Origin of the sequence: Sinomonas terricola (genome assembly GCF_034931225.1) — a bacterium.
GTDB classification, from domain to species: Bacteria; Actinomycetota; Actinomycetes; order Actinomycetales; family Micrococcaceae; genus Sinomonas; species Sinomonas terricola.
On sequence record NZ_JAYGGQ010000008.1, the window covers coordinates 1 to 57,671 of the forward strand.

A 57,671-nucleotide genomic window follows, 5' to 3' on the forward strand; every position below is an offset into this window, starting at 1 on the left:
GATCTCTTCGGGTCTGCCTTCTGGGGCCCTGTGTTTGGGGTCGGGGGCGGCGGGGGGGGGGGGGGGGGTGGGGGGGTGGGGGGGGGGGGGGTGGGGGGTGGGGGGGGTGGGGGGGGGGGGGGGGGGGGGGGGGGCCGGCGCCCCCCCCCCCCCCCCGCCCCTTCGCTGTTCGGCCAGCCTTCCGGCGAGCAGAGCCCGGTCAGGCCCGCGTGAAGCTGACCCACGTGTCAAGCGCGCGGGCTGCGGCGCCCGAGTCGATCGAGACCTCGGCGCGGAGCTTGGCCGCGGCGAGGCGGTCGAGGAGCGGGGTGTCCGCGGCGTGGTCGAAAGCCACGAGGCCCGCCGCAGCATTGAGGACGACGGCGTCCCGCACCGGCCCGCGCTCCCCTGCGAGGACCTTCCGCACGACCTCGGCGTTGTGCCGTGCGTCGCCTCCGCGGAGCTCGTCGAGCGTGGCGAGGGGGATGCCGAGATCTGTCGGGTCGAACACCGACTCGCTCACGCCGCCGTCTCGCACCTCCCAGACGTGCGACGTCGTGGTGACGGTGAGCTCGTCGAGCCCGTCGTCGCCGCGGAAGACGAGCCCCCGGCTCCCCCGACCCGCGAGCACGCCGGCAATCACCGGCGCGAGCCGCAGATCCGAGGATCCGACAGCGGACGCCTGCACATGGGCGGGATTCGTGAGCGGGCCGAGGACGTTGAACGCGGTCGGGATCCCGAGATCCTTGCGCGGGGCCGAGGCGTGTCGGAACGAGGGGTGGAACACCTGGGCGAAGCAGAATGTGATGCCGCACTTCTCGGCGGACGCAGCGACCTCCTCGACGTTCAGGTCGAGCCGCACGCCGAGCACTTCGAGGACGTCGGCAGCGCCCGACGACGACGACGCACCTCGGTTGCCGTGCTTGACGACCTTGGCGCCCGCGCCGGCGAGGACGAGTGCCGCCGTCGTCGAAATGTTGACGGTGTTCTGCATGTCGCCACCGGTGCCGACGATGTCGAGCTTCTCGCCGCTCACGCTGATGGGCGTAGCGCGCTTCACCATGGTGTCCACGAGACCCGTGAGCTCGTCGACGGTCTCGCCCTTGGCCCTGAGGCCGACCAGGAACCCGGCGATCTGGGCGTCGGTTGCGTCGCCCGCCATGATCATGTCCATGGCCCACGCCGTCTGCTCCTGCGTGAGGTCCTCGCGCCTGACGAGGGCTCCGAGGAGCGAGCGCCAGCTGTGGGCAGGGCTGATTCCGGGTTCCAGTGTGGTCACCCCCTGATGCTATCGGAGGCGCGCGGCCGGGCGAACGGATGACGGACGAGCCTCGTTCCGCGGGATTTCGAGGGTTTGTAGAAAAAGTTCCCGGAACATGCGGTTCGCGTTGGGCGAACCCGCCGTTTGCAGACATAATGTCCTTGTGACGACAGCGACTCATGCCCCGACAACCACGGCACATCCCACGCTGAACCGCCCCAACATGGTCTCCGTCGGGACCGTGGTGTGGCTCTCGAGCGAGCTGATGTTCTTCGCCGGACTCTTCGCGATGTACTTCTCCCTGCGCGCGGCCTCGGCCGACCTCTGGGCCACGGAGACCGCGAAGCTGAACTTCCCCTTCGCCCTCGTGAACACGATCGTCCTCGTGGCGAGCTCGTTCACGTGCCAGATGGGCGTGTTCGCTGCCGAGCGCCTTCAGCCGCGACGGGGCGGCGGCGCCTTCGACTTCCTGCGCTGGGGCATGGTCGAGTGGTTCGTGCTGACCTTCCTCATGGGCGCCTTCTTCGTTGCCGGGCAGGCCACGGAGTACACGATGCTGACCGCCGAGCACGTCACGCTCGATGCGAACGCCTACGGTTCCGCCTTCTTCATGACGACCGGCTTCCACGGCCTTCACGTCATCGGCGGCCTCGTGGCCTTCCTCTTTATCATCGGGCGCGCGTTTGCGGCCAAGCGCTTCGGCCACTACGAAGCGACGGCGGCCATCGTCACCTCGTACTACTGGCACTTCGTCGACGTCGTGTGGATCGGGCTCTTCCTGGTCATCTACGTCCTCAGGTAACCACCTGCCACGGCGGCAGGCAGAAGAACTCTTGGAACGCGCCCCAGGGCTGCGGCACAGATGGATAGGAACGAATACGTGAAGGCACTCTCGCAGAAGCGGCGGCATCCGCTGGCAGTCATCGCGCTGCTGGTCATGGGCCTCCTCCTGACAGGCGTCCTCTACTCGGTGGCCAGCACGGCCAACCAGGCCAAGGCGGACAGCGGATTCTCGGCGACCGATGTGAACGAGGGCCAGAAGCTGTTCGTGGCCAACTGCGCCACCTGCCACGGCATGAACGGCCAGGGCTCGGCATCGGGTCCGTCGCTCGTGGGCGTCGGTGCCGCAGCCGTCGACTTCCAGGTCGGCACGGGCCGGATGCCGATGCAGATGCAGGGCCCGCAGGCATACCGCAAGCCGCCGCAGTTCAACACGGACCAGACGCGTCAGCTCTCGGCCTTCGTGGCGTCGCTCGGCGCGGGCCCGTCGCTCCCCGACGAGGCCATGCTCGACGGCAAGGGCGATGCGACCCACGGTGGCGAGCTGTTCCGCGTGAACTGCGCGATGTGCCACAACGCCGCCGCTGCCGGCGGCGCCCTCACGCGAGGCAAGTTCGCGCCGTCGCTCGCTGGCGTCGAGGCCAAGCACATCTACGAGGCGATGGAGACCGGGCCGCAGAACATGCCGGTCTTCAGCGACGCGAACATCTCCCCCGAGGGCAAGCGGGACATCGTCACCTTCCTCAAGACCATCGAGGCCCAGGGCTCCCCGGGCGGTGCCGATCTCGGCTCGCTCGGCCCGGTCTCCGAAGGCCTGTTCATGTGGGTCGCGGGTCTCGGCGTGATCATCGCGTTCACGATCTGGCTCACGTCACGCACCTCCTGACGATTCAGGAGAGTTACGAAGTTTCGGCCGTTCACGCGGCACTGAATTGAAGAGCGACCCCGGGTTGGCCGGGGCCAAGGAAGGATGAGGGGAAATATGGGCAACCCTAGTGACGGCGCCCCACAGCAAGGGGGCACCGTAGCTACGGCTGATCAGGCCGGGGGGCGGTTCGAGGATCCGGGTATCCCGCCGCACCGCCTGCGTCTGGCCGATACCGACCCCAAGGCCGCCAAGCGCGCTGAGCGCCAGGTCACGGCCCTGTTCGTCATCTCGGTGGTCGGCACTGTCGTGTTCCTGGTCTCCTACTTCGCGATCGACCTCGGGAATGACTCGAGCATCGACGCGATTCGGACTCAGAACATCCTGCTTGGCCTCAGCACGGCCTTCGCGATGCTCGGCATCGGGACGGGCATCGTCCACTGGGCCAAGGCGCTCATGCCGGACCACGAGGTCTCGGAGGCGCGCCACGCGGTCCGCAGCGAAGAGGACCGCGCGGCCGCGGTGAAGATCGTGGACGACATCATCGAGGAGACGGGCATCAAGCGCCGCCCGCTCATCCGCAACACGCTCATCGGTGCGCTCGCGCTGGCCCCACTGCCCGCCCTCGCCGTCTTCGGCGACCTCGGGCCCAACGCCAACGACAAGCTCCGCCACACAATGTGGGCGCCGAACGCGCAGACCGGCAAGAAGGTCCGGCTCACGCGGGACCCCGACGGCACGCCGATCAAGGCAGCCGACGTGACGATCGGCTCCGCGTTCCACGTCATCCCCGAGGGCCTCAACGACCTCAAGGAAGGCAAGCTCAGCGAGAAGGCGAAGGCCGTCGTCCTGCTCATGCGCCTCAACCCCGAGGACATGCACATCAGTGCTGGCCGCGAGAGCTGGAGCTACAACGGCATCGTCGCGTACTCCAAGATCTGCACGCACGTCGGCTGCCCCGTGGCCCTCTACGAGCAGCAGACCCATCACCTTCTGTGCCCGTGCCACCAGTCGACCTTCGACCTCACGCACGAGTGCCAGGTGATCTTCGGCCCGGCGAGCCGTCCGCTCCCCCAGCTGCCGATCGAAGTCGACTCTGACGGCTACCTCGTCGCGACGTCCGACTTCCACGAACCTGTTGGACCGAGCTACTGGGAGCGTGAGTACTCGTGAGCAACGCTGCGCCTACTTACCAGCCGCCGACCAAGGTCGGCCGCATCGCGGACTTCGTCGATCAGCGCACCGGGCTCTCGGCCGTCACGCGCGAGTTCGGCCGCAAGGTCTTCCCGGACCACTGGTCTTTCATGTTCGGCGAAGTCGCGCTGTACTCGTTCGTCATCCTCCTGCTGTCGGGAACGTTCCTCACGTTCTTCTTCGACCCGTCGATGGCGGAGACCCACTACGACGGCGCCTATGTGCCGCTGCGCGGCATGGAGATGTCGGTTGCCTACCAGTCGTCGCTCCACATCTCCTTCGAGGTGCGAGGCGGCCTGTTCATGCGTCAGCTCCACCACTGGGCCGCGCTCCTCTTCGTCGCATCGATGTCGGTGCACATGCTGCGCGTGTTCTTCACGGGTGCGTTCCGCAAGCCCCGTGAGATGAACTGGGTCATCGGTGGCGTGCTCCTCATCCTGGGCATGGCTGCCGGCTTCACCGGCTACTCGCTCCCGGATGACCTGCTCTCGGGCAACGGCCTCCGCATCATCGATGGCGTGATCAAGTCGATCCCCGTGATCGGCACGTGGATCTCGTTCTTCCTCTTCGGCGGGGAGTTCCCGGGCACGGCGATCATCGGCCGCCTGTACGTGCTCCACATCCTGCTCATCCCGGCCATGATCCTCGGCCTCGTGGCGCTGCACCTCATCTTCGTGGTGGTGCACAAGCACACCCAGTACCCCGGCCCGGGCCGCAACGACCGCAACGTCGTGGGCTACCCGCTCGGTCCGGTCTACGCGGCCAAGGCCGGCGGCTTCTTCTTCATCGTGTTCGGCGTCCTCGCGGCCATCGCGGCCATGTTCACGATCAACCCGATCTGGAACTACGGCCCGTACGACCCCTCCCCCGTGTCGGCCGGTACGCAGCCTGACTGGTACATCGGATGGGTCGACGGCGCGCTGCGCCTCATGCCGGGTGTCATCGGCGACGTCGATGGCTACCGCCAGCACTTCGAGTTTGTGCTTTTCGGCCAGACGCTCACGCTCAACGTGCTCCTCCCGGCCCTCGTGCCGGCAGGCATCGTCTTCACTGTCCTCTTCACGTACCCGTGGATCGAGCGGTGGATCACGAAGGACAACCGCGAGCACCACGTTCTCGACCGTCCGCGCAATGCGCCGACGCGCACCGCGATCGGCATGGCCGGCTTCACGTTCTACTGCGTGATGTGGGCGGCCGCGAGTTCGGACCTCATCGCAACCCACTTCCACGTGGCGCTCAACGACGTGACCTACTGGCTGCGCGCGCTGTTCTTCATCGGCCCGATCCTCGCGTTCACGATCACGAAGCGCATTGCGCTCGGGCTCCAGCGCAAAGACCGTGAGATCGCCCTGCACGGCCGCGAGACGGGTCGCATCGTCCGCCTCCCGCACGGCGAGTTCATCGAGGTGCACGCCCCGCTCAGCGAGTACAAGCGCTACCGGCTCGTCACGTTCGAGTCGCCTGAGGTACTTCCGGCCGAGCCGAACGGCAAGGGCGTCGTGGACCGCAAGGAACGTCGCCGGGCCGCTCTCTCCAAGTGGTTCTTCGAGGATCGTGTGGCACCGGTCAGCCCGGCCGAGCTCGAGGCAGCTCACGCCCACGGCCACCACGAGGCCATCGAATCGGCGCCGTCAGGTCACTGATCCGCTAGGCCGAAAGGACCCCGCAGCATACGCTGCGGGGTCCTTTTCTTGCGACGCAAGGCCTCATGGCAGTATGGCCCGCGATTCGCGGGCACGCGGTTTGGCCTGGGCTTGAGAGCCCCTCGATGGCCCTCTCCTAGCCTGTGAAGCGCTGCGTCGAATAGGAACGCGGGGCGCGTACTCCGGGGCGCTGGAGAGGCACCCAGAGCTTGTAGCGATCGGCCCGGTAGTAGGACACCGAGTAGTCGACCATGGCTTTCGCCACGTAGGCGTGGCGTTGGATCTTGAGGAGCGGCGAACCCATGTCCACCTTGAGAAGCCGAGCGATGGACGGCGACGCGGCGGTCGCCTCGATCATGTCCTCACCCCACTCCATGACGAGGCCGTATCGCTCGCTCAGCACCTGGTAGAGCGAGACGGGCGGAGGGCCGTCCGCGAAGCCCGGGACCCGGTGGGCGACGATGTAGTTCTCGTCCACGCTCATGGGCTCCTCGTCGGCGAGGAGCAGCCGGCGGAAGCGAACGACGGGGGTGCCTTCGTCGACCTGGAGCTCTCGCGCGAGGTGCGCGGAGGCACCGATCTGCTCGAAGCTGAGCACCTTCGCATCAGGGACCATCCCCCGGCGCTGCATCTCCTCGCTGTAGGACGTGAGCTTCATCTGGAGGTCGAGCTTCGGCCGGCTCACGAACGTGCCGAGGCCCACGATGCGGTCGAGGACGCCCTCGGCGACGAGGGAGTCTATGGCCTGGCGTACAGTCATCCGCGCAAGGCCGAAGCGGTGTGCGAGGTCCCGCTCGGAGGGCAGGGGCGAGCCCGGCGATAGCTTGGTCTGGATGTGCTCGCGCAAGAGCTCGCGGAGCTGCACGTACATGGCAGTCTTCGAGGATCTGTCGAGCTTTCCGACGATGCTGTCGGCGTCCACCCGGCTCCTTCCACCTTGTCCGTGCGGTTCCCTATTGAAGGCTACACGGTTCTCCACGACGGCGGCCGAGGACCGGTGTGCAGGGCACACAAAAGCGCAGGGGCCCGGCATCTTGTCGATGCCGGGCCTCTGCGCGGAGGTGAAGCTGCTAGTGCGCGTGGTCTCCGCGGCTGTACTCGAAGACCCAGCCCACGAGCGCCACGATGCCGATGCCGGCGCCGATGAAGAAGATCCACCAGCCGACGGCAATGCCGAGCACGCCCACGGCCGCGGCCGCGCCCAGGATGAGCGGCCACCAGCTCCAGGGGCTGAAGTGCCCCTGCTCGCCGGCACCCTCGTGGATCTCGGCGTCGTCACGATCCTCAGGACGCGTGCCGACGCGGCGCGCGGTCACGCCGAGGTAGGAACCGATCATGCCAGCGAGCCCGCCCACGAGGAGCATGCCCATGATGCCGACCCACTCGTGCCAGTTCGTGAGGAAGCCGTAGACGACAGCGACGGGCACGAAGAAGAAGACTCCAGTTCCGAAGAGCCAGGATTCGATTTTCACTAGTGCGTGTCCTTCCGGTCTGCCGCGATGGCCGCAGCGGTCTGGGCGTGCTGCACGGCACCGACCGAGGAGAGCTCAGGATGGTGCAGGTCGAGCGCCGGGCGCTCCGAACGGATGCGCGGGAGCGACGTGAAGTTGTGCCGCGGCGGCGGGCAGGACGTGGCCCACTCGAGCGATGCCCCGAAGCCCCAGGGATCATCGACCGTGACCCGCTTGCCGCTGCGTGCCGTGATGTAGACGTTCCAGAGGAACGGGATGAGCGAGGCGCCGAGCACGAACGAGGAGATCGTCGAGAACTGGTTCATCCACGTGAACCCATCCTGCGGCAGGTAGTCCGCGTAGCGGCGCGGCATGCCGAGCACCCCGAGCCAGTGCTGGATGAGGAACGTCCCGTGGAAGCCCAGCAGGAGGAGCCAGAAGTGGATCTTGCCGAGGCGCTCGTTGAGCATCTTGCCCGTCCACTTGGGCCACCAGAAGTAGAAGCCGGCGAACATCGCGAACACGACCGTTCCGAACACGACGTAGTGGAAGTGCGCGACGACGAAGTAGGAGTCGGAGACGTGGAAGTCGAGCGGCGGCGAGGAGAGGATGATGCCCGTCAGGCCGCCGAAGAGGAAGGTGATGAGGAAGCCGAGGCTCCATAGCATGGGCGTCTCGAACGTGATCGAGCCGCGCCACATCGTTCCGATCCAGTTGAAGAACTTCACGCCAGTCGGAACCGCGATGAGCATCGTCATGAAGGAGAAGAACGGGAGGAGCACCGCGCCCGTGACGTACATGTGGTGGGCCCACACGGTCACCGAGAGGGCCGCAATCGAAATCGTCGCGTAGACGAGGCCCTTGTAGCCGAAGATCGGCTTGCGGCTGAAGACCGGGAAGATCTCAGAGACGATGCCGAAGAACGGCAGGGCGATGATGTACACCTCAGGATGGCCGAAGAACCAGAACAGGTGCTGCCAGAGCACGGCTCCGCCATTCTCCGGGTCGAAGATGTGCGCACCGAAGCGGCGGTCGGCGCCGAGGCCGAACAGCGCGGCCGCGAGCGGCGGGAACGCCATGAGGACGAGGATCGCCGTGATGAGGGTGTTCCACGTGAAGATCGGCATGCGCCACATCGTCATGCCGGGGGCACGCATGCAGATGATCGTCGTGATGAAGTTGACGGCGCCGAGGATGGTGCCGAAGCCCGAGAGGCCCAGGCCGAACACCCACAGGTCACCTCCCACACCGGGAGTGAACGTCGTGTTCGAGAGCGGCGCGTACGCGAACCATCCGAACGAAGCGGCGCCCTGCGGCGTGATGAAGCCGGCGGTCGCGATCGTCGAGCCGAAGAGGAAGAACCAGAACGCGAGGGCGTTGAGTCGCGGGAACGCGACGTCGGGTGCACCGATCTGGAGCGGCATGATCACGTTGGCGAAGCCCGCGAAGAGCGGGGTTGCGAACATGAGGAGCATGATCGTGCCGTGCATCGTGAAGAGCTGGTTGTACTGCTCCTTCGTCTGAAGGATCTGCATTCCCGGCTCGAACAGCTCGGCGCGGATGAGCAGCGCCATGATGCCGCCAAGGCAGAAGAAGACGAACGAGGCGATGAGGTACATGTACCCGATCGTCTTGTGGTCGGTTGACGTGATCCAGTTGACGACGATCCGCCCCTTGGACCTGGGCACAGCCGGCGCGCTGATCGCCCCGGCCGAAGGCGACTGAGTGTAGGTAGCCACGTTGTTCCCTTACTTCTGGTTCAGATCCGGGTTGCGGTCGTAGGTCGTATCGAGCAGACCCTTGGGCAGGCCGGCGAGGTGAGCCTGGAACTCGGCCTCGGAGACGACCTTGACGCGGAACAGCATCTCGGAGTGGTACTCGCCGCAGAGCTCGGCGCACTTGCCGTCGTAGGTGCCTTCCTTCTGCGGGGTGAAGTAGATCTGGTTCGGGTGCCCGGGGATCATGTCCCGCTTCTGGAGGAACGCGGGGATCCAGAAGGAGTGGATGACATCGCGCGACGTCAGGTCGATCGTGACCGTCTTGTTGACCGGGAGGTACAGAGTCGGGAGCTTGCTGAGGTCGAGTGACGAGCCGTTGAGGTGGGCCTGGGTCCCGGCCTCGTACACGTTGTCCTTGACGATGCCGCCCTGCTTGTAGTTGAAGTCCCACGCCCACTGCTTGCCGACGACGTTGATCGTCACATCGGGATTGGCGTTGGGGGTGTCGATCGCGCGCTGGTCGCGGTCCGTGAAGTAGAAGAAGACGACGACGAGGAAAAGCGGGATCGCCGTGTAGAAGATCTCGAGCGGGAGGTTGTAGCTCGTCTGCCGGGGGAAGCCCGTGGTTCCCTTGCGACGCCGGTAGGCAACGAGGCACCAGAGGATGAGGCCCCACGTGACAGCTCCGACGACCATGGCAGCGATCCACGAATTGACCCAGAGGTCGGTGATCATGGCCGTGTTGCTCGTCGTGTCCTTCGATCCCGGCAGCCAGCCATTCTGTACTTGGGATGTACATCCAGACAGTGCTAGCGCTCCGGCTGCGGCCGCTGAGGCTACCGCGAGGATCCGAGTGCGCTGGCTGCTGGTTCGGTTCTGCGACCTCACAGACGGCCCTTCCTCTTTGACGCTTCGGCCGGGCGTCGCTCCCCTGCGGAAAGACCCGCAGAACGGCCCGGACGGCATAGTTTTACTACTCGGTGTAGAGCTTACAGCCATCCCGAAGGAATCGCCCACATGTCGCACATGCACGTCGGCCGTGCCTCGAACACCCGGAATCCGGGGCCGAGGCACGGCCGACGAGGGCGCGCGAACCCGTCAGTGGAACGAGTCGCCGCACGCGCACGAACCCTGCGCGTTCGGGTTGTCGATCGTGAAGCCCTGCTTCGAGATGGTGTCTTCGAAATCGATGGTCGCACCGGCCAGATAGGGCACGCTCATCTTGTCCACGACGACTTCGACGCCGTCGAAGTCGCGAACGGCGTCGCCGTCGAGGAGCCGTTCGTCGAAGTACAGCTGGTAGATGAGGCCCGAGCAGCCGCCGGGCTGAACAGCGACGCGGAGGCGTAGATCAGTGCGCCCCTCCTGCTCGAGAAGGCTGCGGACCTTGCCTGCGGCGACCTCCGTGAGCGTCACCTCATGGGAGGCGATGGCCTCGATGGACTCGTTCGTTGCGGTGCTCATTCCTTACCTTCCCTCTGCGGTCCGTGCCGCTGAGCGCTGTCTGGGACGGCGTCGCGATGCGGCGTCCGAAAGTCGCATGCGCTCGTGTCCCTCGTTCCATGCTAAGGCGCGTCCGTCCGCAGGCGCTAACCCCTTGCCGCCCCGAGGGCGGCGAGGAGGAGCGCTTCCGCCACGATGCAGCGCTCGAATTCGCCGAGGTGCAGCGATTCATTCGCGCTGTGTGCTCGGCTGTCGGGATCCTCCACCCCCGTGATGAGGACCTCGGCATCCGGGAACACCTCCTTGAGATCGGCAACAAACGGGATGGACCCTCCCATTCCCATCCGCACGGGATCGGTTCCCCAGGCCTCGCGCAGCGCGGTGAGCGCGAGCTTCGATGCCGGCGAATCCGGGTCCGCGCGGTAGGCGCTCCCCCGCTCCCCCGGCGTGAATGCGACGTGTGCGCCGAAAGGCACGTTGGCCTCGAGATGACGGCGGAGCGCGTCCATGGCCGCGTCGGGATCCTGCCCGGGGGCGAGGCGCAGGCTGATCTTCGCCCGGGCCGAGGCCTGGATCGTATTGGAGGCCACTGCCACCGGCGGGACGTCGATGCCGACGACTGACAGGGCGGGACGGGTCCACAGTCGCGCGGCGATGCTCCCGCTCCCAGCGAGCCGTACGCCGTCGAGCACTCCCGCATCGGCGCGGTATTGGGGTTCTGGATAGTCGACATCGGGGTCGTCGGCGACGACGAGCCCCGGAATCGCGACATTTCCTTCGTCGTCGTGGAGGGTCGCGATGAGCCGCGCCAGGATCGTCGGTGCGTCGAGGACGGGCCCGCCGAAGACGCCTGAATGCACGGAGTGCGAGAGGACGCTCACCGAGACTGTCGCGTCGATGAGACCCCGCAGGCTCGTTGTGAGGGCCGGCACGCCGATGGCCCAGTTCGCCGAGTCCGCGACGACGATGACGTCCGCGGCCAGCCGATCGCGGTACGTCTCGAGGAAGGTGCGGAAGCTCGGCGAACCATGCTCCTCCTCGCCCTCGACGAAGACGGTCACACCGACCCCGGCGGCGTCGCCGAGCGTCGCGGCCATTGCGCGCCATGCGGCGAGATGAACCATGACGCCGGCCTTGTCGTCCGCGGTCCCGCGCCCGTAGAGCCGGCCTCCGCGTTCCTGAGGCGCAAACGGCTCGGAGTCCCATAGCTCCGCATCCCCCGGCGGCTGCACGTCATGATGCGCGTAGAGGAGAACGGTGGGGCAGCCCGGCTGAGCGGCCCGGCGGGCGACGACGGCGGGCCCCCCGGGCTGGCCGTCGGGGCGCGGTGCGCGGAGGATCTCGACCCCCTCGAAGCCCGCCGCCGTGGCCAGCTCCGCGACAGCCTCGGCGCTGCGTTCGAGTTCGGACGCGTCGAAGGCCTCCCACGCGATCCCAGGAATCGAGGCGAGGGAGACCAGTTCGGCAACGGTCGTCTCGAAGCGCTCATGGACGGCCGCGCGCAGCTCGTGGGACACACCGGGCGCAAGGGGCGCGAGTTCTGAAATCATGGCTTCACAGTACAATCCGCTGCCAAGGCCATCAATGGCGCGCGAGGCGTCTCTTCGGGGCACGTCGCCTGTTCAGTTGGCTATTCTTGAGTGGTGTTTGGACGAAAGAATGGGTCTGCGGCCGAGAGCGCCGGGCAGCCCGAGGAACAGCCGGCCGCCCCCCTCGCCGGCAAGGGCGCGCCCACCCCGCGGCGCAAGGACCAGGAGGCGGCCCGCCGTCGTCCGATTGTCCCCACGGACCGCAAGGCCTCCAAAGCCGTTGAGCGGCAGGCAGCGGCCGAGGAGCGCGCGCGGACCCGCCGCGCTCTCGAGACCGGCGACGAGCGCTATCTCCCCTACAAGGACCGCGGCGAGCAGAAGCGCTTTACGCGTGACGTCGTGGACGCGCGCTTCAACGTCGGCGAGTACCTCATGTTCGCGGCACTCGCCTTTGTGGTCATCTCGTTCGTGGTCCCCCAGGCGAGCGAAGCCCAGTTCTATATCCTCATCGCGTTCTGGGTGGTTTTCGCGCTCGTCATCTTCGACACGTTCTGGCTTTCGCGCCAGATCAAGAAGCGGCTCACCGCGAAGTTCCGCGAGGTCGAGCGCGGAACGGTCTGGTACGGCGCGATGCGCGCCCTCCAGTTCCGCCCGCTGCGGCTGCCCAAGCCTCAGGTCACGCGCGGCCAGTACCCGTCGTGACCGGAGCGGCCTTGGTGAGACCCCGATTCACCGAGGCTGCCCAGAACGGCCCCTCGTAGAGAAACGCCGTGTACCCCTGGACAAGGCTCGCCCCAGCGGCGAGCCTTTCCCGTACATCGGCTGCTGTCTCGACGCCACCGACCGAGACGAGGGCCAGCCGGTCCCCGGCCATCGAGGCGAGCCGGCGCAGCACCTCGAGCGACCGGGCCTTGAGCGGCGCCCCCGAGAGGCCGCCCGCGCCGCAGGCCTCGACGGCGGCCGAATCGCTCTCGAGGCCTTCGCGCCCGATCGTCGTGTTCGTGGCGATGATGCCCTCGAGGCCGAGGTCCACAGCGAGGCGGGCCACGTCGTCGATGTCGGAATCGGCGAGATCCGGCGCGATCTTGACGAGCAGCGGGACGCGCCGCCCGGCCGCGGACGTCGATTCCTCCCGCACCGCCTCAAGCAGCGGACGCAGCGTTTCGACGCTCTGGAGCAGCCGGAGCCCCGGCGTGTTGGGCGAGCTCACGTTGACCACAAGGTAGTCGGCGAATGGGGCGAGCGCGCGGGCGCTCGCTCGGTAGTCGTCCGCGGCGTCCTCGAGCTCTACGACCTTCGTCTTGCCGATGTTGATGCCGATGATCGGCCGGTGGGTGCCGTAGCGCTCCTCAAGGGACGCGCGCGCCGCCGCGATGCGCGGGGCGACGGCCTCTGCGCCGTCGTTGTTGAAGCCCATCCGGTTGACCACCGCACGGTCCTTGATGAGGCGGAAGAGCCGCGGCCGGGGATTCCCCGGCTGGGCCTGGCCCGTGACGGTGCCCACCTCGATGTGCCCGAACCCCAGCTCCGCGAGGGCCTCGATGCACCTCCCCTCCTTGTCGAAGCCGGCCGCGAGCCCGAACGGCGACGGGAACTCGACCCCGAAGACTGAGGTCCGCAGCTCCGGACCGGGTGCCGACAACGCCCCGAGCACGCGGCCGAGGCCGACGCCGTGGACGGCTCGGATCGCGCCGTAGCCGATCCGATGGGCGCGTTCGGCGTCCATCCACGAGAACGCGGCACGGAAGAAGAGGGGATAGAAGCGCATGGATCCAGTTTCTCGCAGGAGAATGGTGGGCCACAAAACGGGCCGTGCGCCGGCCCTATCCTGAGAGGGAAGGAGGGGAACCTGAATGGACCATTGGGGCCCCGATTTTCTCGGCGCCGGCTTCGAACAGCGCGCCCTCGGCGACCGGACTACGGCGTGGGGAACCCTCGTGCGCCACGACGCCCGGCCGCCGGCGGCTGGGTCGCGGGTCCCTGCCCTCGTGTACGTGCATGGGTGGAGCGACTACTACTTCAATACCGAACTCGCGCGCTTTGCCTCCGATCGGGGCTGGCGTTTCTACGCCCTCGACCTTCCCGAGCATGGGCGCAGCCTGCGTCCCGGCGGGCGGCCGGGCTTCGTGCCGTCCGCGGATCACTACCTCGCGAGCATCGGCGCGGCGATCGACGCGGTCCGCGAAGAGGGCGAAGGCTCCGTGATCCTCATGGGCCACTCGACCGGCGGGCTCGCCGTCGCCCTCGAAGCCCAGCGCCGCCCTGAGCGCCTCGCAGGCGTCGTGCTGAGCAGCCCGTGGCTCGCCCCATATGGAGGCCGAACGGCCGGAGCCATGCTCGAATGGGCGCTCGGCCCGCACGCGGGGACGCAGCCCGAACGCATCATCCCCCTGCCGCCGCGCGGCCATTACTGGCGCGCGATCGCCCGCCAGGCAGGCGGGGAATGGGACCTGCGGGAGGATCTGCGGCCGCGTGCGGCGTTTCCTGTGAGGGTCGGCTGGCTGCACGGCGTCTTGGCGGCCCAGCGCGAGCTCGCCGCTGGGCCGCGCATTGCCCTGCCCGCGCTCCTGCTGGCATCCACCCGCAGCGACACAGGCCTCATGTGGCGCGAGCACATGCGTTCGCGGGACGCGGTCCTCGCCATCGCGCCGATGCGCCGCGCTGCCGCGGCCGTGTGCGCATCCCTCGACGAGGTGCTCGTCGACGGCGGCCTCCATGACGTCCTGCTCTCCGCACCGGCCGTGCGGCGGGAGGCCTACACGCGACTCGGCGGCTGGCTCGACGTCGTCGCGGGGCGGACAGACGCCGTCGGCCCCTAGCCTCGGGGCTTGACCGCCGCCGCGCGGTCGACGGCACCGCCGTAGCGGCGGTCGCGCCGCGCGTAGATCTCGACGGCTTCCCACAGCGTGCGGCGGTCGACATCCGGCCAGAGCGTGTCCATGAACACCATCTCGGCATACGCGGACTGCCACAGCATGAAGTTGCTCAGCCGCTGCTCGCCCGAGCTGCGGAGGAAGAGATCAACGTCGGGGAGGTCCGGTTCATCGAGATAGCGCTGGACGGTCTTCTCGTTCACGGCTCGCGGGCTGAGGACCCCCGCCGCGACGTCCCGCGCGATCGCGGCGGCGGCATCGGCGATCTCCGCACGGCCGCCGTAGTTCACGCACATCGTGAGGTGGCACGTCGAATTGCCCTTCGTGAGCTCCTCGGCCACCTCGAGCTCGCGGATCACCGAACCCCACAGCTTCGGACGGCGGCCCGACCACCTGATGCGCACCCCCCACGAATCCAGCGTGTCCCGCTGCCGCCGCAGCACGTCTCGGTTGAAGCCCATGAGGAAGCGGACTTCCTCGGGCGAACGGCGCCAGTTCTCCGTCGAGAACGCGTAGACCGAGACGTATTCGATGCCGAGCTCGATGGCTCCCGCGACGACGTCGAGCAGGGCGGGCTCGCCAGCCTTGTGGCCTTCGATGCGCGGAAGCCCGCGCTGATTCGCCCACCGGCCGTTCCCGTCCATGACGATCGCGACGTGCCGCGGCACGAACTGGGCGGGGATGTGGGGCGCCGTGGCGCCCGACGGATGCGGGTACGGGGCGAGGATGGGGTGGCCTCCGGTTCGGGTCGGCGTCACGTCAGGCTGCTCTCCTGTCGCGTGGGAAGGGAAGTGGGGTCGTCCCGCTCGACGAGCCGGAGCGAACGGACCGCGCGCTCGAGGTGCCACTGGACGTAGGCGGCGACGAGGCCCGAGGCCTCTCGGCGATGGATCGGCTCGGAGGTATCGGCCACGCTCCAATCCCCCGAGAGGAGCGCCGCGAGAAGGTGCACGGTCTCGGGGGCGGGTGCCGGCGAGCCCGGGGGCCTGCAGCCGTGGCAGACGATGCCGCCGAGCGCCGCGGAGAACGCTGCGTGGGGGCCAGGTTCGCCGCACCGCGCGCAGTCCGTGAAGCTCGGGGCCCAGCCCGCCGTCGAGAGCGCGCGCAGGAGGTAGGAGTCGAGGATGAGCTCGGGCGCGTGCGCGCCGCGGCTCAGGGCGGCGAGCGCCCCGACAAGGAGCTGGTAGTGCGGGAGAGAGGCTTCGCCGTCGTTCGCCGTGAGGCGCTCGGCCGTTTCGGCCATCGCGGCCGCCGCCGTGTAGCGCGCATAGTCGGCCGCGATCTCGCTTCCGTACGTCCCCCGCGCAACCGCCTGCCCGACGACCTCGAGGGAACGCCCGCGGACGAGCTGGAGGTCCGCGACCATGAACGGCTCGAGCCGCGCGCCGAAGCGGCTCCCCGTGCGCCGCACGCCCCGGGCGACGGCGCGCACCTGCCCGTGGTGCTTGGTCAGGAGCACGATGATGCGGTCCGCCTCGCCGAGCCGGTGGGTGCGCAGGACGACGCCGTCGTCACGGTAGCTCCGTGCAGCGAACGTCGATTCGGCCATACGAGATATTCTCCCACCCGCCCGCCCGCATCCGGCGGTCCGCACGGGCCGCGCCGCGCCCCGCCGAAGGGACGGGGCGCGGCGCGGCCGGGCGCGACAGCGGAGGCTAGATGCCCGCGCTCGCGTCGTCGCGGATGGCGCGGTTGACGGCCGAGACAACGGCCTTGAGCGCGGCGAGGCTCGTGTTCGCATCGATGCCGATGCCCCACAGGATCCGCTCCCCGATGCCACACTCGACATACGCTGCGGCGCGCGCGCTGCCGCCCTCGGAGAGGGCGTGCTCGGTGTAGTCGAGCACCCGAACGTCGACGCCTTCGCGCGCGAAGATGTCGAGGAGTGCCGCGATCGGGCCGTTCCCGGTCCCGCTGCGCTGAACCTGCTCACCGTCGATCCGGAGCGTCGCCGTGAGGTCCATGCTCCCGTCGTCGCCCGTCTGGGTGCTGACCGACGTGAGTGCGTAGCGGCCCCACACCTTGCCACCGTCGACGGACGACGCCGGGAGGTACTCGTCGCTGAAGATGTCCCACAGCACCGCCGAGCTCACCTCGCCGCCCGCGGCGTCGGTGTGCCGCTGGATGACACGCGAGAACTCGATCTGCGCACGGCGCGGCAGGTCGAGGTTGTGCTCGTTCTTGAGCAGGTACGCGACGCCGCCCTTGCCGGACTGCGAATTGACCCGGATGACGGCCTCGTACGTGCGGCCAACATCCTTCGGGTCGATCGGGAGGTACGGGACCTGCCACGTGAACTCGTCCACGGGCACGCCCGCAGCCTTCGCGTCCCGCTCGAGCGCCTCGAGGCCCTTCTTGATGGCGTCCTGGTGCGAGCCGGAGAACGCCGTGAAGACGAGATCGCCGCCGTACGGCGAACGCTCGGCGACGGGAAGCTGGTTGCAGTACTCGACCGTGCGGCGGATCTCGTCGATGTTCGAGAAGTTGATCATCGGGTCGATGCCCTGGACGAACAGGTTCAGGCCCAGCGTCACGAGGTCGACGTTGCCGGTGCGCTCGCCGTTGCCGAAGAGGCAGCCCTCGATCCGGTCCGCCCCGGCGAGGTAGCCGAGCTCGGCGGCCGCGACGCCCGTGCCACGATCGTTGTGCGGGTGCAGGGAGATGATGATGCCCTCGCGCGGATGCAGGTTCCGGCTCATCCACTCGATCGAGTCGGCGTAGACGTTCGGGGTTGCCATCTCGACGGTCGCGGGGAGATTGATGATGACCTGGCTGTCGGCCGAGGCCTCGAAGATCTCGGCGACCTTGTTGCACACGCGGGCGGCGTACTCGAGCTCCGTGCCGGTGAACGACTCGGGCGAGTACTCGTACGTGATATGCGTGTCCGGAATCGTCTCCTGGTACTTCTTGCACAGCAGGGCGCCCTGGACGGCGATGTCGAGGATGCCCTCCTCGTCCGCGTTGAACACGACCCGGCGCTGCAGGACGGACGTCGAGTTGTAGAGGTGGACGATCGCGCTGCGGGCCCCGACGAGGGACTCGTACGTGCGCTCGATGAGGTGTTCGCGGGCCTGCGTGAGGACCTGGATCGTAACGTCCTCGGGGATGTGGCCGCCCTCGATGAGCTGGCGCACGAAGTCGAAGTCGGTCTGCGACGCGGACGGGAAGCCGACCTCGATCTCCTTGTAGCCCATCTCGACGAGCAGCTTGAACATCTTGAGCTTGCGTGCGGGGCTCATGGGGTCGATGAGCGCCTGGTTTCCGTCGCGCAGGTCAACGGCGCACCAGCGGGGGGCCTTGTCGATGCGCTTGTCGGGCCACGTCCGGTCCGGCAGTTCGACGGTGATCTGCTCGTGGAAGGGGACATAGCGATGGACGGGCATGCCCGAAGGCTTCTGTGCATTGCGCATGGTTTTACTCTAGGCCTTTCTCGAAAGCTGGGATCCGCTGTGGCCGGGCATCACAGAACTCCGCGGCGGGGATCCGGCCTAGCGCTTTCGGAAAGCCGATCCGTCAGCAGCTACAGCGCCCCGCCACGGCAGCTAAGAAGAAGGCGCTGCGCGAATGGCACCTCGTCACCATAGCACGCCCGTTTCGCCGCGATCCCTGCCGCTCGGCCGCGACAACCGTGCTCGCACCTAAGATGAAGCCATCCGAGCAAGCCTGAGGAGGCACCATGGCCGAGAGCCCAGCCGCGCCGTCTGGCGTGGACCGAGAGTACTTCGACGAAACCGTGCGCCCGCAGGACGACCTCTACCGCCACGTCAACGGCGCGTGGCTCCGCGAGACGGAGATCCCGGCCGACCGGGCGCTCGTGGGAACGTTCGTCCAGCTGCGGGACCGCGCCGAGGAGGACGTGCGGGCCCTCATCGAAGAGCTCGCCTCGGCCGAGCACGAGGAGGGCTCGGAAGCACAGAAGATCGGCTCGTTCTACCGCTCCTTCATGGACGAGGCTCGCGCCGCGCGGCTAGGTGGCGAACCCGTCGCGGCGCTGCTCGCCGAGGTGGACTCGATTGACGACGCCGAAGGGCTCGTCGCGACGTCGGCGCGCCTTGGGCGTGGGGGCAGCGAGGGGCTCTTCGGCTACTACGCGGCACCGGACGCGGGCGACCCCGAACGTGTCGTCCTGTACCTCTCGCAAGGCGGGCTGGGGCTCCCCGACGAGTCCTACTACCGCGAGGAGAAGTTCGCCGAAGTGCGCACGGCGTACGAGCTCTACCTTGCGGACGTGTTCGCGCTCGTGGGGAAGGAATCCCCTGCGGAGGCCGCGGCCGCCGTCGTCCGCCTCGAGATCCAGCTCGCGGGCCTGCACTGGGACCGTGTGACCCTCCGCGACCCCCAGAAGACCTACAACCTCTTCACCCACGCCGAAGCCGAGGCCGCGTTCCCGCACTTCGCCGTGTGGGGCGAGTCGACCGGCGTGAGCGAGGCCGCGCGCGCCGAGCTCGTTGTCGGCAACCCCGAGTTCCTCTCCGGCCTCGCTCCCCTTCTCGCCGAGGTGCCGCTCGCGGACTGGAAGCACTGGCTCGGCGCCCAGGTCATCTCGGCCGCGGCGCCCTTCCTCTCCCCCGACTTCGTTGATCGGCACTTCGCGTTCTACGGGACGGTCCTGAGCGGAACCCCCGAGAACAAGGAGCGCTGGAAGCGCGGCGTCGCCGCCGTCGAGGCCGGCCTCGGCATGGCGGTGGCCCGCCTGTACGTCGAACGGCACTTCCCCGCCGAGCACAAGGAGGCCATGCAGCTCCTCGTCGACGACATCGTCGAGGCGTACCGCGAGAGCATCGCCGTGCTGCCCTGGATGGGCCCCGAGACCCGGCAGCGGGCCCTCGACAAGCTCGCGGCGTTCCGGGCGAAGATCGGGTACCCGGACGAGTGGATCGACTTCTCCGCTGTCGTGATCCGCGATGACGACCTGCTGGGCAACATGCAGCGGGCCCACGCCGGCGAGCTCGATCGGCTCCTCGACGAGATCGGCAAGCCCGTGGACCGGGTCAAGTGGCTCATGACGCCCCAGACCGTCAATGCCTACTACCACCCGCTCATGAACGAGATCGTCTTCCCCGCCGCGATCCTCCAGCCGCCCTTCTACCACCCCGAGGCGGACGCCGCGGTGAACTACGGCGGCATCGGTGCCGTCATCGGCCACGAGATCGGGCACGGCTTCGACGACCAGGGTTCGCAGTTCGATGGCGACGGCGCGCTGCGCAACTGGTGGACCGACGAGGATCGCGCGGCGTTCGAGGCGCTCACCGAACGGCTCGTCGGGCAGTTCGAGGTCCTCTCGCCGGCCGAGGCGCCCGGGCACACGGTCAACGGGAAGCTCACGCTCGGCGAGAACATCGGGGATCTGGGCGGGCTCGGGATCGCGTTCAAGGCGTATCACCTGCACCTCGGCGGCGTCGAAGCACCCGAGATTGACGGGCTGACTGGAGCCCAGCGCTTCTTCGTCTCCTGGGCCACGGTGTGGCGGCAGGTGTGCCGCCCGGAGGAGTCGGTCCGGCGCCTTGCGATCGACCCGCACTCCCCCAACGAGTTCCGCACCAACACGATCGCGCGGAACCTCTCGGCCTTCCACGAGGCGTTCGGCGTGTCAGCGGGAGACGCGATGTGGCTCGATCCAGCGGAGCGCGTCGAGATCTGGTGATCACACGCCGCAGGGCCCCGGCATGATCTGTGCCGCGGGCCCTGCTTGGGGTGTGTGTCCCGCCTAGTGGCCGAAGGCCGCCTGACACGTGCTGTCGGCCGCCGTCTGGGCGACGACGTTGTCCGGCAGCTTGGGCGTGTAGTGGGTGCCCGTCGTGAAGTCCTGGCCGAGGTAGACCTGTACGCCGGCGATGTTCGCCGGGTGCACCTGGGACTCGGGGATGCCGAGCGATGCTGCGACGTCCTTCGCGACATCGGCGAAGTTCGCCCCGTAGTAGACGTTGGTCGCGGCGACGCCGTTCGCGTTGAACTCGGTCGTCTTCGCGAACCCCTGGCCGATGAGGAACTTCGCGACCTCGAGCGCGCGCCCCGGCACGCCTGTGCCATTCGCGACGCTCACGGGCTGAAGTGCCTTGTTGTAGGCCGGCGGAGCGGTAGCAGTGGTCGTCGCCGAAGGCTCCGAGCTTGCGCTGGGGCCGGGCGAAGCCGTTGCGGGAGCCGTGAGGTCACGGTTGTCCCGGAGGGCCTGGAACAGGGAACCGGCGTCCGGCTCTTTCACCTGGACCCGGTTCGGGTCCGCTGTGTAGGGCTCCCACGGGACGGTCACGAACGCGACCTTGCCGAGGTCAACCGCCTTGAGCCGGTTCGCGATCGTGAGCATGGCCTGCGGATTCGCGAGGCCGCTGTCCACCGTGAGGTTCTTCGTGATGGTGTCCGCGATGCTCAGAAGCTTCGGAACGTCCGTCAGCGTGCCGTCCGACTTGACCTTGCGGGTGAGGGAGGCGAGGAACTCCTGCTGGGACTTGATGCGGGAGATATCGCTCCCGTCTCCGACCCCGTGCCGGCTGCGGAGGAATGAGAGCGCCATTTCGCCCTGGATCGTCGACGTCCCGGCAGGGAGCTTGAGGCCCGACAGCGGGTCGTTGACCGGGGCGTTGACGCACACCTGGACGCCGCCGATGGTGTTCGAGAGGTCCTTGACTGCGTTGAAGTCGGCGACCATGAAGTGGTCGATCGTGAGGCCCGTGAGCTTGTTGACGGTATCGACAATGCAGCCCGGCCCGGCCTCCGACATCGCCGAGTTGATCTGGGCCATGGCCTGCGCCGGAAAGTCCCGATTCGTCTTCGGGTCGTGGCACTTCGGGATCGGGACCATGAGGTCGCGCGGGAAGCTCGTCATGGAGACGATCTTGTTGTCCCCCGAGATGTTCATGAGGATCATGACGTCCGAATTGCCGTACCCCGAGCTGTCTGTCTGAGAGCCGTAGGCGGCGTCGGCGCCGTCTCGTGTGTCCGTTCCGATGATGAGGATCTGGAGCGGATCCGTCGCGTCGTTGTTCGCGTCGGCAGTCGAGTTGCCGGCGCTCAGAGGCGCCTCGCGGATATTGGACTGGAGTCGCCACGTCCAGTACCCGGCGAAGGCGATGACCCCCACGAGCGTGAGCGCCACCAAGCCGCCGAGGACCTTTGCCCAGACTGGTACGGTGCGGCGCGTCCTGATGTGACGCGGGACGTGCCCTGATGTGACCAAATGGAGCCCTCCGGTAAGTGGTACTCCGAACTATTTTACAGGGGCGACTGTGAGTTCACTGTGGAGGTCAGAATCCGAGCCGCCCCAGCTGCTTGGGATCGCGCTGCCAGTCCTTCGCGACTTTGACGTGGAGATCGAGGTAGATCTTGGTTCCGAGCAGGGCCTCGATGCCCCGCCGCGCGGTCGATCCGACCTCCCGGAGCCGTGCGCCACCGCGCCCGATGATGATCGCCTTCTGCGAGGGGCGCTCGACGAAGAGGTTGACACGCACGTCGAGCAGCGGGTTGTCCTCGGGACGGTCCTCGCGCGGGACAATCTCGTCCACGACGACGGCGAGAGAGTGAGGCAGCTCGTCGCGGACGCCCTCGAGGGCGGCCTCGCGCACGAGCTCCGCGACCATGACGGCCTCGGGCTCGTCCGTGAGCTCGCCGTCCGGGTAGAGCGGCGGCGACGGCGGCATGTGGCCCACGAGCACGTCCGCGACGGTCTCCACCTGGAACCCATCCTGGGCCGAGACCGGGACGATGTCGGAGAAGCCCTCGCCCCCCAGGACCTCGCGTCCGAGATCCGTGACCGCGAGGAGCTGCTCCGTGACGCGAGCCCTGTCGGCAAGGTCCGCCTTGGTGACAATCGCCACGATCGGCTTGCGGCCGACGGCGGCGAGCTGGGCGGCGATGAACCGGTCGCCCGGGCCGATGCGCTCGTTGGCGGGGATGCAGAAGCCGATCGCGTCGACCTCCGAGAGCGTTTCGGCGACGAGATCGTTGAGCCGCTGGCCGAGCAGCGTGCGCGGCCGGTGGAGGCCCGGGGTATCGACGAGCACAAGCTGGGCGTCAGGCCGGTGCACGATGCCGCGGATCGTGTGCCGCGTCGTCTGCGGCTTCGCCGACGTGATGGCGACCTTCTGCCCCACGAGGGCGTTGGTCAGCGTGGACTTGCCCGCGTTGGGTCGCCCGACGAGGACGGCAAACCCGGCGCGGAAGCCGCCGTCGTCCGTCGTCGCGCCCTTGAATTCGCCGCTCGACGATGCCGCGCCGCCGTCCCGCCTAGCCATGCTGTCTCCCTGTCGCTTCTGTATTGTGCCTCGTGGCGTTATGCCTCACGGCGTCTTGCCTCGCTGTGCTGTGCCTTTCGGCGTTGTGCCTGTCGGCGTTGTCCCGCTCGCCCTCGCCCACGCGCGCCTCGTCGCCCTCGTCGGTGGCATCGGAGCGCCGGGCGAGGAGGTGACTTACTCGCTTGCGCCGCCCTTCGAGGCGTTCGGCCATGAGCCGAATCCCGTCGACGTCCGCCGCGCTTCCGACAATGGGCACCCGCCCGATCGCCTTCGCGAGAAGACCGCCCGCGGTGTCCACCTCATCGTCTTCAACGTCCTCGTCGAAGAGCTCGCCGAGATCGTCGAGGCTCATGCGCGCGGGAATCCGGAAAACCCCGGGCTCGATCTCGATGGGTTCGGCATCCTCGTCGTCGTACTCGTCCGCGATCTCGCCGACGAGCTCCTCGATGAGGTCCTCGAGCGTCACGAGCCCGGCCGTGCCGCCATACTCGTCGACGACGATCGCGAGGTGCGTCGACTCGCGCTGAAGCTCCTTGAGGAGCTCGTTGACGGGCTTCGACTCCGGCACGAACCTCGGCTCGCGCACATAGTTCTCGACCGTCTCCCCGCTCGCCTCGGGCGCCTGGTGCAGCCGCGCCGCGACGTCCTTGAGATAGAGGACGCCGCGGACATCGTCGAGGTTCTCGACATAGACGGGCACACGGGAGCAGCCCGATCGGAGGAAGAGCGACATCGCCTTGCGAAGGCTCGAACCGGCCTCGATCGCGATGACGTCGGTGCGCGGGACCATGACCGCGCGCACGAGTGTCTCTCCGAGCTCGAAGACCGACTGCAGGAGCTCGGCCTGGTCGTCCTCGAAGTCCTCGGAGTCGCTCGCCCGCTCGACGAATTCGCGGAGCTCGTCGGTCGAGTAGATCGCGTCCTCTTGGTTCGGATCGGTGCCGGTCGCGGCGCTCCCGACCGACACGAGCCAGCCCGGGATCGGGCCGAGGACGCCTCGCAGGAAGGTCGTGAGCGGAGCGGTCCACGCCGCGACGCCGAGTGCGTGCCGCCGGCCGAGCTGGCGCGGCGATACGCCGACAAGGAGGAAGCCGATGAGGGCCATGACGATCGTCGCGGCAAGCCCCGCGAGCCAGATGTTGCCCAGCCAGCTCGTCATGAGGACGGCCACCGCGACGGCCGACGCCGTCTCGAACCAGATGCGCCAGAAGCGCAGGGCGCGGACATGCGGAACAGGCGACGCGAGGATGACGGCGAGCGAGTGCGCGCGCCCTTGGTCGATGCGTTCCTCGGCCTCATGGCGCGGCAGGAAGGCGAGGGCTGCCTCGGCAGCGGTGAGGAGGGCAGCGAGGGCCGTGAACGCCAGCGCCATGGCCAGCAGGACGGCAATCGTCACGCCATCGTCTCCTTCGGGGCCGGCCGGCCCAGGAACTCGGTGAGCAGTTCGCGCTGGAGGCCGAACATCTCCTCCCGCTCCTCGGGCTCCGCGTGGTCGAAGCCGAGCAGATGGAGGATGCCGTGCGTCGCGAGCAGCAGCATCTCGTCCTCGGTCGAATGGCCGCCCCGCGCGGCCTGATCGGCGGCGACCTGCGGGCAGATGGCGATGTCGCCGAGCATGCCCTGCGGAGTAGGCCGGCCCGGGGTGCCGGGCGTGAGCTCGTCCATGGGCACCGACAGGACGTCGGTGGGCCCCGGTTCGTCCATGAGCTCGATATGCAGCCGCTCCATCGCGGCTTCGTCTACGAGGAGCACCGAGAGCTCGGTCTGCGGGTGGAGCCACAGCCGGTCGAAGATGAACCGGCCGAGGCGCACGAGGGCCTCCTCGTCGACGGGCGTGCCGGACTCGTTGTTGACTTCGATGCTCACGGCTCAAGCTTAGTCGGCGCGGAGCGGTCCGTTCCGGTCGCTCGGTGGCGCTCGGAGCGTGCCTTGGCCCGCTCCGCCCTCGCCCTCTGCCGTTCGTCCCAGCGGCCGTACGCCTCGACGATGTCGGAGACGAGGCGATGCCGCACCACGTCGCCCGCGTCGAGCAGCGAGAAGTTCACGTCCTCGATTCCGTCGAGGATGTCCCGCACGATGCGGAGGCCCGAGGACGCCCCCGACGGAAGGTCCACCTGCGTGACGTCCCCCGTGACCACCATCTTCGAGCCGAAGCCGAGGCGCGTGAGGAACATCTTCATCTGCTCGGGCGTCGTGTTCTGGGCCTCGTCGAGGATGATGAACGCGTCATTGAGGGTTCGGCCCCGCATATAGGCGAGAGGCGCCACCTCGATCGTCCCGGCTGCCATGAGGCGAGGAATCGACTCGGGATCGATCATGTCGTGGAGCGCGTCGTAGAGCGGGCGCAGGTACGGATCGATCTTGTCGTTGAGCGTCCCCGGCAGGAACCCGAGCCGCTCCCCCGCCTCGACGGCCGGGCGCGTGAGGATGATCCGGCTCACGTCCTTGTGCTGGAGCGCCTGGACGGCCTTGGCCATCGCGAGGTACGTCTTGCCCGTGCCCGCAGGGCCGATCCCGAAGATCACCGTGTTGGCGTCGATCGCGTCGACGTAGTTCTTCTGGTTCGCGGTCTTCGGACGGATGGTCCGGCCGCGGCTCGTGAGGATGTTGTGCGTGAGGACGTCCGAGGGGCTCGCGACCGTCTGGGTCCGGAGCATCGAGACGAGCTGGGCGAGCGACGCCGGCGTCACCGGGGTACCGCGCTCCACGAGCGAGGCGATCTCCTCGAACAGCCGCCTGATGTAGGGGGCCTCGGCGGGCGGTCCGACGATCGTGAGCTCGTTGCCGCGCACATGGATCGACACCGACGGGAACTGCTCTTCGACGTACCGCAGGGCCTCGTCGTGCGGGCCGAGGATGTGGACCATGTCCTCCCCCGAGGCGAAGCGGAGGACTTCGGTGCGGGTGGTGGGCGTCGTGTGCGGGAACTCCGCTGTCAAATGCCTTCTCTCCTCACAAGGGTGATGTCGATCCATGCTAGCGCTTGGTATCGATCACGCATCACTTGGGCAACGAATCCGCCAGCCGGCCGCTCGTGCGCCGGGCCCTGTGCCAAGCTGGACAGTGCCCTGGGGTGGCGCCGGCGGGGGGTCCGCGTGCAGCCCTGCCTTTCGGGTGCCTTCGGGTACCCAGCGACCAGCCCGGAGGGAGAGCCATGTCGACGCGACACGCGAGCCCGATGCGGCGCAGCCGAGCTGCGCTCGCGGGCTGTGCCGTGGCCGTCGTCGTCGCCCTCGCCGGATGCACGGCCACGGGGCAGCCCGCCCCGACGGTCGCCGCAGGCGCGTCGGCCGCGGTCAGCACGAGCGGCCCGTCCGCGACGGTTCCGCTCGAGACCTCCCAGACATCGACGAAGTCCCCGGTCTACTGGCTCGGGCGGGCTCGAGACGGCGTGTTCCTGTACCGCGAGTTCCGCGATACACCGGGCACCGACAACCCCGTCACGAAGGCGCTGCGCCTCATGATGTCGGCCAAGCCCCTCGATGCCAACCTGTTCACGCCGTGGCAGCCCCCCAAGAAGCTGGCCGCTTCCATCTCCGGACGCAACGTCATCACGGTCGACGTCTCCTCCGACGCATTCAACAGCACGGTGGACGAGCAGACGGCCCAGCTTGCGGTCCAGCAGCTCGTCTACACGGCGACCGCCGCGGCGGCCAGCGCGGGCGTGATCGACACGGGCCAGCCCGTCCAGGTCATGCTCCTCGTCGACGGCCGGACGGACCAGCTCGCGTTCAACCGCGTTCAGCTCGGCCAGCTCATGCAGCGCGATCCTGCCATGGTCGCCTCGATGTGGATCATCGACCCCCAGGCCGGGACCGAGTCGGCGCACAGCCAGATCGCCGTCTTCGGCCGGGCGACGGCGCCGGGCGCCGAAGTCTACTGGCAGATCTCGCACGCCGACGTCAAGGGCGACAAGTCGTCGCCCTACGTGAGCGGGCACGTCTCCTCGAGCGGGGCCGACGCGACGCAGGGGCAGTTCCGCTTCAGCGTGAATCTGCCGGCCGGCAAGTACGTGCTGCGGATCTTCCCCAACGACCCCGGCACGGGCGACCCGACAAGCCTCGCGTGGGACTCGAAGGAGTTCACCGTCACCCCGTGACGGTGCGCGTCAGGTCCTGCCGGGCCAGCGGCCGAGGCGGTCGGCCGCGATCGCGAGGGCGGCGGGACCCGCCGTCGACGAGCGGAGCACGTGGGGTCCGAGGAGCGCGAGCCGTGCTCCCGCATCAATGAACCGCGCGATCTCCGCGGGCGAGATGCCGCCTTCCGGCCCAACGACGAAGAGGACCTCGCCGTCCTCGGGCGCGGCGCCGTTCTTCGCCTCGGCCGCGAATGTCTCGAGGACGGGCCCGAGCGGGGCGGTCGCGTCCTCATGGAGGACGACGGCGAGTGCGGACCGCCCGATGCGCGCGGTGAGGGCGGCGCCGTCGTGCGCTTCGTCGACGTCGGGCACCCACGCGCGCCGGGACTGCTTGGCGGCCGCCGCGACGACGGACCGCCACTTCGCTAGGGACTTCGCGGCCCTCTCGCCCTTCCAGCGCACGATCGAGCGTTCGGCCTGCCAGGGGACTACCGCGTCGACGCCGAGCTCGGTCGCCGCTTCGGCGGCGAGCTCGTCGCGATCGCCCTTCGCGAGGGCCTGCACGAGCACGAGCCGGTAGGGGGGCTTCTCCTCGCGTTCGACGGCGTCGAGCACGACGGCGAGGACGTCGCCGTCCGCGCGCGAGACCCGTCCACGGGCGCGCACCCCCCGCCCGTCCACGAGGTCGACGGGCTCACCCGGGGCGAGTCGCTTGACCGTCGCCGCGTGCCGGCCCTCGGGCCCCGTCACGGTCGCCGTAGCGCCCTCGCCGAGGCCGTCGAGTGAACCGGGCGCGACGAAGAACACGGGGTTCGACACGTCAGAGGTTCCCCAGCTTGTCGCGGAGCTTCGCGAACACTCCCCCGCCGGTTGCGACGAGCTTGCCCTCGCCGACGTGCTCGCCGCGCAGCTTCGCGAGCTGCCGGAGCAGCTCCTCCTGCTCGGCGTCGAGCTTCGTGGGCACCTCGACGTTGATGTGCACGAGCAGATCGCCGCGTCCCGAGCCCCGGAGACGTGCGACGCCGAGGTGCGGAAGCGTCACGACGTCCCCCGACTGGGTGCCCGGGCGGAGCGTGATGGACTGCTCGCCGTCGAAGGTCTCGAGTGCGAGCTCGGTGCCGAGGGCAGCCGCCGTCATGGGGACGCTCAGGGTCGCGTGGAGCTGGTCGCCGTCGCGCGTGAACGTCGCGTGGGAGGCCACCCGGATCTCGACGTACAGATCGCCCGCGGGGCCGCCCGCGGTGCCCGCCTCGCCCTGGCCGGCCAGCTGGATGCGGGTGCCCGTCGAGACGCCCGCGGGGATCTTGACCGTGAGCGAGCGGCGGCTCCGGACGCGGCCCTCGCCGTTGCACTCGTTGCACGGGCTCGGGATCTCGGTTCCGAAGCCGTTGCACGTGGGGCACGTCGCCGTCGTCATGACCTGGCCGAGGATCGAGCGGACGGCGCGCTGGATGTGCCCGCTGCCACCGCACACACTGCAGCGCACCGGCTCGGTGCCCGGCTCGCAGCACGAGCCTTCGCACCGCGTGCAGAGCACCGCCGTGTCGACCTCGATCTTCTTGTTGACGCCGAAGACCGCATCCTTGAGCTCGATGCGGACCGCGATGAGGGCATCCTGGCCGCGGCGCACGCGCGACGCCGGGCCGGCCTGGCCGGCTCCGCCGCCGAAGAACGTCTCGAAGATGTCCTGGAACGCGAATCCGGGGCCGCTGTACGAGAAGCCGTTGTCGGTGCCGTTCTCGTTTCCCGTCGTGTCGTAGATGCGGCGCTTCTCGGGGTCGGAGAGGACCTCGTACGCGTGCGTGACCGCCTTGAAGCGGTCCGCGGCCTCCTCGCCCGGGTTCACGTCGGGGTGGAGCCTGCGCGCGAGCTTCCGGTAGGCCTTCTTGATCTCCTCGCCGCTCGCGTCCGGGGACACGCCGAGGGTTTCGTAGTGGCTGCTCACTGTCTTCTTTCTCTTAGCTTCCGGCGAGGATCTTCGAGAGGTACCGGGCGACGGCGCGCACGGCCGCCATCGACGCCGGGTAGTCCATGCGGGTCGGACCGACGATGCCGATCTTCGCATCGTCGCGGCCGTAGCCCGTCGCGATGATCGATGTCTCCGAGAGGGAGTCCGCGGCCGTCTCGTGGCCGATGGCGACCGCGACCCCGCGGGCATCGCTCGCCATTTCGGACAGGAGGCGGAGCAGGACGACCTGCTCTTCGAGCGCCTCGAGCACCGGCGAGATGCTCTGCAGGAAATCGCTGTTCGACCGCGCAAGATACGCCGTGCCCGCCGTGACCATCCGGTCTTCGCGGGTCGACGCGGCGAGGGCTGCGAGGCCCGCCGCGAGCTCGGCCGCGACCGTTCGATCCTCGGGCAGGAGGGAGTCCATGGACATGGCGAGATTCGTGCCGAGCTGCGAAACGGGCTTGCCGGCAGTCGCCGCGAGGAAGCTCTGCCGCAAGAGGGCGAGGCGATCGTGGTCGAGGTCCTCGCCGACCGTCACGACGCGCTGCTCGACCGTTCCGCTGTCCGCGATGAGCACGAGCAGAACCTGCCGCGGAGCGAGTGCTACCGCTTCGATGTGGCGCACCCGGGCGCGGCCGAGCTGGGGATATTGGACGACGGCGACTTGGTTCGTGAGGTGGGACAGGAGCCTCACCGTGCGCTCGAGGACATCGTCGAGATCGTCCGCACCGTCGAGGAGCGACTGGATCGCGTGCCGTTCCGCCGGCGAGAGCGGCCGAACGTTCGTGAGCTGGTCGACGAACACGCGATAGCCCTTGTCGGTGGGGACGCGCCCGGCGCTCGTGTGGGGGGCCACGATGAGGCCTTCGTCCTCGAGCGCGGCCATGTCGTTGCGGATTGTGGCGCTTGAGACTCCCAGCCGATGGCGCTCGACGAGGGCCTTCGACCCGACCGGCTCGCGGTAGTGCACGTAGTCTTCGACGATCGCGCGGAGCACCTCGAGCTTGCGGGGTTCGTTCATTCCACCTCCTGACGGCGGCACCGACGGCGCGTGCAGGCCGTCTCGCAGGAATTGTCTTAGCACTCTCTCTGGCCAAGTGCTAGATCTATTATGCTCCCCCAGCCGAGCGCCCGCCGCGCACAGGGACACGCCGGGGCCGCCGCGCGGACGGCGCGAGCCATGGCGCGCATAGCATGGACCGGTTGCACGCGCGCTCAGGCAAGGGAGGAACGGGCCGTGATGTCCTATGACCAGTGGGGGCCTTCAGAGCTCGCCGCCCCGAAGAAGAGCGCCCTCCCGGACCTTCCCATCGAGCTGGGCATGGTACTTGAGGACTCCCAGACCGGCTGGGTCGGCGCCGTGACCCGGGTCGAGAAGTCCGGCGGCATGCACATTTTCTCGCTCGAGGACCGTCGCGGGAGGTCCCGCACGTTCGAGCTCGGCTACGGCTTCCTGCTCGAGGGCCGGCCCGTCCGGCTCACACCGCCAGCCCCCCGCGCGTCGGACGCCGTCCCGAAGCGAACGGCGTCAGGCTCGATCGCGGTGGACGGGTCTCGCGCGCGCGTGGCGCGTGCGAGCCGCATCTGGGTTGAGGGCAAGCACGACGCCGAGCTCGTCGAGAAGGTCTGGGGCGACGACCTGCGCCTCGAGGGGATCGTCGTCGAGCCGCTCCACGGCGTCGACGATCTCGCCGCCGCCGTCGCCGAGTTTGCGCCCAGCCCCCAGCGGCGCCTCGGGATCCTCGTGGACCACCTCGTGGACGGGTCGAAGGAGAGCCGCATCGCCGAGCGGGCCCTCGCCGTGCCCGGGGCGGCCGAGAACGTCCTCATCGTGGGGCATCCGTACGTCGACGTGTGGCAGGCCATCCGGCCGCAGACCCTCGGCATCCCGGCCTGGCCCGCCATCCCGCGGGGAACGGACTGGAAGACCGGGATCCTCCGCGCCTTCGGCTGGCCGCATGAGACCGCCGAGGACATCGGCCTGGGCTGGCAGAAGCTGCTCGGCGCCGTGCGGACCTACGCCGATCTCGAGCCGGCGCTCCTTGGACGTGTCGAAGAAGTCATCGACTTCCTGACTGCGTGAAGGCTTGTAGCGGACTTGGGTATTCTTGATTGAGCCCCCGAGTCCTCGAATCGTGCAAGGAAGTGCTGTGTCCCAGAACTGGCAGGATGAGCCCGAGCATCGCTCCGGGCACCTCGGGAACGTCGGCGGAACTGAGCCCTTCACCTCGAGCGAGGACCGCCAGTGGGCCACGATCGCGCACTTCGGCGGCATCCTCGGCTGCATCCCGTCGCTGCTCGTCTACCTCGCCTTCAGGAATCGGGGGCCTTTCACGGCGCAGGAGTCGAAGGAGGCGCTCAACTTCACGCTTCCGCCCACGCTCGCGGCGCTTGCCCTCAACCTGCTCGCGCTCATTCCGGTCGTAGGGAGTTTCTTCGCGGTGCTCGCGACCCTCGTGTGGCTCGCCCTCGCCATCATGTCCGTGAGCGCGGGCATCGAGGTCAACCGCGGGCAGCCGTTCCGGTACCGCTACAACCTGCGCTGGATCAAGTAGGATCCGTCAGGGCATGAGCCGGCGCACGACGGCGTCGGCGAGCAGCCTTCCCCTGAGCGTGAGCGCCAGCACGCCCCGCAGGGCCTGAGGCCCGTCGATGAGCCCGTCCGCGATGAGCCCCGCGACCTCTCGTCGGGCCTCCGGGGCGAGCGTCTCGACGGGCAGCCCCGAGGCGAGCCGCAGCTCAAGGATGATGCGCTCTTCGAGGCGCGTTCCTGCGTCGAGCGTCTCGCGTCCTGCCGCCGGCGATTCGCCCGTGGCGAGGCGCGCCGCGTAGGCGCGGGGGTGCTTGACGTTCCACCAGCGGACCCCGCCCACGTGCGAGTGCGCGCCCGGGCCGATCCCCCACCAGTCGCCGCCGCGCCAATAGGCGACGTTATGGCGGCACTCGTGCCGGGCGTCGTCGGCCGCCCCTCGCGCCCAGTTGCTCACCTCGTACCAATGGAAGCCCGCGCCCGAGAGGACCTCGTCGGCGAGCTCGTACTTCGCGGCGTGATCGTCGTCGTCCACGTCCGGGACCTGGCCGCGACGGATCTGGGCGGCGAGCTTCGTGCCCTCCTCGACGATGAGCGCATAGGCACTCACGTGGTCAGGCTCGCAGTCGAGGGCGGCGTCCAGGGACGTGCGCCAATCGTCCATGCTCTCGCCCGGCGTGCCGTAGATGAGGTCGAGGCTCACGTCGAGGCCCGCGTCGCGGGCCCACCGGACGGCCTCGGGCACGCGGCTCGGGGCATGCGTGCGGTCGAGAACCTCGAGGACATGCGGGACGGCCGACTGCATGCCGAACGAGACGCGCGTGAAGCCGGCCCCGCGGAGAGCCTGTAGCGACTCGGGCGTGACCGAGTCCGGATTCGCCTCGGTCGTGACCTCCGCGCCGGGTTCGAGACCCCACTCCCCCACGGCGGCCGCAAGGATCGCGGCGAGGTCCCCCGCCGGGAGCAGCGTCGGCGTCCCGCCGCCGAAGAAGACAGTGGACAGACGACGGCGCGCCACGCCAGAGGCGTCGAGCGCTCGGGCCGCGAGGCGCACCTCGGCGACGGCGGTCTGCGCGTACTCAGCCTGGGACGCACCCTCGCCCAATTCAGACGCCGTGTACGTGTTGAAGTCGCAGTACCCGCAGCGGACCGTGCAGAACGGGATGTGGGCGTAGAGCGAGAAGCCCCGTGCTTCGGCGCCGACGGCCGCCTGGGGCGGCAGGACGCCGTCGGCCGGTGCGGGGTCTCCTAGAGGAAGCGCGCTGGGCAACTTACTTCTTCGCCTTGTCCTTCGACTCGTCCGTCGTGAGCGCCGCGATGAACGCCTCTTGGGGGACCTCGACGCGGCCCACCATCTTCATGCGCTTCTTGCCCTCTTTCTGCTTCTCGAGGAGCTTGCGCTTGCGCGTGATGTCACCGCCGTAGCACTTCGCGAGGACGTCCTTGCGGATCGCGCGGATGTTCTCGCGCGCGATGATCCGCGAGCCGATCGCAGCCTGGATGGGCACCTCGAACTGCTGGCGCGGGATGAGTTCGCGGAGCTTCGACGTCATCATGACCCCGTACGAGTAGGCCTTGTCGCGGTGCGTGATCGCGCTGAACGCGTCGACGGTCTCGCCCTGGAGGAGGATGTCTACCTTGACGAGATCCGCGACCTGCTCGCCGTCGGCCTTCCAGTCGAGCGAGGCGTAGCCGCGCGTCTTCGACTTGAGCTGGTCGAAGAAGTCGAACACGATCTCGGCGAGCGGCATCCAGTAGCGGAGCTCGACGCGGTCCTCCGAGAGGTAGTCCATGCCCTTCATCTGGCCGCGACGGCCCTGGCAGAGCTCCATGATCGCGCCGACGAACTCGTTCGGGGACAGGATGGTCGCGGACACCATCGGCTCCCGGACTTCCTTGACCTTGCCCGTGGGGAACTCGCTCGGGTTCGTCACGGTCACGACCGAGTTGTCCTCCTTCGTCACCTCGTAGATGACGTTCGGAGCGGTGGAGATGAGGTCGAGGTTGAACTCGCGCTCGAGGCGCTCGCGCACGATCTCGAGGTGCAGGAGGCCGAGGAAGCCCACGCGGAAGCCGAAGCCGAGCGCCGCCGACGTCTCGGGCTCGTACACGAGCGCGGCGTCGTTGAGCTTGAGCTTGTCGAGGGCGTCGCGGAGGTCCGGGTAGTCGGAGCCGTCGAGAGGGTACAGGCCCGAGAACACCATGGGCTTCGGGTCCTGGTAGCCGCCGAGGGACTGCGCCGCGGGCCGGGACAGATTCGTGATCGTGTCGCCGACCTTGGACTGGCGCACGTCCTTCACGCCCGTGATGAGATAGCCGACCTCACCGACGCCGAGGCCCCTGCTCGGGATGGGCTCGGGCGAGATGACGCCGATCTCGAGGAGTTCGTGGCTCGCCTTCGTGGACATCATCTGGATCCGCTCGCGCGGCGACAGATTGCCGTCGACGACGCGGACGTAGGTCACGACGCCGCGGTAGGTGTCATAGACCGAGTCGAAGATCATGGCACGGGCCGGCGCGCTCGCGTCGCCGACCGGCGCCGGGATGTCCCGTACGATGCGGTCGAGGAGCCCCTCGACGCCCACGCCGGTCTTGCCGGAGACCCGCATGACCTCCTCCGGATCGCCGCCGATGAGGTTCGCAAGCTCCTCGGCGTACTTCTCGGGCTGCGCGGCCGGGAGGTCGATCTTGTTGAGGACCGGGATGATCTGGAGGTCGTTCTCCATCGCGAGGTACAGATTGGCCAGCGTCTGGGCCTCGATGCCCTGGGCCGCGTCGACGAGCAGGACCGCGCCCTCGCACGCCGCGAGCGAGCGCGAAACCTCGTAGGTGAAGTCGACGTGACCTGGAGTGTCGATCATATTCAGGGCATAGGCCGTCCCGTCGACCTCCCACGGCATGCGCACGGCCTGCGACTTGATCGTGATGCCGCGTTCGCGCTCGATGTCCATCCGGTCGAGGTATTGGGCCTTCATGTCCCGAGCCTGGACGACTCCGGTGAACTGCAGCATGCGGTCGGCGAGGGTCGACTTGCCGTGGTCGATGTGCGCGATGATGCAGAAGTTGCGGATGATCGACGGATCGGTCGCGGCGGGCACCGGAGCGGTGCGGGCCATTGGAGACACCCTGTACGTCCTCTACTGTGCGGCTGTGCTGTGGCCTGGATAGCTGTGGCTGCCGGGATGGCGAATGCTGACTTCCCAGTCTCCCACGGATCGGCGCATGCCGCCGAGCGCACTCCGCGGCACGCCGCCACGGCCATCCGGGGCGGGCCCCTTCGTTGGTGCTAAGATGGACTGCTGTGTGTCCGTGCAGGTCGACGGGCACTGAAGGCCGGCCGCCAAAGGCATCCCCACGCCGCTCAGTCGAGGCCGGTCCGAAAGCCCTCTAGACCCTGTCAGCGAAAACAAGAAAGTTCACACACGTGGCGAACATCAAGTCCCAGAAGAAGCGCATTCTCACCAACGAGAAGGCGCGTCAGCGCAACATGGCGGTCAAGTCCGAGCTGAAGACCCTCATCCGCGCGGTCAACACCGCGGTCGAGGCTTCGGACAAGGATCGCGCGACGGCTGCGCTCGAGCGCGCGAGCAAGAAGCTGGACAAGGCTGTGAGCAAGGGCGTCATCCACAAGAACCAGGCGGCGAACCGCAAGTCGGGCATCGCCAAGAAGGTCAACGCGCTCTGACCCACACGTCAGACTCCCGCGAAGGGTCGGCATCCGCACGGATGCCGGCCCTTCGCGCTTCCGGGGGAAGGCGGTATGCGCTTCGGCGCGGTCGCCATTGGCTCGGCACGTGATGCCGGACCGCTGTCGCTACCGCGCTCTCGCCGACGCGCTCACGACCGCGAGGGCCCGCTCGACGGCGTACGCCGGGTCGCGAGAGAGGCCCTTGACTTCGGCATCAGCCTCGGCCACGGCCCGGATCGCCTCCGCAAGGCTCTTGGGCGTCCAGCCTCGGATGTCCCGCTGCGCCTGCTCGACGAGCCACGGCTGCATGCCGAGCGAACGGGCGATGTTCTGGGCAGAGCCGTGCTCCCCCGCGACCTTCGCGAGCGTGCGCAGCTTGGAGGCGATCGCGGCAACGATCGGCACCGGGTCGACGCCGGTCTCAAGCGCGTGGCGGAAGGCGGAAAGCGCCTGCGCCCGGCGCCCCGCGAGAGCCGCGTCCGCGACTTTGAAGGCCGTGGCCTCGACACGTCCGCCGAAGTACTTCTCGACGGTTGCGACGTCGACAGTCGACGTCGCGTCAAGCTGAAGCTGGCTGCACGCGGCGCCGAGCTCGGCGAGGCTGCTCCCGACGGCCGCAACGAGGGCGTCGATCGCCTCGCGTTCGATGCGCCGACCAGAGCCCTTGAACTCGGCCGCGACGAAGGCTGCCTTGTCGGCGTCCTTCTTGAGCGGCTGGCAGTCGATGAGCGGCGCCCCAGAGGCTTTGACGGCATCGAGGAGTTTCTTGCCGCGCGCGCCTCCCGCGTGCCGGAGGACCAGAACGACGTCGGGGTCCGGGGCCGCGACATACGCGATCGCATCCTTCAGGAAGTCCTCGCTCATCGATTCGAGGCCGCTCGCCTCGATGAGCTTCTTCTCCCCGAAAAGCGACGGTGACGCGGCGATGATCAGCTCGCCCGCTGCGTAGCCCTGGGCGTCGAACCTCGTCACCTCGAGGCCGGGGTCGGCTGACCGTGCGTGGCGCCGGATCGAGTCCATGGCGCGTGCCGCGAGATAGTCCTCCGGCCCCGAGACGAGGACGACGGGAGCCGGGGCCGCATTCCGGAAGTCGACGCCTGACGGTGCCTGTGCAGCGGATCGCGAGCCCTTCGACCCCTGCCGGCCCCCCGCCGTCGTCACGGCCGACCCTCGCGCGCTCTGTGCATCACCCGTCCACCTTGCCACGCGTGCCGCGCTCCGCCAAGCCCGCCCCTGCGCTGCGCGAGCCACGCGAGGGCGCGCAGCACCGACGCCCTGAAGCGCGGGTCCGCCGCTCCAAGGATGACGCCCGCGTTGAGGAGCGAGAAGGCTGCCATCATGGCTGCGCCGCCGGGCCCCTCAGGCCAGTTGAATGTCGCTCCGCCGAGGCGCGCGAAGGCGTGTGCGGCTGCCGCGAGGAGGCCCGCGGCCGGGCCCGCGAGGGCGACAGCGGCGATCGCGAGCGGCGGGCAGAGGAGGCCTGCGGCGAGCGCCGCCGTCGACGCGATCGTTATCACTGGCACAAGCGGTGCAACGACGATATTGGCGGCGATCGACCACGTGTGGAACGTGGGATCCACGAGCACGAGGACAGGCCCGCAGAGCAGCTGCGCTGAAAGCGGCACCGCAACGGCACCCGCGAGCCACATGGGGAGAAAGCGTGCTAGAGCGGCCACAAGACGGGGTCCAAGCCACGCGATGCCCAGTGTCGCGAGCACCGAGAGCGTGAAGCCGTAGCTGAGTGCGAGGGACGGGTCGATGAGCAGAACGGCCACAATGGCGGCGCACAGGGCCGAGCAGCTCGCACCCGCCCGTCCGGTCGCGAGGGCCACGAGGCCCACGGCCCCCATGGCTGCGGCCCTCAGGACGCTCGGCTCGGGGCCGACGACGGCCACGAACGCGCCGAGGGCCAGTGCGCACCCGACGAGGACAGCCCAGCGCGGCCAGCGCGCGAAGCGCAGCACGAGCAGGACGCATCCGAGGATGATCGCGAAGTTGGCCCCGCTCACGGCGGTGAGATGGCCAAGCCCTGACGAGCGCAGGTCGGCCTCGAGACCCGAATCGAGCGCGCTGCGGTCGCCGGCCGCGAGGGCGGGAACGAGCCCGGCCGAGTCGCCCGTGAGCCACGCTGCATGGGTCCTGAGCGACTCACGCGCGGCGACGGACAGGCCCGTGACGCCCTGAGCTGCGCTGAGCACCTCAGGCGTCCCGGAGAGAACGAGGAACCCCGTCCCGTCGCGCGTTCCCCCTGCCGCCCGAGCGGCCACGCGGACCCGGTCCCCCGCCGTGAGCCGCGCGAGTGCCGCTCCCCCGGCGATCCTGACGCGGGCGGAGGCGTCGAATCTCAGGCCGTCACGGGTTGCCTCCATGAGTCGCGCATCGGCGATGAAGCGCGGACTCGAGCCGAACGACTCGACAGCATCGTGGCGTCGCGGCTCGCCGAGGAGCTCGACAAGCGCGAGCGTCGGCCCGCCCTCGGCGAGCAGCTCCCCGACAGGTCCTGCGGTGTCGCGCTCGAGCCGGGCCGAGCCCGCGGCAAAGCCGGCGCCCCACGCTGCGCTGAGGACGACGGCGGCGGCGAGTGCGCCGACGGCGGGCTTGCGGCCTATCCGGCCGGCCCCGTGGCCTGCCGCACGACGGGCCATGGCGGGCTTTCGGAGCGCGAAGACGCCCGCGCCGCCCAAGGCGGCGAGGACGAGTCCCCAGGCCCACAGGGCGGTGTCGACTCGGGACAGTCCCTGCACGGGCCCCACGACCGCCCACGCCGATCCCGCCCAGAGGGCGACCGCAAGCGGTACGAGCCGCAGATCGCGCCATGGGCGGCGCGGGGAGACCGGCTGCTCAGGGCCGCCGCGTATCACGTCTGAAAGCGCTTCGCGGGCATCGGCGAACGCCGTACGCGGGCGGGAGACCACCGGAGCGGGACGACCGCGGACCCCGACGACGGCGGAACGCACGAATCCTGTCCACGCCCCGTGTCGCACATCCCCCGGGAGGGCCGTGGGTGAGCTCCCGGCCCGGCCTTGCGGGCTGCTGCGATCGGCCATGTCGGTTCCTCTCACGTCAGACGGACAGTCAGACGGACAGATGGGGACGAAGCGATTCGAGCATCGCGGGCCCGATTCCCGGGACAGCGTCGAGGCCATCGACCGAGGAGAAGCGGCCATGCTGAGTCCGATACTGGACGATGCGCTGGGCCAGGACGGGCCCGACGCGCGGAAGGGTCGTGAGGTCCTCGACCGTCGCGCTGTTGAGGTTGACCGTTCCCCCTTTCGACGTGCCGGCGGCGGCCGACGGCGTGCCGCGGGCCGGACCGGAACCCCCAGCATCCTCAGGCTCGGAGGGCTCGCCGGCGCGCGGCACGACGATCCGCGAACCGTCCTCGATGGCCGCTGCAAGATTGAGCCGATTCTGGTCGGCGCCCTCGGCCGGTCCTCCGGCCGCGGCGATGGCTTCGTGCACCCGACTTCCGCGCGGCAGCCTCACGATTCCCGGCCGGCCCACGGCGCCGGCGACGTGGACCACGATCTGGCCTGCGCCGTCGTCCGTGGGCGCGGATGCGCCGGACGAAGCAGTCGCATTGGACGAAGCGCTCGCGCCGGGCTCGGCAGGCGGGCGCGTCGTCGTGGACCGCAGCGCGTCGGGGCTGTCGACGGGACGGGCCGTACGGGAATCCGCAAGCGTGGACCACCACCACAGGCCGGCACACACTCCCAACGCCGCGACCACCACGACGGCCACCGCCCATGACGGCGCCCAGCGGCGCGTACTGGGGGCGCCCTGCACGGGTTGGGCGTCGCCGTCGTCCGCCCCCGATTCGTGGCCCTCCGCCTCGTCTTCCCCAGCAGGCCCGTCCTCGCCCGTCGGCGCGTTCGCCCCCGCGGGCGCGTCGGCCCTCGCAAGCTCGAGGAGGGCCGCCGCGGATGGCTCGTCCGGGGCGGCGAATTGGTCCCAGCGGTGGCGCGGCGAAATGCGCTCCGAGCGTCGTCCTGGTCCCATGATCCAACGCTCGCACGGCTGCACCGAGGCACGGACGGCCGGGAGTGCCGATGTGCGCCGACGCGCGAGGGCAGAGGTGTTGAGGGCCAATGGGCCCGCTCTGCGCCCGCGCTCAGGGACCTCAGGGGCTGCGAGGCAGCCCGGTGGAGGGAGCTTCGCGGCCGCTCACGACGATGGCCAGCACGCCGAGCCCTGTGTGGGCCGCGAGGACCGCGGGAAGCGGGGAGACGACAACTTCGGCTCCGTCTGCGAGCGTCTCGGCCAGCTCGCGCGCGAGGCTCTCAGCCTCGGGCCGATTGCCGAAATAGTGGACGGCGAGCCGCGGCGAGGCCCGGCGGCGGGCATCGTCGAGCGAGAGCTCGCGGAGCCTCGGGAGCGCGCGGGCGCTCGTGCGGATCCTTTCAATCGGGATGATCTGGCCGTCGCGGATCGCGAGGAGCGGCTTGATCGCGAGGACGGTGCCGACCCATGATGCCGCCGCGCCGATGCGCCCGCCCCGCCGAAGCTGTTCGAGGCTCGGGAGGAAGAAGCGGACCTGGGCACCCTCAAGGGCAGCGCGGGCCGCCTCCGCGACAGCCTCGGGACCCGCGCCCGCCGCCGCGGCCTCCGACGCGGCCCGCACCGCAAATCCCTCGGCAAGCCCTGCCATGCGGGTGTCGATGACGTGCACCGGCAGATCGACGCGCTCTGCGGCAAGGCGGGCAGCGTCGACCGTGCCGGAGAGCGCCCCCGAGAGGTGGATCGACACGACGGACTCGTAGCCCGCGGCGCCGAGCCTGCGGTAGACACGCTCGAAGACGCCGGGAGCCGGCCGCGACGTCCTGACCGGCCGCCCTTCGGCGAGGGCGATCGCGAGCGCCGCCTCTGCCTCGGGGCCGTCGGAGAAGATCTCGTCGCCTGCCATGACCGAAAGCGGAACGACCTCGAACCACGCGCCGTCGCCAGCCGGCTTGGCCCACTCGGCCGGGAGGGCGGCGGCGCTGTCGGTGACGACAGCGGTGCGCACCTTGGGCGACGGCGTCTCGCGCCGCTCGGGCAGCCGGAGGCGCGAGAGCCGCTCCCCGAGGAAGCGGCCCGCGCGCCGGCCGGCCGGTGGGCGTTCGCTCACGCGCTTGCCCTAACGTCCGTTTCCGGGGGCCGTCACGCCGGGACGATGTTGACGAGCCTGGGCGCCCGAACGATGACCGTGCGGATGCCCCGGCCGTCGAGGATGCGCGTGACATTCGGCGAGGCGAGGGCGAGTTCGCGCAGCTCGTCCTCCGAGATCGCGGGATCGACCTCGAGGCGATCGCGGACCTTGCCCTGCACCTGGACGACCGCGGTCACGGTCTCCTCGACGAGGAGGGACGGATCATGGGCGGGCCACGACGCGTTCGCGACGGACGGCTCGTGGCCAAGCGCGGCCCAAAGGTCCTCTGCCGTGTACGGCGCCACGAGGCTCAGGATGATCGCGACGACCTCGACGGCCTCGCGCACCGCCGGATCCGCTCCTCCGGGGCCGTTGTCGATCGCCTTGCGTGTCGCGTTGACCAGCTCCATGACCTTCGCGATCACGACGTTGAACTTGTGCGCCTCGACGAGCTCCGAAGCCTCCGCAAGCGTGCGGTGGGTGACTGCACGCAGCGCGCGGTCTCCCGCGGCCGGGTCCGCGCCGGGCTCGCTCAGCACGTCCTGGCCGAGCCGCCACGCCCGCGCGAGGAACTTGGCCGAGCCGGACGGCGAAACGTCCGCCCAGTCGACGTCGTCCTCGGGCGGCGACGCAAAGACCATCGTGAGGCGCACGGCGTCGACGCCGAACTGGTCGAGCTGTTCGCCGAGGTCCACGCCGTTGCCGAGCGACTTGCTCATGGCCTTGCCGCCGTTGAGCACCTGCCCCTGGTTCATGAGCGCCGCGAACGGCTCGTCGAACTCGATGAGGCCCATGTCCTTGAGGACCTTGGTGAAGAACCGGCTGTAGAGAAGGTGCAGGATCGCGTGCTCGACGCCGCCCACGTACTGGGCGACGGGCATCCAGCGCTTGGCCGCGTCGACGTCGAACGGCCCCTCGGAGTAGTCCGGCGAGAGGTACCGAAGGTAGTACCAGGACGAGTCGACGAACGTGTCCATCGTGTCTGTGTCCCGCCTGGCCGGGCCGCCGCACGTGGGGCACGTGACGTTGACCCAGTGCTCGGCGGCCGCGAGCGGAGAGGTGCCCTTCGGGGCGAGCTGCTCGCCGCGGAGGTCGTCCGGGAGGCGCACGGGAAGCTGATCGTCGGGGACGGGGACCTCGCCGTCCACGTCGCAGTGGATGATCGGGATCGGGGCGCCCCAGAACCGCTGCCGCGAGAGGAGCCAATCGCGCAGGCGGTAGTTGACCGTTCCGGCTCCCGTGGCGGCGGATTCGACGATCTCGATGGCCTTGGCGATGCCCTCGGCCTTCGAGAGGCCGTCGAGCGGACCGGAATTGACGATCGTCCCCTCGCCCGACGTCGCGACGCCGCTCACCGCCGGGTCCTCCTCGCCCGTGTCGAGCACCGCGCGGACCGGGAGGCCGAAGGCGCGCGCGAAGTCGAGGTCGCGCTGGTCGTGCGCGGGCACGGCCATGATCGCCCCCGTGCCGTAGTCCGCGAGCACGTAGTCGGCGGCCCAGACCGGGAGCTTCTCTCCGCTCAGCGGATTGACCGCGTAGCGGCCCAGGAAGACGCCGGTCTTCTCGCGATCCGTGTTCTGGCGCTCGATCTCGGAGAGCGCCTTGACGCGGTCCTGGTACTCCGCGAGGGCCTCGGCCTGGTCGGGGGCCACGATCTCGGCGGCGAGTTCGGCATCCGCCGCGACGACGAAGAACGTCGCGCCGTAGAGCGTGTCCGGGCGCGTCGTGAACACGGTCACGGAGCGGTCGGGGCGGCTCCCGTCGTCGGTCGCCTCGATCGCGAAGTCGACGTGCGCACCCTCCGAACGCCCGATCCAGTTGCGCTGCATCGCGAGGACGCGCTCGGGCCAGCGGCCATCGAGCTCGTCCATGTCGTCGAGGAGCCGGTCGGCGTACTCGGTGATCTTGAAGTACCACTGGTTGAGGGCCTTCTTCGTCACGGGCGTGCCGCAGCGTTCGCACGCGCCGTTGACCACCTGCTCGTTCGCGAGCACCGTCAGGTCCTTGGGGCACCAGTTGACCGGGTGGTTCTTCCGGTACGCGAGTCCGCGCTCGTAGAAGCGCAGGAACAGCCACTGGGTCCAGCGGTAGTACTCGGGATCCGACGTGTGCAGGCGACGCGACCAGTCGAGGCTCAGGCCGTAGCGCTTGAAGGACGCCGCCTGGGTGTCGATGTTGGCGTAGGTCCACTCGGCAGGGTGGGCGTTGCGCTTGATCGCCGCGTTCTCGGCGGGCAGGCCGAAGGAGTCCCAGCCGATCGGGTGGAGCACGTCGTAGCCCTTGAGCCGCCAGTAGCGCGCGACGACGTCCCCCATCGCGAACGCCTCGGCGTGGCCCATGTGGAGGTCGCCCGAGGGATACGGAAACATGTCGAGCACGTAGCGGCGCTCGCGGCTGCCGTCGTCCTTCGGCGTGAAGACGCCGAGCTCGTCCCATACCGCCGGCCACTTGGCCTCGATCGCGGCGAAGCTGTACGCGCCGTCCCCTGCGTTGGACAGCACCGCCCCACCCGTCTGCTCAGCACCCTGCTGTTCGCTCACCGTGCTTCTCTCCACATGTCTGTTTCCTCTGGCGCCCGCCGTGGCGTTCGCCTCCGCTCGCACGTACCTGCCCCTTGACACACAAAAGCCCCTCACAGGGAGGGGCTGCCGCTCACGACGAGCGGCTAGGGAAGGAGCAGGAAGCCATGCATAGGCCTATCCTAGCGCAGGCGCCGCGCGGGCCCGTCCGGGCGAGCCGGAGGCCGGTCGCTGCGGCCGCGCGGGCCTGCCTGGTCAGCGGGTGTCCGTGTCGGTCCAGTCCATCGACTTCGCGACCGCCTTGTGCCAGAGGCGCAGCTGCCGGTCACGCTCGGCGGGATCCATGGAGGGGCGCCAGCGCCGATCCTCCCCCCAATTCGCGGCGAGTTCACCCAGGCCGTTCCAGAAGCCCACCGCGAGGCCCGCGGCGTAGGCAGCGCCGAGCGCCGTGGTCTCGATCACGGTGGGGCGGACCACGTCGACCCCGAGGATGTCCGCCTGGAACTGCATGAGCACGTCGTTGGCGACCATGCCGCCGTCGACCTTGAGCTCGGTGAGCGGGACGCCCGAGTCGGCGTTGACGGCATCGAGGACTTCGCGGGTCTGGAACGCCGTCGCCTCGAGCGCGGCACGGGCGATGTGGGCCTTGTTGACGTAGCGCGTGAGCCCGACGATCACGCCGCGCGCGTCGGCCCGCCAGTACGGTGCGAAGAGGCCGGAGAACGCCGGGACGATGTACACCCCGCCGTTGTCGTCCACCGAGAGCGCGAGGTTCTCGACTTCCGGTGCGGACTGGATGAGGCCCAGGTTGTCGCGCAGCCATTGGACGAGCGAGCCGGCGACGGCGATGGACCCCTCGAGCGCATAGCGCGGTGCTTCCTTGCCGAGCTGGTAGGCGACGGTGGTGAGCAGGCCGTTCTTCGACCGGACGATGTGCTCGCCCGTGTTGACGATGAGGAAGCAGCCGGTGCCGTAGGTGTTCTTCGCCGCCCCCGGGCCGAAGGCGGCCTGGCCGAAGGTCGCGGCCTGCTGGTCGCCAAGGATTCCTGCGACGGGAACTCCGGCAAGGGGCTCGCCTTCGCCCACGACTCCGTAGACCTCCGAGGACGATCTGATCTCGGGAAGCATCGACGCCGGAACGCCGAAGGCAGCGAGGATCTCCTCGTCCCACGAGAGCGTCTCGAGGTCCATGAAGAGGGTGCGCGACGCGTTCGTGACGTCGGTCATGTGCACGCCGCCGTCAGGGCCTCCCGTGAGGTTCCACAGGACCCAGGAGTCGGTGTTGCCGAATAGGAGCTCGCCCGCCTCGGCCCGCTCGCGCGCCCCCGGGACGTTGTCGAGGATCCACCGGATCTTAGTGCCCGAGAAGTACGTTGCGAGCGGCAGGCCCACCTTCGCCGTAAAGCGCTCGACCCCGCCGCTCGCCGCGAGCTCGTCGACGATCGGCTGCGTCCGGGTGTCCTGCCACACGATCGCGTTGTAGACGGGCTCGCCCGTGCCCTTGTCCCACACGACCGCCGTCTCGCGCTGGTTGGTGATGCCGACGGCGCAGATGTCGTACCGCGTGAGGTTCGCCGTGGACAGTGCTTGGCTGATGACGTCGCGCGTGTTGTCCCAGATCTCCCGGGGATCGTGCTCGACCCAGCCCGCGTGGGGGAAGATCTGCTCATGCTCGAGCTGGCCGCTCGAGACGATCCTGCCCGCATGGTCGAACACGATGGCCCGCGTGCTCGTGGTTCCCTGATCGATCGCGAGGACGTACTGCGCGGCTTCGCCCGGCTGGGACATTCATGCTCCTTTGGAATGGATGCGCTGTGCGTACAATACCGGCCGCTCAGCCGACGAGTTCGTCGACCTCGACGCGATGGGATGTCGCGAGCGTCTCAAGGGCATGGCGGACCTCGGCTGCCAGCCGCTGTTCGCCCCAGCCGAGATGCGGAGCGAGGACGGCCGCCACCTCCCACACGAGCAGGTGGGTCACGAGCCCACGGAACGCGAGCGACGTGCGCCGGATCAACACGTCCACGAGCCGCCCGATCTGCTCGTGCCTGGCCATGTAGGCGAGCTCGCGGGCGCTCAGCTCATTCGTGCTCTTGAGGGGGCTGTCCGCTTCCGCGCGGAGGAAGCCAATGACCTCAGCCGCTCGCGTGCCGTAGCGCTCGAGGAGCACGCCGGCGCGGGCCGCGCTGATGTCGGGGCCGAGCTGCGCCTTGAGCCAGCTCTCCCGGTCCGCGTCCGACGTCGGAAAGCCTTCGCCGCCGCCGATGGGCAGTTCGGCCGTGCTCTGCCGGCGGCTGGCGCCGAGCTCTCGGAGGACGTCGTTGGAGAGCTGCTCCGCGAGCGCCCGGAACGTGGTCCACTTGCCGCCTACGAGGCTGAGCCGCACGGGCCCGGCCCCCGACCCGCCGGAGCGTTCGATGCGGTAGTCGCGCGAGATGAAGCCGGGTGCCGTGTCGTCGTGGCGCGGGAGCGGCCGCACCCCCGAGAACGTGTAGACGATCTCCTCGCGGCCTACCGCGACCTCGGGGAAGACGTGGCGGATGAGGTCGAAGAAGTAGTCGATCTCCGCGTCCGTGCACGTCGGGGAGAGATCGTCGCCCGCGGCGACATCGGTCGTGCCGACGAGCACGCGGTCGCCCATCGGATAGATGAGGACGATCCGGCCGTCGGTGTGCTCGAAGAAGATCTCCCGCCCCTCGCAGGCCGCCAGGAGTGCGGGCGAGTCAAGGACGATGTGCGAGCCCTTGGTGCCGCCCATGTACCGCGTGCCCGCGCCGAGCGCGTCGTTCGTGCGATCGGTCCACGCGCCCGACGCATTGACGACGACGTCCGCGCGGAAGGCGAATTCCTCTCCGGTGAGCTCGTCGCGGAGCCGGACAGCGCCGTCGTCCATTCCCACCGCGCTCACGTAGTTGGCCGCGCGGGCGTGCTCGCCCGCGGTGAGCCCGTCGCGAAGGACGTCGAGCGTGAGCCGCTCGGGGTTGTGCACCGAGGCGTCGAAGTAGGTGGCGGTGTACTTGACGTCGGGGCGCAGCTGCGGGAGGTCGGCAAGGGAGCGCGTGCGCCCGACGAAGCGGTGCCGAGGGACGCTGCCGCCGTCGCGCGAGAAGGCGTCGTAGAGCGAGAGGCCCGCCTTGATGAGCACGGCACCGCGCTCCTGCGGCCTGCCGGAGCGGTGCGTGAGGAAGCGCAGGGGCGCGTTGAGGATGCCGGAGAACGTGCTGAAGATCGGGATCGTCGTCTGGAGCGGCTTGACGTAGTGCGGCGCGATCCGCAGGAGGCGGTTGCGCTCGACGACTGATTCGCGGACGAGCCGGAATTCGCCGTTCTCGAGGTAGCGGATCCCTCCGTGGATCATGTGCGACGACGCCCCGGACGCGCCCTGGCAATAGTCGCCCCGCTCGACGAGTGCGACGTCGATTCCCTGAAGTGCGAGGTCGCGGAACGTCCCGACACCGTTGATTCCGCCGCCGATGATGAGCACCTGCGCGGCCGGTCGGCCTCGGAGGGCGTCGACGGCGGGACGGGGGTTGGCAGGGCCGGTCGCGGCATCGCGGGCATGGTCCACGGAGTTCTCCTTGGGGCGTTGGGAAGGGATCGCTCCGCCCATTCTTCGAGAGGCTGAAAGAACAATTCAAGGCCAATGCACAAACGTGCAAAAATGGTTCCCATGCCGTCGATTCCCCCGCCCTCGGACGTGGCTGAAGGGCCGAAATCCGCACAGTCTCCCGGGGCCCGCAAGGATCGGGACGCACTGCTCGCCGCGCAGCTCTACTATCTCCAGGACCTCACGATGGACGCGATCGCCCGCGAGCTCCGGACGTCGCGCTCGACCGTCTCCCGTCTCCTTTCGTTCGCGCGGGAGACCGGGCTCGTCCAGATCCAGATCTGGAACCCCCTCGAATCGTCCGCGGAACTCGAATCCGCCGTCGTGAGGCGCTATGGCATCCGGGCGCACGTGGTTCCGCACGTCTCGAACCTCAACGAGGCCGAAACCCTCGACCGCGTCGCGATGTACGCGGCACGCACGCTCACGCCGCTCGTGAGCTCGAACGCCGTCGTCGGCGTCGCGTGGGGATCGACGCTCAGCGCGATGAGCCGCTACCTGAACCGCAAGTCCACGCACGGGACCACGGTGGTCCAGCTCAACGGCGCCGCCAACACGCAGACGATGGGCCTCGGCTATGCGAGCGAGATCATGCATCGCTTCGGCGCGGCTTACGACGCGGCCGTCGAAGAGTTTCCGGTGCCTGCCTTCTTCGATCGCGCCGAGACCAAGCGGCTCATGTGGCACGAGCGCAGCGTGCGGCGCGTGCTCGACATCCAGGCCCGCATGTCCCTGGCAGTCTTCGGCATCGGCTCGATTGCCGCCGACGTGCCGAGCCACGTCTATGCCGCCGAGTATCTCGACGCGGACGATACGGCCTCGCTCGCACGGGAAGGCGTGGTGGGTGACGTCGCCACGGTGTTCTTCCGCGAGGACGGCAGCTCCGACGGGATCACCCTCAACGAACGGGCAACCGGCCCCGACCACCGCCTCGTCCGCTCCGTCCCGCACAGGTTCTGCGTCGTCTCGGGATCCGCGAAGGCGCGAAGCCTCCGCGGGGCGCTCCACGCGCGGCTCATCACCGAGCTCGTCGCCGACGAAGCCACCGTGCGTGCGCTCCTCGCGCTCGACGCCTGACGGCCCCGCACAAGCCAGACAGGTAGAGTCGTGGCATGACCCTGCTTCCCCTTGCGGACAGAGCGTGCTGATGGCCGCGGTCGCAACCCCTGGGTTCCTCTCACCGGGCCTCGATCGGCGCGAACGTCGTTCGAGCGTGACCGTCCTCGGCGCCGAGACCGCGGTCTTCTCCTACGAGCCCGAGCCCGGGTCCGGCACGACGGACGGCCCAGCGATGCCCACGATCCTCGCCGTCCACGGCTTCCGCGGCACTCACCACGGCCTCCTGCGGATCGTGGACCGCCTCCCCGAGGCTCGCGTCATCATGCCCGACCTTCCCGGATTCGGCGAGTCCGCCCCCCTCGGCGCGCCGCACGACATCGCGGGATACGTGGCGTGGCTCGATGCGCTCGCCGACGCGCTCGGGCTCAGGGACGACACCGTCCTCCTGGGCCACTCGTTCGGCTCGATCGTCGCCGCCCACTTCGTCGCCCAGAACCCCACCCGTTTCTCGCGGCTCATCCTCGTCAACCCCATCTCGGCACCCGCCCTCGAGGGACCTCAGGGGATCCTCAGCCGGCTCGCGGTGGCGTACTACCGGGCCGGCGCGGCGCTTCCGGCGTCCATCGGCGCGGGCCTCCTGCGGCACCCGCTGATCGTGCGCGTCATGAGCGAGGCCATGGCGAAGACCCGAGACACCGACCTCCGGAGCTTCGTCCACGGCCAGCATGCAAGCCACTTCTCGAGCTTCGCGAACCGGGACATGCTCCTCGAGTCCTTCGAGGCCTCCGTCTCCCACACGGCGGCTGAAGTCGCGGACGACCTCAGGCTGCCCGTGCTTCTCATCGCGGGCGACCGCGACGAGGTCGCGCCGCTCGCCGCGGTCCGCCGATTCCATGAGCGGCTTCCCGATTCGCGCCTCACCGTGATCCCCGGCGTCGGGCACCTCATCCACTATGAGACGCCGCAGCCCGCCGCCGAAGCGATCCGAGGGTTCGTGGCTGAGGAGGCCCGGGGATGAGAATCCTCGTCGACGCGCGCTTCACCCGGACCGACCACCACGACGGCATCAGCCGCTACGGGGCGAGCCTCATCGCGGCCCTGGCCGAGCGCACTGAGACGGCCATGCTCATCAACGACGAGCGGCAGCTCGCGCTGCTCCCCAACGTTCCGCACGTCAAGGTGTCGAGCCCCCTCTCCCCCGCCGAGCTCCTCGTCGCGGCGAAGGTCAACGGCCTGAACCCCGACGTCGTGTTCTGCCCCATGCAGACGATGGGAACGTGGGGCCGTCGATACCCCCTCATCCTCACGCTGCACGATCTCATCTACTACGAGCACCCCGAGCCGCCCGGCTTCCTCCCGGCGCCCGTGCGCCTCCTCTGGCGGCTCTACCACAAGGCCTACTGGCCCCAGCGCGTCCTGCTCAACCGAGCCGACGTCGTCGCGACCGTGAGCCACACGACCAAGTGGCTCATGGCCGAGAAGCGGCTCACGCGGCGACCCGTGCGCATTGTGGGCAACGCGCCGCAGAACGGCCGCGAGCCGCGCAACCCGGACGCTTCCCCCGCGCCGAGCCTCGTCTACATGGGCTCGTTCATGCCGTACAAGAACGTCGAGACCGTCATCGCGGGGATGCGCTCGCTTCCCGACTACACCCTGCACCTCCTGAGCCGGATCTCGCCCGAGCGCCGCGCAGAGCTCGAGGCCGTGGTGCCTCCCGGAGCCACCGTCGAATTCCACGGAGGAGTGACCGAGGACGAGTACGAGGCCATCCTCCGCGAGGCCACGGCCCTCGTGAGCCTCTCGCGCTCGGAGGGATACGGCCTTCCGCTCGTCGAGTCCATGTCCCTCGGAACGCCCGTCATCGCGAGCGACATCCCGATCTTCCGCGAGGTCGGCGGCGACGGTGCACGGTTTGTCGATCCCGATTCGGCGGACGCCTTCGCAGCCGCGGTCCGCGAGCTCGAGCTGCCCGGCGTGTGGCCCGAAGCCTCGCGCGACGCCGTCAGGCAAGCGGGCACCTTCACCTGGGATCGGTCTGCCGACGCCTTGATCGACGCAGCCGAAGAGGCTATCGAGCTGTTCCGGGCCCGGCGCACCGGCCGCAGCTGAGGGCTGCCGCGGGCGGGGCCCTACAGGAGGTCCGCGCCGTCGAGCCTGAGCCGCACCGGTTCGGAGCCGCGGCGCGTCGCGAGCGCAATGCGCGCCGAGCGCAGTCCCCGCGAGACGTCGGGACCCTGGGCAATGGGGAAGAAGACGAGGAGCCGCCACGCGACGTCGTCCGCCGCGGTGCCGCCTGGCGCCGGCAGCGGCACGGGACCGGCGGTACGGACGCCGTCGCGGGCCAGAACCTCGGCCGCCGTGTGCGCGTAGGCCTCGACGGCGGGCCTGGATCCCGTCACGGCCGCGATCCTGACCGCGGGCGGGAGCGAGAGGCCGCGCCTGAGGCCGAGCTCCCGTTCGGCGAATCCGGACGGATCCCAACGGACGAGCGCCGAGACAGCCTCATGGTCCCGGGCCGTGATGACGACGGTTCCGCCGCTGGCCGCGGGGCGCACGAGCGCTGCGGCGTTGACCCAGCGGCGGAAGGCCTCCTCCCCGGCCCGAAGGCTCTCCCGCCCGAGGAGGGAATCGCCGTCGAGCAGGAGCGCGGCGGCATACCCGGACGGGGCGACCGGCTCTGCGCCGACAGTAGCGACGACGAGGGCGGGGGTATCCGGCACGTCCGCCTTGACCTGGTCTCCCGACGACGTGACGACGACGGCACCGGGGAAGGCGCGCCCGAGTTCCTCCGCTGTCCTCAGCGCGCCGACCGCTGCCCGCCGTAGCGTGCGGCCGCCGCAATGGCTGCAGGCCCACGCCGTCGCGGGAGTGCCGCACCAGCGGCAGGCGACCGGGCGCTGCCCGCCAGTCGCTGCACCCTCCGCGAGCGGACCAGCGCACTCGGTGCACCGTGCCGGCTCGCGGCACCGTTCGCACGCGAGCGACGGCGCGTAGCCGGCGCGGGCGACTTGGACCAGGACGGGGCCGCGCGCGAGGGCGTCGCGAGCTGTCCGCCAGGCCACGTGCGGCAGGCGGGCGATCCCCGCGAACGGATCCCGCGAGCTCTCGAAGCTGTCTGCCGTGCTGACGACGCGCGGGAGTCGTGCCCGCAGCGCGGCGCGAGGTGCAGAGACGCTCTGAAGCCACCCGCTGTCCACGACGCGCTGCACCTCGGAAGTCACGGCGTGACCCGCCACGAGGAGCGCGGCGTCCTCGAGCTCGGACCTCAGGAAGCAGACCTCACGCGCATGGAAATACGGGGCGCGGGGTTCCGCGTGGAGATCGTCGCCGTCGTCCCAGCACACGACGAGGCCGAGCTCCTGGATCGGGGCGAGGGCGGCGCCTCGCGTTCCGACGGCGACGCGAGACCGGCCCGACAAGAGGTCGAGGAATCCGCGGTAGCGCTGCGACGGGCCATCCTCGGCCGCGAGGCGCACCACGGATTCGTGGGGAAGCGCGGCGGCGACGGCGTCATGGGCGCGGTCGAGGTCGCGGCGGTCGGGCACGACGACGAGCGCGCCGCGTCCAGAGAGCCGCGCGGCCCGCACGGCCTCGGCGACCAGAGCGGGCCAGCCGCGCGGTCCGTACCCCTCGACGGCCTCAAGCGATGCGCGAGGGCTCCCGCCCGCCGCGAGGTGACGGAGGAACGCAGGCCCTCGCCGCAGCTCGGCCCACGAGCTCGGGGTCGCCTCCGCGCTCCCCTGGTTCGCAGCCTGAGAGGCCGCGTCCGAGGGGTTCGCGGCGAGGGCACCGCCCGCGAGTTCGGGCAGGTAGTCGGCCTCGACGCGCGCGGCGCGAGGCGGAACCGCGAAGCGGAGGACGTCACCGAGCGCGCCCGCCCAGCGCTCCGCCACCGCCGCGGCGAGCCGCGACACGGCCGGGGTGAGGACCACGGCGGGGGAAACGACCTTGGCCAGCGGCTGGAGCGCAACACCAGCGTCCGAGGTTTCGACCCGCTCGATGATGAAGCCCGAGAGTTCCTGCCCCGAGAGACGGATGCGGACTCGGACGCCGGGCTGGGCTTCTTCCGAGAGGGATTCGGGGACGAGGTAGTCGAAGAGCCGATCGAGCTGCGGGAGCGGGGATTCGACGCACACGCGCGCGACGGGCCGCTCGCGGGCTGGCTCGGGCCGGGAAGCATCCTCCCGAACAGGCTCAGGGAATCCGAGCAGGAGCGACGGCTGCGTCGCGTCCGGGCCTCCCCCAGGCGAACCGGGCGTGCGCTCCGCCATCAGGCGTTGAAGAAGTCCTTGAGCGCGTCGACGCGATCGAGCCGCTCCCACGTGAAGTCGGCCTCGTCACGGCCGAAGTGCCCGTGGGCTGCCGTCTTGGCGTAGATGGGTCGCTTGAGGTCGAGGGCATCGATGATGGCCCGCGGCCGCAGGTCGAAGATCTCGTTGATCGCGGCGCTGATCCGCAGCGGATCGACGCTCTCGGTACCGAACGTCTCGACATAGATGCCCACAGGCCGCGCCTGGCCGATCGCGTAGGCAATCTGGATCTCCGCGCGCCGCGCGAGACCCGCCGCCACGACGTTCTTGGCGACCCAGCGCATCGCGTACGCGCCCGAGCGGTCGACCTTCGAGGGGTCCTTGCCCGAGAACGCCCCGCCGCCGTGACGCGAGAACCCGCCGTACGTGTCGACGATGATCTTGCGGCCTGTGAGGCCTGCGTCGCCCACCGGGCCGCCGATGATGAACGGGCCTGCCGGGTTGAGGATGCTCCGCACGTGATCCGATTCGAGCAGGCTCGCTTCGAGGATGGGCGCGATGACGTGGTCCGCGAGGTCGGCGCGCAGCTGGGAGAGCTGGGTCCCCTCGGCGTGCTGGCTCGAGATGACGACCGTCTCGACCGTGACAGGCCGGTCGCCGTCGTACCCGACCGTGACCTGGGTCTTGCCGTCCGGGCGAAGGTACGGAAGCTCGCCGTTCTTGCGCACTTCCGTGAGGCGCTCCGAAAGGCGGTGCGCGAGCCAGATCGGCGTCGGCATGAAGCTCGGCGTCTCGTCGCTCGCGTAGCCGAACATGATGCCCTGATCGCCCGCGCCCTGACGGTCGTACTCGTCCTCGAGCGTCCCCTCGCGGGACTCGAGCGAGTTGAACACGCCGTCGAAGATGTCCGAGGACTGCTGGCCGATCGAGACGGACACGCCGCACCGCGCGCCGTCGAAGCCGTTCGCGGATGAGTCGTAGCCGATGCCCAGGATTGTGTTGCGCACGATCTGCGGGATCTCGACGTACGCGTCGGTCGTGACCTCGCCCGCGACGTGGACGAGGCCCGTCGTCGCCATCGTCTCGACAGCGACCTTCGACTCGGGGTCCGCCGCGAGGAGCGCGTCGAGGATCGCGTCGCTGATCTGATCGCAGATCTTGTCCGGGTGCCCTTCCGTGACGGACTCGGACGTGAAAAGCCTCAGGGCGGTCGTGTCGGCCGGGCGTGCGGCACCGTGGGGGGCGTGGGTCACTGCTCTACTCTACTTCCTGCCCCGGCACAACCCGGGGTCCATGTTTCGCTTCGCGAAGTGCTGGGCCGCACCTCGGCGGCCCCGGCCTCAGCGCGCGTCGAGCGCGCGCGCGATGCGGACGACGACGGCCTCCGCCACCTCGTCCTTGCTGCCCGCCACGTGCTGGGGCTGGCTTCCGTCCTTCGCGAGAATCGTGACGCTGTTCTCGTCGAGCCCGAAGACGCGATCCGTGCCGACCTCGTTCACGACGAGGAGCTCGCAGCCCTTGCGCTCGAGCTTGGCCCGTCCGTATGCGAGCACGTCGGCGCCGTTGTCGCCTGTCTCCGCCGCGAAGCCGACGATGAGCTGCTGAGTGCCCGCCGCGTCTCGCCGACGGACAAGCTCGACGAGGATGTCGGGATTGCGGACGAGCTCGATCGGGGCGTCGGGGACGTCATCGCGCTTCTTGATCTTGGAATGGTGGCGGCGCGCAGGGCGGAAGTCGGCGACGGCGGCAGACATCACGACGACGTCCGCGGCAGCGACCCGCTCGACCATTGCGTCGCGCAGCTCGACGGCCGTCTCGACCTTGACGAGCTCGACCCCAGCGGGCGGCGGCACGTCGAGATGCGCCGCGACGAACGTCACCGAGGCGCCCGCCCGCAGCGCAGCGCGCGCGATGGCCGCGCCCTGCTTCCCTGACGAGCGATTGCCGAGGAAGCGCACGGGGTCGATCGGTTCGCGCGTCCCGCCGGCCGAAAGGAGGATCCGCTTGCCGGCGAGGGGCCCGCCGTCGTCCGTCTGGTCGTCGCCCAGCTCACGTCGCGAGGCAAGCGCGAGCGCGGCGGAGAAGATCTCCTCCGGCTCGCGCAGCCGCCCGGGGCCGCTGTCCTTGCCGGTGAGCCGGCCCTCGGCGGGATCCAGGACGACGACGCCGCGCGAACGCAGCGTCTCGACGTTCGCCCGGGTTGCGGGGTGGCGCCACATCTCGGTGTGCATGGCCGGGGCCATGAGAACCGGGCAGCGCGCCATGAGGAGCGCGTTGGTCAGGAGGTCGTCGGCGTGCCCGCCCGCGGCCCGCGCGAGGAGATCCGCCGTCGCGGGGGCGACGACGATGAGCTCCGCCTCGTGCCCGAGCCGCACGTGGTTGACCGTCTCGACGGCCTCGAAGACGCTCGTGCGCACGGGCTTGCCCGAAAGGGCCTCCCACGTGGCCTTGCCGACGAACGCGAGGGCCGACTCGGTGGGAACGACGGTGACGTCATGCCCCGCCTCCGTGAAGAGGCGCACGAGCGATGCCGCCTTGTAGGCGGCGATGCCGCCGCCTACGCCGACCACGACGCGCACGAGCCCCTCCCCTGTCTGTCCCTGCGGTCCGCGCTAGTCCTGCTGGGCTTCGCCGTCGCCCTCAGGGCGCTTCGCGACGAGCAGGCCGTCGTTGATCTCGCGCAGCGCGATCGAAAGCGGCTTCTCGTTGAGCTTCGTGTCGACGAGCGGGCCCACGTACTCGAAGAGGCCCTCGTGGAGCTGGGCGTAGTACGCGTTGATCTGGCGGGCGCGCTTGGCCCCGAAGATCACGAGCCCGTACTTCGAGTCCGACTTCGTGAGCAGATCATCGATCGGCGGGTTGATGATTCCTTCGGGGTGAGAGGACACGACATTTCTCCAATGCACTTGGCGGTAGGTCTGGACGGCCGTCAGCGCGCCGACTGGCGCGTGTGAGGGGTCAGGCCCATGAGTGAAACAAGCTCGTCTGCCGCACGCCGGACGTCGTCGTTGACGACGGTGAAATCGAACTCCGGCTCGGCAGCGAGTTCTATTTTAGCCGTTTCGAGACGGCGCTGCTGTTCTTCGGCCGTTTCCGTGCCGCGGCCCACGAGCCGGCGCACCATTTCGTCCCAGCTGGGAGGCGCGAGGAACACGAAGCGTGCCTCCGGCATCGCAGCCTTGACCTGGCGCGCGCCCTGCAGGTCGATCTCGAGCAGGACGGCCTTGCCGTCGGCAATCGCGGCGTCGACCGAGGCCCGGAGCGTCCCGTAGCGGTTGTGCCCGTGGACGACGGCCCACTCGAGGAACGCGCCCTCGTCGACGAGCCTGTCGAACTCCTCGGGGGCCTTGAAGAAGTAGTGGACGCCGTCGATCTCGCCCGGACGCGCGGGTCGCGTCGTCGCCGAGACCGAGAGCCACACCTCGGGGTAATTGTCGCGAATATAGGTGGACACCGTCCCCTTGCCGACGGCCGTCGGCCCGGCGAGCACTGTGAGCCCGGTTGTCTTCGCGCGCGCCGCCGGCTCCTCGCCGTTCGAGGCGTCGGTTCCCGATGTGCCCTTTGTCGTGTCCACGCCTGTTTCCGTGCTCCTTGCCTATGAGGTCCGGGCGCACGGCGGCCGCGCGGACCGTTAATGCGCCTCGAGAAAATCTATCAGCGCCTGCCGCTGGTGCACGCCCAGGCCCCGCAGCCGACGGCTCGGCGCGATGCCGAGATGGTCCAAAATCGCGAGCGAGCGGACGGGGCCGATGCCGTGGAAGGCCTCGAGCATATCCGTGACCTTGAGCCGAGCCAGCGCCTCGTCCTCTTCGGCCTGCCGGAAGAGCTTGTCAAGCGAGAGCGCGCCCGCCTTGAGAGCAGCCTTCACCTCGGCCCGGCGGGCGCGGGCCGCCGTGGCTTTGGACACGGCCTCTCGTCGTTCTTCGGACGTCAGGGGATTGAGTCCCATGGTCGCCTCCCAGCTCGGCGTCGCGCGCACCCCCACACGGATGACACAGAACCTAGTCCCGAACGTCCCCGCATGGCAATGTGCGGCGAGCCCGCGAAGTTCGCCGCCCGGGCTCCTGGGGCTCACCCCGCGTCGACGAGGTCCGCGAGGGTCCTCTCGGCGCGCTCGCGCAGGCCGGCGCGGTGCGGGCCGCCCGCGAGGATGTCCCGGCTCGACGTGCCGAGCACCTGCGGATACGCGTCTCCGAACGCGGCGCGGAGCGCGCTCCCCGTCGCGCCCTGGGCCCCGAGACCCGGCGCAAGGAGCGGACCGCGCACCGCGGCGAGGTCGAGGCCGAGGCGTTCGACGGCGTCGCCCACCGTTGCGCCGACGACGAGCCCTACGCTGCCGAGCGGCTCTCCCGCGTAGCGGCCGTTCTCTTCAGCCGCGGCCTCGCAGATCGCCTTGGCGACCGACTGGGCGCCGCCCACGTGCTGCACGGAGGCGCCCTCGGGATTGGACGTGAGGGCCAGGACGAAGACGCCTCGGCCCGTCGCCGCGGCCGTCTCGAGCGCTGGCCGGAGGGACTCGAAGCCGAGATACGGGCTCAGCGTCACCGCATCGGCGGCGAGAGGCGAGCCCTCGCCGAGCCACGCGTCGGCGTAGGCCGCCATCGTCGACCCGATGTCCCCCCGCTTGGCGTCGGCGATGCTCAGCACTCCGGCTTCGGCCGACGCCGCCAGCACCTCCTCGAGCACCGCGAGCCCCGCCGAGCCGTGGCGCTCGTAGAGCGCAACCTGCGGCTTGAGCGCGGCCGCGAGATCTGCCACGGCGGCCACCACGGCGAGGGAGAAGCGGCGCAGCCCATCGGCGTCGTCGGCCAGTCCCCACGCGGCCAGGAGCGACGGGTGCGGATCGATGCCGACGCACAGCGGCCCGCGCTCGCGCATGGCCGCGCCGAGCCGCGCACCGAAGGGCGCACGGCGCGACGCGTGGTCGAGCTGCTCGACGCCGGCCGCGGCGTCAGACATTGGCCGGCTCTTCGGAGCTCGCCTCGGCGCTTCCGGGCCCGCCGGCGCTGCTCGGGCCCGTCCCATCCACCGTGCCCCCACGAAGGCGCGCCTCGTGCTCCTGAAGGCTCGTGACGCCCCACTCGAACTGCCGCATGGCCTCGATTGCGAGGACCGCGAAGTTGAATTCGGCGACGGTCGTGATGCACGGCTTGCCATTGGACGTCGCGGCCGCGCGAATCTCGTAGCCGTCCCCGCGTGCCGCCCCGCCCGACGGCGTGTTGAAGACCATGTCGATCTGGCCGTCGTTGATGAGGTCAACGATCGTGCCCTGGCCGCCATCCGCACCGGCAGGGCCGGGACCTTCGCCGACCTTGCGGACGACCGTCGCCTGGATGCCGTTCCGCTGGAGCACAGCGGCGGTTCCGCCGGTCGAGACGATCTCGAAGCCGAGGTCCGCGAGCTTTTTGACGCCGAGGATCACCGAGCGCTTGTCCCGGTTCGCAACCGAGACAAAGACGCGGCCGGAGGTCGGGAGGGCGTTGTTGGCACCTGCCTGGCTCTTCGCGAACGCCGTGTCGAAATGCTTGTCGATGCCCATGACCTCGCCGGTCGAGCGCATCTCGGGGCCGAGCAGGCTGTCGACGACCGTGCCCTCGGGGGTCCGGAAGCGGCTGAACGGCAGGACGGCCTCCTTGACCGCTACCGCGGCGTTCGGGTTGAGCTCGGCGCCGTCACCGTTCTCCGGGAGCATGTGATACGCCGTGCGGAGCTGGTGGATCGACACGCCCGTGCCGATGAGCGCGGCCGCCTTGGCGAGCTGCACGCCTGTGGCCTTCGAGACGAACGGGACCGTGCGGGACGCGCGCGGGTTGGCCTCGAGCACGTAGAGCACGTCCGACGCGAGGGCGAACTGGATGTTGATGAGCCCCCGCACCCCGACGCCCTCGGCGATCGCG

The 57,671-nt window shown here is 69.5% G+C and carries 50 protein-coding genes (1 of these 50 running past the window's edge); 14 read left to right on the top strand and 36 right to left on the bottom strand.

The genetic code is table 11. The annotated features are described in order from the left end of the window. Positions 1–199: 199 nt before the first annotated feature. Entirely contained in the window at positions 200–1,258 is a 1,059-nt protein-coding gene (gene trpD / locus SPF06_RS11270; RefSeq protein ID WP_428985751.1) for an anthranilate phosphoribosyltransferase, read from the bottom strand. Between the two features lie 145 nt (positions 1,259–1,403). Here trpD and ctaE point away from each other — a divergent pair, with 145 nt between their 5' ends. From ctaE to qcrB, 4 genes are all read left to right on the top strand, one after another. Further along, entirely contained in the window at positions 1,404–2,042 is a 639-nt protein-coding gene (ctaE, locus tag SPF06_RS11275; protein WP_323279159.1) for an aa3-type cytochrome oxidase subunit III, read from the top strand. A 78-nt stretch (positions 2,043–2,120) separates the two neighbouring features. Next, complete coding sequence (gene qcrC / locus SPF06_RS11280) at positions 2,121–2,906, top strand: cytochrome bc1 complex diheme cytochrome c subunit (protein ID WP_323279160.1); 786 nt, start codon at positions 2,121–2,123, stop codon at positions 2,904–2,906. Between the two features lie 96 nt (positions 2,907–3,002). Then, on the top strand, positions 3,003–4,058 hold the full coding sequence (gene qcrA / locus SPF06_RS11285; RefSeq protein ID WP_323279162.1) for a cytochrome bc1 complex Rieske iron-sulfur subunit: 1,056 nt from the start codon (positions 3,003–3,005) through the stop codon (positions 4,056–4,058). Then, positions 4,055–5,722, top strand: coding sequence for a cytochrome bc1 complex cytochrome b subunit (gene qcrB, locus SPF06_RS11290; protein ID WP_323279163.1), 1,668 nt, complete (start codon positions 4,055–4,057; stop codon positions 5,720–5,722). Before qcrA ends, qcrB begins: the two co-directional genes overlap by 4 nt. Before the next feature lie 136 nt (positions 5,723–5,858). Here the strand turns inward: qcrB and SPF06_RS11295 are convergent, their stop codons facing one another. The 6 genes from SPF06_RS11295 to SPF06_RS11320 all read right to left on the bottom strand — a co-directional run bounded on the left by SPF06_RS11295 (position 5,859) and on the right by SPF06_RS11320 (position 11,884). Then, positions 5,859–6,593, bottom strand: coding sequence for a GntR family transcriptional regulator (locus SPF06_RS11295; RefSeq protein WP_323279320.1), 735 nt, complete (start codon positions 6,591–6,593; stop codon positions 5,859–5,861). A gap of 199 nt (positions 6,594–6,792) precedes the next feature. Further along, complete coding sequence (locus SPF06_RS11300) at positions 6,793–7,194, bottom strand: cytochrome c oxidase subunit 4 (protein ID WP_323279164.1); 402 nt, start codon at positions 7,192–7,194, stop codon at positions 6,793–6,795. Then, on the bottom strand, positions 7,194–8,912 hold the full coding sequence (gene ctaD, locus SPF06_RS11305; RefSeq protein ID WP_323279165.1) for an aa3-type cytochrome oxidase subunit I: 1,719 nt from the start codon (positions 8,910–8,912) through the stop codon (positions 7,194–7,196). The genes SPF06_RS11300 and ctaD overlap by 1 nt, the downstream gene beginning before the upstream one ends. A gap of 9 nt (positions 8,913–8,921) precedes the next feature. Then, complete coding sequence (ctaC, locus tag SPF06_RS11310) at positions 8,922–9,779, bottom strand: aa3-type cytochrome oxidase subunit II (protein WP_323279166.1); 858 nt, start codon at positions 9,777–9,779, stop codon at positions 8,922–8,924. 210 nt (positions 9,780–9,989) lie between these two features. Next, positions 9,990–10,355, bottom strand: a complete 366-nt coding sequence (locus tag SPF06_RS11315) for a HesB/IscA family protein (protein WP_323279167.1) — start codon at positions 10,353–10,355, stop codon at positions 9,990–9,992. A 125-nt stretch (positions 10,356–10,480) separates the two neighbouring features. Further along, entirely contained in the window at positions 10,481–11,884 is a 1,404-nt protein-coding gene (locus SPF06_RS11320) for a dipeptidase (protein ID WP_323279168.1), read from the bottom strand. Positions 11,885–11,977: 93 nt separating this feature from the next. On the opposite strand from SPF06_RS11320, the gene SPF06_RS11325 reads away from it, so the two are divergent. Next, positions 11,978–12,565 (top strand): DUF3043 domain-containing protein, encoded by a 588-nt coding sequence (locus SPF06_RS11325; protein WP_323279169.1) that lies wholly within the window; start codon positions 11,978–11,980, stop codon positions 12,563–12,565. On the opposite strand, the gene SPF06_RS11330 is transcribed toward SPF06_RS11325, so the two are convergent. Next, positions 12,540–13,631 carry a quinone-dependent dihydroorotate dehydrogenase gene (locus SPF06_RS11330; RefSeq protein WP_323279170.1) on the bottom strand — a complete coding sequence of 364 codons (1,092 nt, stop codon included), beginning with the start codon at positions 13,629–13,631 and terminating at the stop codon, positions 12,540–12,542. The two genes, SPF06_RS11325 and SPF06_RS11330, sit on opposite strands and share 26 nt — an antisense overlap. 85 nt (positions 13,632–13,716) lie before the next feature. On the opposite strand from SPF06_RS11330, the gene SPF06_RS11335 reads away from it, so the two are divergent. Further along, positions 13,717–14,682 carry an alpha/beta hydrolase gene (locus tag SPF06_RS11335; protein ID WP_323279171.1) on the top strand — a complete coding sequence of 322 codons (966 nt, stop codon included), beginning with the start codon at positions 13,717–13,719 and terminating at the stop codon, positions 14,680–14,682. On the opposite strand, the gene SPF06_RS11340 is transcribed toward SPF06_RS11335, so the two are convergent. From SPF06_RS11340 to leuA, 3 genes are all read right to left on the bottom strand, one after another. Further along, entirely contained in the window at positions 14,679–15,494 is an 816-nt protein-coding gene (locus tag SPF06_RS11340; protein WP_323279172.1) for an isoprenyl transferase, read from the bottom strand. The two genes, SPF06_RS11335 and SPF06_RS11340, sit on opposite strands and share 4 nt — an antisense overlap. Continuing rightward, positions 15,491–16,285 carry a DNA repair protein RecO gene (gene recO / locus SPF06_RS11345; RefSeq protein ID WP_323279173.1) on the bottom strand — a complete coding sequence of 265 codons (795 nt, stop codon included), beginning with the start codon at positions 16,283–16,285 and terminating at the stop codon, positions 15,491–15,493. Before recO ends, SPF06_RS11340 begins: the two co-directional genes overlap by 4 nt. 106 nt (positions 16,286–16,391) lie before the next feature. Continuing rightward, entirely contained in the window at positions 16,392–18,146 is a 1,755-nt protein-coding gene (leuA, locus tag SPF06_RS11350; RefSeq protein ID WP_323279175.1) for a 2-isopropylmalate synthase, read from the bottom strand. Positions 18,147–18,412: 266 nt separating this feature from the next. Here leuA and SPF06_RS11355 point away from each other — a divergent pair, with 266 nt between their 5' ends. After that, positions 18,413–20,380, top strand: coding sequence for a M13 family metallopeptidase (locus SPF06_RS11355; protein WP_323279176.1), 1,968 nt, complete (start codon positions 18,413–18,415; stop codon positions 20,378–20,380). A gap of 63 nt (positions 20,381–20,443) precedes the next feature. On the opposite strand, the gene SPF06_RS11360 is transcribed toward SPF06_RS11355, so the two are convergent. The 5 genes from SPF06_RS11360 to SPF06_RS11380 all read right to left on the bottom strand — a co-directional run bounded on the left by SPF06_RS11360 (position 20,444) and on the right by SPF06_RS11380 (position 25,939). Further along, positions 20,444–21,829, bottom strand: a complete 1,386-nt coding sequence (locus SPF06_RS11360) for an LCP family protein (RefSeq protein WP_323279321.1) — start codon at positions 21,827–21,829, stop codon at positions 20,444–20,446. A gap of 148 nt (positions 21,830–21,977) precedes the next feature. After that, a complete protein-coding gene (gene era / locus SPF06_RS11365; protein ID WP_323279177.1) occupies positions 21,978–22,964 on the bottom strand; it encodes a GTPase Era in 987 nt (328 codons plus the stop codon). After that, positions 22,957–24,360, bottom strand: coding sequence for a hemolysin family protein (locus SPF06_RS11370; protein WP_323279178.1), 1,404 nt, complete (start codon positions 24,358–24,360; stop codon positions 22,957–22,959). The genes era and SPF06_RS11370 overlap by 8 nt, the downstream gene beginning before the upstream one ends. Then, positions 24,357–24,830: an rRNA maturation RNase YbeY gene (ybeY, locus tag SPF06_RS11375; protein ID WP_323279179.1), complete on the bottom strand. Its 474-nt coding sequence runs from the start codon at positions 24,828–24,830 to the stop codon at positions 24,357–24,359. Before ybeY ends, SPF06_RS11370 begins: the two co-directional genes overlap by 4 nt. Beyond that, complete coding sequence (locus SPF06_RS11380) at positions 24,827–25,939, bottom strand: PhoH family protein (protein WP_428985752.1); 1,113 nt, start codon at positions 25,937–25,939, stop codon at positions 24,827–24,829. The genes ybeY and SPF06_RS11380 overlap by 4 nt, the downstream gene beginning before the upstream one ends. 179 nt (positions 25,940–26,118) lie before the next feature. On the opposite strand from SPF06_RS11380, the gene SPF06_RS11385 reads away from it, so the two are divergent. Then, a complete protein-coding gene (locus tag SPF06_RS11385) occupies positions 26,119–27,063 on the top strand; it encodes a GerMN domain-containing protein (RefSeq protein ID WP_323279181.1) in 945 nt (314 codons plus the stop codon). Positions 27,064–27,072: 9 nt separating this feature from the next. On the opposite strand, the gene SPF06_RS11390 is transcribed toward SPF06_RS11385, so the two are convergent. From SPF06_RS11390 to hrcA, 3 genes are read right to left on the bottom strand one after another with little or no spacing between them, the layout of a single operon-like run. Next, positions 27,073–27,861, bottom strand: a complete 789-nt coding sequence (locus SPF06_RS11390; protein WP_323279182.1) for a 16S rRNA (uracil(1498)-N(3))-methyltransferase — start codon at positions 27,859–27,861, stop codon at positions 27,073–27,075. A 1-nt stretch (position 27,862) separates the two neighbouring features. Next, a complete protein-coding gene (dnaJ, locus tag SPF06_RS11395) occupies positions 27,863–28,987 on the bottom strand; it encodes a molecular chaperone DnaJ (protein ID WP_323279183.1) in 1,125 nt (374 codons plus the stop codon). A 13-nt stretch (positions 28,988–29,000) separates the two neighbouring features. Continuing rightward, on the bottom strand, positions 29,001–30,014 hold the full coding sequence (hrcA, locus tag SPF06_RS11400) for a heat-inducible transcriptional repressor HrcA (protein WP_323279184.1): 1,014 nt from the start codon (positions 30,012–30,014) through the stop codon (positions 29,001–29,003). Between the two features lie 219 nt (positions 30,015–30,233). Between hrcA and SPF06_RS11405 the strand changes: the two genes are divergently transcribed. Both SPF06_RS11405 and SPF06_RS11410 read left to right on the top strand, forming a co-directional pair. After that, positions 30,234–31,076, top strand: a complete 843-nt coding sequence (locus SPF06_RS11405; protein ID WP_323279322.1) for a DUF3097 domain-containing protein — start codon at positions 30,234–30,236, stop codon at positions 31,074–31,076. Between the two features lie 67 nt (positions 31,077–31,143). Continuing rightward, complete coding sequence (locus SPF06_RS11410) at positions 31,144–31,548, top strand: DUF4870 domain-containing protein (protein ID WP_323279185.1); 405 nt, start codon at positions 31,144–31,146, stop codon at positions 31,546–31,548. A gap of 6 nt (positions 31,549–31,554) precedes the next feature. On the opposite strand, the gene hemW is transcribed toward SPF06_RS11410, so the two are convergent. Both hemW and lepA read right to left on the bottom strand, forming a co-directional pair. Beyond that, complete coding sequence (gene hemW, locus SPF06_RS11415; protein WP_323279186.1) at positions 31,555–32,793, bottom strand: radical SAM family heme chaperone HemW; 1,239 nt, start codon at positions 32,791–32,793, stop codon at positions 31,555–31,557. A 1-nt stretch (position 32,794) separates the two neighbouring features. Beyond that, the gene (lepA, locus tag SPF06_RS11420; protein ID WP_323279187.1) at positions 32,795–34,648 is read right to left on the bottom strand and encodes a translation elongation factor 4; all 1,854 of its coding nucleotides are present in this window, start codon (positions 34,646–34,648) and stop codon (positions 32,795–32,797) included. Positions 34,649–34,947: 299 nt separating this feature from the next. Between lepA and rpsT the strand changes: the two genes are divergently transcribed. Beyond that, positions 34,948–35,208, top strand: coding sequence for a 30S ribosomal protein S20 (gene rpsT, locus SPF06_RS11425; RefSeq protein ID WP_323279188.1), 261 nt, complete (start codon positions 34,948–34,950; stop codon positions 35,206–35,208). A 129-nt stretch (positions 35,209–35,337) separates the two neighbouring features. Here rpsT and holA read toward each other — a convergent pair whose 3' ends face one another. The 7 genes from holA to SPF06_RS11460 form a co-directional block, all read right to left on the bottom strand. Beyond that, positions 35,338–36,372, bottom strand: a complete 1,035-nt coding sequence (gene holA / locus SPF06_RS11430; protein WP_323279189.1) for a DNA polymerase III subunit delta — start codon at positions 36,370–36,372, stop codon at positions 35,338–35,340. After that, entirely contained in the window at positions 36,369–38,258 is a 1,890-nt protein-coding gene (locus tag SPF06_RS11435; RefSeq protein ID WP_323279190.1) for a ComEC/Rec2 family competence protein, read from the bottom strand. Before SPF06_RS11435 ends, holA begins: the two co-directional genes overlap by 4 nt. A 28-nt stretch (positions 38,259–38,286) precedes the next feature. Next, positions 38,287–39,210: a ComEA family DNA-binding protein gene (locus SPF06_RS11440; RefSeq protein WP_323279191.1), complete on the bottom strand. Its 924-nt coding sequence runs from the start codon at positions 39,208–39,210 to the stop codon at positions 38,287–38,289. Between the two features lie 121 nt (positions 39,211–39,331). Beyond that, positions 39,332–40,318 (bottom strand): DegV family protein, encoded by a 987-nt coding sequence (locus SPF06_RS11445; protein WP_323279192.1) that lies wholly within the window; start codon positions 40,316–40,318, stop codon positions 39,332–39,334. 32 nt (positions 40,319–40,350) lie between these two features. Further along, positions 40,351–42,879: a leucine--tRNA ligase gene (gene leuS / locus SPF06_RS11450; RefSeq protein ID WP_323279323.1), complete on the bottom strand. Its 2,529-nt coding sequence runs from the start codon at positions 42,877–42,879 to the stop codon at positions 40,351–40,353. Between the two features lie 234 nt (positions 42,880–43,113). Next, positions 43,114–44,646, bottom strand: a complete 1,533-nt coding sequence (gene glpK / locus SPF06_RS11455) for a glycerol kinase GlpK (RefSeq protein WP_323279193.1) — start codon at positions 44,644–44,646, stop codon at positions 43,114–43,116. A 46-nt stretch (positions 44,647–44,692) separates the two neighbouring features. Next, entirely contained in the window at positions 44,693–46,426 is a 1,734-nt protein-coding gene (locus tag SPF06_RS11460) for a glycerol-3-phosphate dehydrogenase/oxidase (RefSeq protein ID WP_323279194.1), read from the bottom strand. Positions 46,427–46,528: 102 nt separating this feature from the next. Here SPF06_RS11460 and SPF06_RS11465 point away from each other — a divergent pair, with 102 nt between their 5' ends. The 3 genes from SPF06_RS11465 to SPF06_RS11475 all read left to right on the top strand — a co-directional run bounded on the left by SPF06_RS11465 (position 46,529) and on the right by SPF06_RS11475 (position 49,633). Beyond that, complete coding sequence (locus SPF06_RS11465) at positions 46,529–47,542, top strand: sugar-binding transcriptional regulator (protein WP_428985753.1); 1,014 nt, start codon at positions 46,529–46,531, stop codon at positions 47,540–47,542. Between the two features lie 70 nt (positions 47,543–47,612). Further along, positions 47,613–48,542 carry an alpha/beta fold hydrolase gene (locus tag SPF06_RS11470; protein ID WP_323279195.1) on the top strand — a complete coding sequence of 310 codons (930 nt, stop codon included), beginning with the start codon at positions 47,613–47,615 and terminating at the stop codon, positions 48,540–48,542. After that, positions 48,539–49,633, top strand: coding sequence for a glycosyltransferase family 4 protein (locus SPF06_RS11475; protein WP_323279196.1), 1,095 nt, complete (start codon positions 48,539–48,541; stop codon positions 49,631–49,633). Before SPF06_RS11470 ends, SPF06_RS11475 begins: the two co-directional genes overlap by 4 nt. Before the next feature lie 20 nt (positions 49,634–49,653). On the opposite strand, the gene SPF06_RS11480 is transcribed toward SPF06_RS11475, so the two are convergent. The 8 genes from SPF06_RS11480 to carB all read right to left on the bottom strand — a co-directional run. Further along, a complete protein-coding gene (locus SPF06_RS11480) occupies positions 49,654–51,795 on the bottom strand; it encodes a primosomal protein N' family DNA-binding protein (protein ID WP_323279197.1) in 2,142 nt (713 codons plus the stop codon). Next, entirely contained in the window at positions 51,795–53,027 is a 1,233-nt protein-coding gene (gene metK, locus SPF06_RS11485) for a methionine adenosyltransferase (protein ID WP_323279198.1), read from the bottom strand. Before metK ends, SPF06_RS11480 begins: the two co-directional genes overlap by 1 nt. Positions 53,028–53,114: 87 nt before the next feature. Next, positions 53,115–54,353, bottom strand: a complete 1,239-nt coding sequence (coaBC, locus tag SPF06_RS11490) for a bifunctional phosphopantothenoylcysteine decarboxylase/phosphopantothenate--cysteine ligase CoaBC (protein ID WP_323279199.1) — start codon at positions 54,351–54,353, stop codon at positions 53,115–53,117. A gap of 33 nt (positions 54,354–54,386) precedes the next feature. After that, positions 54,387–54,662: a DNA-directed RNA polymerase subunit omega gene (gene rpoZ / locus SPF06_RS11495; protein WP_323279200.1), complete on the bottom strand. Its 276-nt coding sequence runs from the start codon at positions 54,660–54,662 to the stop codon at positions 54,387–54,389. Positions 54,663–54,703: 41 nt separating this feature from the next. Beyond that, on the bottom strand, positions 54,704–55,264 hold the full coding sequence (gene gmk / locus SPF06_RS11500) for a guanylate kinase (protein ID WP_323279325.1): 561 nt from the start codon (positions 55,262–55,264) through the stop codon (positions 54,704–54,706). Between the two features lie 141 nt (positions 55,265–55,405). Beyond that, on the bottom strand, positions 55,406–55,723 hold the full coding sequence (gene mihF / locus SPF06_RS11505) for an integration host factor, actinobacterial type (RefSeq protein ID WP_323279201.1): 318 nt from the start codon (positions 55,721–55,723) through the stop codon (positions 55,406–55,408). Between the two features lie 122 nt (positions 55,724–55,845). Next, positions 55,846–56,733, bottom strand: coding sequence for an orotidine-5'-phosphate decarboxylase (pyrF, locus tag SPF06_RS11510; RefSeq protein WP_323279202.1), 888 nt, complete (start codon positions 56,731–56,733; stop codon positions 55,846–55,848). Continuing rightward, a protein-coding gene (gene carB / locus SPF06_RS11515) for a carbamoyl-phosphate synthase large subunit (RefSeq protein WP_323279203.1) crosses the window boundary here: on the bottom strand, positions 56,726–57,671 show its 3' portion. The gene runs 2,435 nt beyond the window's last position; the window shows 946 of its 3,381 coding nt (coding positions 2,436–3,381); its start codon lies beyond the right edge, outside the window; the stop codon is at positions 56,726–56,728. The genes pyrF and carB overlap by 8 nt, the downstream gene beginning before the upstream one ends.

What these genes read in the sequence shown, in the direction of transcription:
- qcrA (WP_323279162.1), top strand. Translation starts at nt 3,003, where the DNA reads ATGGGCAACCCTAGTGACGGCGCCCCACAGCAAGGGGGCACCGTAGCT.
- SPF06_RS11295 (WP_323279320.1), bottom strand. Translation starts at nt 6,593, where the DNA reads ATGTACGTGCAGCTCCGCGAGCTCTTGCGCGAGCACATCCAGACCAAG.
- SPF06_RS11315 (WP_323279167.1), bottom strand. Translation starts at nt 10,355, where the DNA reads ATGAGCACCGCAACGAACGAGTCCATCGAGGCCATCGCCTCCCATGAG.
- SPF06_RS11320 (WP_323279168.1), bottom strand. Translation starts at nt 11,884, where the DNA reads ATGATTTCAGAACTCGCGCCCCTTGCGCCCGGTGTGTCCCACGAGCTG.
- SPF06_RS11330 (WP_323279170.1), bottom strand. Translation starts at nt 13,631, where the DNA reads ATGCGCTTCTATCCCCTCTTCTTCCGTGCCGCGTTCTCGTGGATGGAC.
- SPF06_RS11335 (WP_323279171.1), top strand. Translation starts at nt 13,717, where the DNA reads ATGGACCATTGGGGCCCCGATTTTCTCGGCGCCGGCTTCGAACAGCGC.
- recO (WP_323279173.1), bottom strand. Translation starts at nt 16,285, where the DNA reads ATGGCCGAATCGACGTTCGCTGCACGGAGCTACCGTGACGACGGCGTC.
- leuA (WP_323279175.1), bottom strand. Translation starts at nt 18,146, where the DNA reads ATGCGCAATGCACAGAAGCCTTCGGGCATGCCCGTCCATCGCTATGTC.
- SPF06_RS11355 (WP_323279176.1), top strand. Translation starts at nt 18,413, where the DNA reads ATGGCCGAGAGCCCAGCCGCGCCGTCTGGCGTGGACCGAGAGTACTTC.
- era (WP_323279177.1), bottom strand. Translation starts at nt 22,964, where the DNA reads ATGGCTAGGCGGGACGGCGGCGCGGCATCGTCGAGCGGCGAATTCAAG.
- SPF06_RS11380 (WP_428985752.1), bottom strand. Translation starts at nt 25,939, where the DNA reads ATGGATCGACATCACCCTTGTGAGGAGAGAAGGCATTTGACAGCGGAG.
- SPF06_RS11385 (WP_323279181.1), top strand. Translation starts at nt 26,119, where the DNA reads ATGTCGACGCGACACGCGAGCCCGATGCGGCGCAGCCGAGCTGCGCTC.
- hrcA (WP_323279184.1), bottom strand. Translation starts at nt 30,014, where the DNA reads ATGAACGAACCCCGCAAGCTCGAGGTGCTCCGCGCGATCGTCGAAGAC.
- SPF06_RS11405 (WP_323279322.1), top strand. Translation starts at nt 30,234, where the DNA reads ATGTCCTATGACCAGTGGGGGCCTTCAGAGCTCGCCGCCCCGAAGAAG.
- SPF06_RS11435 (WP_323279190.1), bottom strand. Translation starts at nt 38,258, where the DNA reads ATGGCCGATCGCAGCAGCCCGCAAGGCCGGGCCGGGAGCTCACCCACG.
- SPF06_RS11440 (WP_323279191.1), bottom strand. Translation starts at nt 39,210, where the DNA reads ATGGGACCAGGACGACGCTCGGAGCGCATTTCGCCGCGCCACCGCTGG.
- glpK (WP_323279193.1), bottom strand. Translation starts at nt 44,646, where the DNA reads ATGTCCCAGCCGGGCGAAGCCGCGCAGTACGTCCTCGCGATCGATCAG.
- SPF06_RS11465 (WP_428985753.1), top strand. Translation starts at nt 46,529, where the DNA reads ATGCCGTCGATTCCCCCGCCCTCGGACGTGGCTGAAGGGCCGAAATCC.
- SPF06_RS11470 (WP_323279195.1), top strand. Translation starts at nt 47,613, where the DNA reads ATGGCCGCGGTCGCAACCCCTGGGTTCCTCTCACCGGGCCTCGATCGG.
- SPF06_RS11475 (WP_323279196.1), top strand. Translation starts at nt 48,539, where the DNA reads ATGAGAATCCTCGTCGACGCGCGCTTCACCCGGACCGACCACCACGAC.
- SPF06_RS11480 (WP_323279197.1), bottom strand. Translation starts at nt 51,795, where the DNA reads ATGGCGGAGCGCACGCCCGGTTCGCCTGGGGGAGGCCCGGACGCGACG.
- mihF (WP_323279201.1), bottom strand. Translation starts at nt 55,723, where the DNA reads ATGGGACTCAATCCCCTGACGTCCGAAGAACGACGAGAGGCCGTGTCC.
- pyrF (WP_323279202.1), bottom strand. Translation starts at nt 56,733, where the DNA reads ATGTCTGACGCCGCGGCCGGCGTCGAGCAGCTCGACCACGCGTCGCGC.